The organism is Paenibacillus sabinae T27, assembly GCF_000612505.1.
Lineage (GTDB): Bacteria > Bacillota > Bacilli > Paenibacillales > Paenibacillaceae > Paenibacillus_AQ > Paenibacillus_AQ sabinae.
The window spans coordinates 4,665,001-4,720,317 of record NZ_CP004078.1 but is presented as its reverse complement, the minus strand read 5'-3'; the positions used below and the strand labels follow the sequence as shown (position 1 = coordinate 4,720,317).

The window sequence follows — 55,317 nt, the reverse complement described above, 5'->3', positions numbered from 1 at the left end:
CCAAAAAGAACTGGATGTTAAGGTGCTGATCTACGAAGGGGATTTCGAGGAAATCTCGGAGGTGGACAGCAAGCTGGTGAAGCTGGCCAAGGTGCTGCATGGCAAAGTCGTGACCAACGATTTCAATTTGAACAAAGTCTGCGAGCTGCAGGGCGTATCCGTGCTGAACATCAACGATTTGGCCAACGCGGTGAAGCCGGTTGTGCTGCCGGGCGAAGAGATTGTCGTCCAGGTCATCAAGGACGGCAAGGAGCACGGTCAGGGAGTCGCTTATCTGGATGACGGCACGATGATCGTCGTGGAGGGCGGCCGCGAATTTATCGGCACCACGATGGAGGTGCTGGTGACCAGCGTGCTGCAGACATCGGCGGGACGAATGATTTTTGCCAAGCCGAAGCTTCTGGAAAAAGCGCAGTAATGCCGAGGCGTTTGAACGGTAAACCGTTTGAACGCCTTGTTTTTGTTGGCCGGAGGTTGGGCCGCCAGTCTTGGAAATGCCCGTCAAACGCGTTATGATGGGGGTATAGTGAAATAACCCCACAAGCGGACAGGAGCATAAAAAGAATGGCAAACAGTGTCGGCGTCGTCGTTGTGGCGGCAGGCAGAGGAACGCGTATGGGAACGGCGGAGAGCAAGCAGTACTTGCTGCTGCAGGGCAAACCGATTATCGTGCATACGCTGGAAGTATTCCAGCGGCACGGTCTGATTTCCGAGATTGTGCTCGTTGTCGGAGCGGATGATCTGGACCGCTGCCGGGAATGGACTGAAGCATACGGGCTGAGCAAGGTAAAAGCGATTGTTGCCGGAGGAACCGAGCGGCAGCACTCCGTATACCGCGGGCTGGGGCAGCTGAGTACGGAATGGGTCATGGTCCATGACGGAGTCAGGCCCTTTGTGCGTCCAGCGGACATCGAGTGCTGCTACGAAGAAGCGGTGCGGACAGGAGCGTCGGTCCTTGCCGTTCCGGTGAAGGATACCATCAAGCAGGTGGACAACCGGGGCAGCGTGCTCTCGACGCCGGACAGGCGAAGTCTGTGGGCCATTCAGACCCCGCAGACTTTTCGTCTGTCCGAGCTGCTGGCGGCTTATGAAGCTGCGGATAAGGAAGGCTTTGTAGGCACCGACGATTCCAGTCTCGCGGAGCGGGCGGGAATCGAAGTAGCGGTAGTGGAAGGAAGCTACGGCAATATTAAAATTACGACGCCTGATGATCTGGAATATGCGGAATTCACAGTAAGGCACGAGGAGAGAGGGACAGGCATGATTGCTGTAGGACAAGGATTTGACGTGCATCAGCTGGTCGAAGGACGGCCATGCATCATCGGAGGCGTAACCATACCGTACGAAAAGGGGCTGCTGGGCCATTCGGACGCCGACGTGCTGCTGCATGCGATCAGCGACGCCATCCTCGGCGCGCTGGGGCTTGGGGACATCGGACGGCATTTCCCCGACACAGATCCCGCTTTCAAGGATGCTGACAGCCTGAAGCTGCTGGAGCACGTCTGGGCGCTGGCCAAGGAGCGCGGCTACCGGCTGGGCAATGTCGATTCCACCATTATCGCCCAGAAGCCGAAAATGGCGCCTTATATTCCGCAAATGGCGGAAATTATCGCGCGGGCGCTGGAAGCGGAGCCGTCACAGGTCAACGTGAAGGCGACCACCACGGAGCAGCTTGGCTTCACCGGAAGGGGCGAGGGCATCGCCGCCCAATCTATTGTCTGTCTGCTCCAAAATATGCTATGATCATGAGATGACCGAGATTGAGAGATCAATCCAAATGAAAGAGCGGAGGAACGAAAATGGGAGACCAAGTCCGGGTGCGCTACGCGCCTAGCCCTACGGGACATTTACATATCGGCAATGCCAGAACGGCTTTATTTAATTATTTGTACGCCCGGAACCAGGGCGGCAAATTCATTATCCGGATCGAGGATACGGATGTGAAACGCAATATTGCCGGCGGCGAGGAAAGCCAGCTGAAATATTTGAAATGGCTTGGGATGGATTGGGATGAAAGCATTGATGTCGGCGGCGAATACGGCCCATACCGCCAGACGGAGCGGCTCGATCTGTACCGCGTGTACTGGCAGGATCTGATCGACCGCGGTCTGGCTTACCGCTGCTACTGCACCGAGGAAGAGCTGGAAGCGGAGCGCGAGGAGCAGACTGCCCGGGGAGAGACTCCAAGATATTCCGGAAAGCACCGTGATCTGACCGAGGAGCAGCGCGCCGCCTTTGAGACGGAAGGACGCGTCGCCAGTATCCGCTTCCGGGTTCCGGAAGACCGCACGTACAGCTTCAATGATATTGTCAAAGGCCCGATCTCTTTCCAGACAACAGATATGGGCGATTTTGTCATTGTCAAGAAGGACGGCATTCCAACCTATAATTTTGCGGTGGCCGTCGACGACCACTTGATGAAGATTACCCATGTGCTGCGCGGCGAGGACCATATCTCCAACACGCCCCGTCAGCTTATGATTTATGAAGCGCTCGGATGGGAAGCACCGCTGTTCGGTCATATGACCCTGATTGTCGGCGATGACCATAAGAAGCTCAGCAAGCGCAATGAATCCATCATCCAGTTCATCTCGCAGTACGAGGATCTGGGTTACTTGCCGGAAGCGCTGTTCAACTTTATTGCGCTCCTGGGCTGGTCGCCAGAAGGTGAGGAGGAGATTTTCAGCAGGGAAGAGCTGATCTCCATCTTTAACGCCGACCGTCTGTCCAAGAGCCCGGCCGTATTCGATACGAACAAGCTGGCGCATCTGAACAACCATTACATCAAGCAGGCCGACCCCGTCCGGATTGCGAATTTGGCCATTCCTCATTTGCAGAAGGCCGGAAGACTGCCGGCGGAGCTCAGCGATGAGCAGCGGGTCTGGGCCGAAAGCCTTGTCGCGCTTTACCAGGAGCAAATGGTGGCGGCTTCGGACATTGTGAATCTGTCGGAAATCTTCTTCCGCACCCATCTGGAGCTGGAGGCGGAAGCGGCGCAGATTTTGTCGGAAAGCCAGGTTCCCGAAGTGCTCTCCGTCTTTTTGGCGAAAGTCGAAGCGGCTGAAGAGTTTACACCGGCCGCGATTGGGGCATTAATTAAAGCAGTGCAGAAGGAGACGGGACACAAGGGCAAGGGGCTCTTTATGCCGATCCGTGTCGCCGTAACCGGACAGACGCATGGCCGCGACCTCAATGCGACGATCGCTCTGATGGGACGCAGCCGGGTCATTGACCGCCTCAAAGCGCAGATTAAAGGAGCCTAAAAGCTTCGGTCATAGGCATATCCCCTTGTCAGTCCCGATTCTTTTCGCTAAGATAGAAGAAAATATCGAAAAAGCTGCGACCAGGAGAAGTACGCGTATAACAGCCATTTGCAGAGAGAATAACCGCGAAGAGGATCACCTTTTCAGGCTGGGAGTTATTCATGGCACACCGTGGAAGATGCGCCTGTGAGCTGTGCGGTTGAGCGGTTGCTAAATTTAAGCGCCGTTAGGCCGCGCCGGAAACATCGCCGTTACGGATGCCAAGAGGGACGAAGAGCCTGCCGCTGATTCAGCGCGGGAAGGTTATTGTCCAAGCAGAGTGGAACCGCGCCTAGACGCCTCTGCAGCTTCATGCTGCAGGGGCGTTTTTTGTTGAAATATAAGAACTTGTAAGCAGAGCGCTTATCCATTTGTCTTATATTTCTACGGGAAGCCAGTGCAGCGATTCTTCTAGAAAAATAGAGAGAATACAGAAAAGGCGGATTATCTTCCTCGCACTGCCTGACGACAGGAGGCGAGGGAGCATGGAGGGGGAACCGCGATGTTTGAGCAAATCAAATCGGACATTCAGGCGGTGCTGGACAACGATCCCGCAGCCCGCAACCGGTTCGAGGTTGTTTTTACTTATGCCGGTCTGCATTCGATCTGGGCCCACCGGATTGCCCATCGCTTGTACAGACGCGAGTGGTTTACAGTAGCGCGCATGGTCTCGCAATTCAGCAGGTTTATGACAGGTATCGAGATTCATCCCGGGGCGCGTATTGGCAAAAGGCTTTTTATCGACCATGGGATGGGCGTGGTAATCGGAGAAACCTGCGAGATTGGCGACGATGTCATCATCTATCAGGGGGTCACTCTGGGAGGTACCGGTAAAGAGAAAGGAAAGCGCCATCCGACAGTTGGCAATAATGTGGTTATCGGCTCCGGGGCCAAGGTGCTTGGCTCGTTCCGGATCGGGGATAATTGCAATGTCGGCTCGAACTCGGTCGTGCTGCGTGAAGTGCCGGACAACAGTACGGTCGTCGGCAATCCCGGCCGCATTGTGAAGCGCAACGGGGAGCGGGTCAGGGACAGACTGGATCATACGAAGCTGCCTGATCCGGTCGTCGATTCCTTGCGTTTTCTGCAAAAAGAGATCGAAGAGCTGCGTCAGCAAATCGGCGGAGAAGACGGAAAGGAAGCGGAACAGCGCCGACTCGAAAGCGAGCAGTATTTCGGAGATTATGAAATTTAAACCAGGCAACTGGCAGAGGCCGGGTTAAGGCCGGAAGAGAAAGGATTGAGCAGTAATGGCGCTCTATATTTACAATACGCTGTCGCGGAGCAAGGAAGAATTTGTGCCGCTTGTTCCGGGCAAGGTTAAGATGTACGTGTGCGGACCAACCGTTTACGGGTACATTCATATTGGAAACGCGAGGCCAGTCATCGTATTTGACATCGTTCGCAGTTATCTGGAGCAGATCGGCTACGAGGTCAATTATGTGGTTAACTTCACGGATGTGGACGACAAGCTGATCCGCAAGGCCGAGGAGATGGGCACGACCGTGCCCGAAGTAGCCGAGATGTTCATCGAAGCTTTCTTGAAGGACAACGAGGGACTCGGCGTCCGGCCGGCAACCCGCAATCCGCGCGTGACACAGAGCATGGATCTGATCATCGAGTTTATCAAGGAGCTCGTGGACAAAGGCTATGCTTACGAGAGCGGCGGGGATGTCTTCTACCGTACGGCCAAGTTCGAGAGCTACGGCAAGCTGTCCCGCCAGAACCTGGAGGAGCTGCAGTTCGGCATCCGCGTCGAGGTTGATTCGCGCAAGGAGAATCCCGAAGACTTCGTACTGTGGAAGGCGGCGAAGCCGGGGGAGATTTTCTGGCACAGCCCGTGGGGCGATGGACGCCCCGGCTGGCATATCGAGTGCTCGGCGATGGCCCGCGAATTTCTGGGCGATACGATCGACATTCACGGGGGCGGACAGGATTTGACGTTCCCGCATCATGAATGCGAATGCGCGCAGAGCGAGGCGCTGACCGGCAAGCCGCTGTCGAATTACTGGATGCATAACGGCTTCCTTAACATCGGCGACGAAAAAATGTCGAAATCCCTCGGCAACGGTCTGCTCGTCAAGGATTTCCTCGGCCGCTACAAAGCGGAGGCTATCCGCTATTTCATGCTCTCGACGCACTACCGGAACCCGCTGAATTTCAGCGAAGAGGCGCTGCAGTCCGCAGAGAAAAGCGTGGAGCGCATAGCGAGCGCCACAGGGAACGTCAAGCACCGTATCAGTGTCGCGGGAGACGGCAACCCCGATGAAGCAAGCGCAGAATTGAAAGCGAAGCTGGACGCCATTGTGAAGCAATATCACGAAAAAATGCAGGACGACTTTAACACGCCTGACGCGATTACAGCTGTATTCGAGTGGGTGAGCGCGGCGAATGTAGCGCTCTCGGACAACGCTCTGGCGCCGGCCGATCTGGCCGCTCTCCTGAAGGCGTTTGAAGAATTGAACTCCGTGCTGCGCCTTGTTCCCGAAGCGGAAGAGGAGGACGCGGACGATGAAATCGAGCGCCTGATTGAGGAGCGCGCGGAAGCGCGGAAAGCGAAGAATTGGAGCCGTGCCGACGAAATTCGCGATATTTTGAACGAGATGGGAATTGTGCTGGAGGATACGCCGCAGGGAATGCGGTGGAAGCGTAAATGAGCCAAAGCTGGTTTCCCTACGAGCCATCCAAGCCGGTCAAGCTGATTTCGCCCGTTGTGCTGGCCTATATCGGCGACGCGATTTACGAGGTGGCGGTGCGGCAGTATGTCATTTCGCGTCCCAATCTGCGCCCCAATCACCTTCACCGGGCCGCGACTGGACTTGTGTCGGCCAAAGCGCAGAGCAAGCTGCTCGGCTTGCTTGAACCGGAGCTGACCGACGAGGAGAAGAACATTATCCGTCAGGGGAGAAACGCCAAGTCCGGCACCATACCCAAGAATGCCGATGTGCTGGAGTACCGGCACGCCACGGCATTCGAATGCCTGATCGGGTATTTGTATTACACGGGTCAGCAGGCGAGGATGCAGGAATTGATCCACAGCGGCATTCAGCAAATGGAAAGATAGAACCGGGAGGAAACAACATGGTTGAAGAGCACGACAAGACAGAAGAGATACTGGCCGGCAAGCATTCGGTGCTGGAAGCGCTGCGAGCTGGCCGGACACTTAATAAAATATGGATCGCGGAGAATGCGCAAAAAGCGCTGACGGCTCCCATCGTGGCCGAAGCCCGTCAAGCGGGCGTTATCATCCAGCACGTGGACAAACGCAAGCTGGACCATCTCGCTCCAGGCGTGCAGCATCAGGGGGTAGTTGCCCAGGCAGCTCCTTATGCATACTCGGAAGTCGAAGATCTGCTGGCCGCCGCCGAAGCTAAGGGAGAGCCGCCGTTCCTGCTGCTGCTGGACGAGATCGAAGACCCGCATAACCTCGGTTCGATCCTTCGCAGCGCCGATTGCACCGGGGTGCACGGCGTTATTGTCCCCAAACGGCGTTCCGCTCAAATTACGGCGACGGTGTCGAAGACTTCCGCTGGTGCGGTGGAATATGTGCCCGTTGCGCGGGTGACTAATCTGGGGCAGACGATCGACCGGCTGAAGGAGCTTGGGATTTGGGTTGTCGGTACGGATGTCGATACAGATCAGGATTTGTTCGCCTCCGATATTTTTACCGGTCCTGTTGCGGTGGTCATCGGGAACGAGAGCAAGGGCATGGGCCGGCTGATCCGCGAAAAATGCGATATCCTGCTCAAGCTTCCGATGCTTGGCCGGATTAACTCGCTTAATGCTTCGGTTGCAGCGGGCGTCATTATGTACGAGGTGGTGCGGCGCCGTCGTTCGCTTTCACGGCAATGAAGGATTGGCGCGATGTGCTGCTGGTGGACGGATATAACATGATCGGCGGCTGGCCGGCGCTCTCCGCGCTCTCCCAGACCGATATGCAGGAAGCGCGCGACCGGCTTCTGAATATGCTTGCCGATTACCAGGCCTATTCCGGCCGGCGCGTCATCGCCGTATTCGACGCCTACCGGGTTCCCGGTCTCGGGCGCTCTTTTGTCCAGGGCAAAGTCCAGGTCTATTTCACCAAGGAAAAAGAAACGGCCGATGAATGCATCGAGCGGCTGGTGGGAGAGTACAGCCATCGCCGGAGACAGATTTATGTCGCCACCAGCGATTCTACCGAGCAGCATGTCATTTTTGCCCAGGGGGCGCTTCGCGTTTCTGCCAGGGAGCTTCTGCTGGAAGTCGAAGAGATGCAGCGGGAAGTCAAGAAGACCATTGAACCCCGCAACGGCGGCTCATCAAGACACACTCTGGAAGACAAGCTGCCACCTGAAGTGCGCACCCGTCTGGAGAACTGGCGGAGACAATAAGAGGTTAGTAGCCATGTAAGCGAAGTTATAGGAAATTGTAATTTTATGCTATTGATGATGGTATTTGGGCAAACGCTGGTTGACGGTGTAAGGTTACGTAATATATACTGTTCGTATATTTCACGAAGTAACGATGCGTCCTGCGTTGCAGCCGGGGGGATTCTTGGTGAGTGTCGACCTCAAGGAATTAATGCTGTCCGAGTATGATTTCATAAGCGATGAAGACATTGTCGAAGCTTTTCGGAGCGGTGACGGTGGCGCGCTGGAACATCTGATCAACAAATACCGCAATTTTGTGCGAGCCAAAGCCCGTTCCTATTTTCTGATCGGAGCCGATCGCGAGGATATTGTGCAGGAAGGCATGATAGGGCTCTACAAGGCGATTCGTGATTTCAAGGGCGATAAATTGTCTTCGTTCAAGGCGTTTGCCGAGCTGTGCATCACCCGGCAGATCATTACGGCCATCAAGACAGCCACGCGCCAGAAGCATATTCCGCTCAACTCTTACGTCTCTCTGGACAAGCCCATTTACGATGAGGATTCGGACCGCACTTTGATGGACGTCATCTGCGGATCGCAGGTGCTTGACCCCGAGGAACTGATTATCAATCAGGAGGAATTCATCGGGCTTGAGGACAAGATGGCTGAAATTCTCAGCGATCTGGAACGCAAGGTGTTAATGCTCTATCTCGACGGACGTTCCTATCAGGAGATTGCCGAGGATTTGAAGCGTCACGTGAAGTCAATCGATAACGCCCTTCAGCGGGTGAAGCGGAAACTTGAAAGATATCTGGAAGTGCGTGACAATTAGTGATATAATAAGACCCGGAAAGGCTCGGACACGAGTCTTTTTTTAATTGGACAGATTGTATAAGTGTTTAGGTAAGGCGGATTTGCTTCATACTGGATATTGGACCAGCGGATTGTTGAAGATGGCAAGGCAAAGACACGCCCTCACGCCGGAGCGGCTATAATCGGTAACATAGGAATTATCGTTGACACTGGGCTTGACATTATGATAAAGTGTTTTAGGTAGGCCCAAATTCGCGGCTTTTTTTGAATTATAAACAAAGTGACGGCTGTTTGACTGAATCTTTGATTATATTTTAAAAAAAGAGATGCCATTCACAAGTAGGACGGTTAGCTGTTTTTTCTTGAAATATAAGGGAGTGCAAGCTTCGTTTATGTTCGCCGAAGGAACGATACCTGCCTTTTGAGAGCGGCAGACCCCTTTCTCTTGGGATCAATTTTTGCGTCTTTCGGTTCTGCGAATCGGAAGAACGTCTTCGGGAGGTGCACAGCATGCGGGTAATTATCACTTTGGCTTGTACGAGCTGCAAGCAAAGAAACTACGCGACGACCAAAAACAAGCGTAATCATCCCGACCGCATGGAGTTGAAGAAGTTTTGCAAGTTTTGCAACGCGCAAACTCCTCATCGTGAAACTAGATAGTTTGTTGGAGGTGTAGTCGGCGTGAAGAACGGTTTTAAGTCTTTGTTTTCCTTTTTCACTGAGAGCTGGACTGAACTCAAAAAGGTTCGATGGCCCAGTCGTAAAGAACTGACAAACTATACTATGATCGTTCTCGGTACAATTATAGTAGTCGCGCTTTATTTCTGGGTTCTGGACATCGGTATTTCCGCTGTGATCGAAGCGATTATTTAGAGAGGTCCCAGGTGGCTTGATATGGAAAAAAGATGGTACGTCGTTCATACCTACTCCGGGTATGAGAACAAGGTCAAAGCCAATTTGGAAAAGCGCGTTGAGTCCATGGGCATGGAAGACAAAATATTCCGCGTTCTTGTTCCTATGGAAGAAGAAGTGGTAAACAAAGACGGCAAGAAGAAGGCTGTCATGCGTAAAGTTTACCCCGGATACGTTTTGGTGGAAATGATCCAGACGGATGATTCCTGGTATGTTGTCCGCAACACGCCGGGCGTTACCGGATTCGTAGGTTCGACAGGTTCGGGTTCCAAGCCGACCGCTCTGCTTCCGGAAGAGGTTGAACAAATTCTGAAGCATATGGGCATGGTTGAGCCGAAGCCGAAGATTGATTTCGAAATCAAGGAATCCGTACGCATCATGGTTGGTCCTTTTGCGAATTTTGTGGGCTCCGTGGAAGAAATTTTGGCTGACAAGAGCAAGATCAAGGTTCATGTTAACATGTTTGGAAGGGAAACCCCGCTGGAGTTGGATTTCACTCAAGTGGAGAAAATATAACACAAGGGTTTCTTGTGAACGAACGACTTGTCGTTCGTAGTCCAGTACTGCGTCAAGGAGGTGTCACTCATGGCTAAAAAAGTTATTAAAGTGGTGAAACTGCAGATTCCTGCAGGGAAAGCGAACCCTGCGCCTCCGGTAGGTCCGGCGCTCGGTCAAGCAGGTGTCAACATCATGGCATTCTGTAAGGAATTCAACGCCCGTACCGCCGACCAAGCCGGCCTGATTATCCCGGTTGAAATCTCGGTATTCGAGGATCGTTCCTTTACGTTCATCACCAAAACTCCTCCGGCTGCCGTTCTGCTCCGCATCGCTGCGAAAGTAGAAAAAGGCTCCGGCGAACCGAACAAGAAAAAAGTTGCAAAGCTGAACCGCGCTGCAGTGCGTGAAATCGCTGAGCAAAAAATGCCCGACCTGAATGCTGCATCCGTAGAAGCGGCTATGCGCATGGTTGAAGGTACTGCCCGCAGCATGGGCATCACGATCGAAGACTAATATTAGGTTTTCGTTCATACGGTCTTTCAAGACCGCAATATGTGGGAGGATATTCCGCTAATACCACAAAGGAGGAACATTTTCATGGCTAAACATGGTAAGAAATACCTGGAAGCTGCCAAGCTGTTCAACAGCGAAGCAACTTACGAGCCTTCGGAAGCCGTTGAGCTTGTGAAGAAGGCGGCAACTGCCAAATTCGACGAAACCGTTGAAGCGGCCGTTCGCCTGGGCGTTGACCCTCGTAAACAAGACCAAGCCGTTCGCGGTGTTGTTGTCCTGCCTCACGGCACAGGCAAAACCCAGCGCGTGCTTGTATTTGCGAAAGGTGACAAAGCGAAGGAAGCGGAAGCGGCTGGCGCTGATTTTGTTGGCGATCAAGATATGATCAACAAAATCCAACAAGGCTGGTTCGAGTTCGATGTCTGCGTAGCTACACCTGACATGATGAGCGAAGTCGGTAAACTGGGCCGTCTGCTCGGCGGTAAAGGCCTTATGCCTAACCCTAAAGCCGGCACGGTTACATTCGATGTTGCCAAGGCTGTTCAAGAAATCAAAGCCGGTAAAATCGAGTACCGTCTGGACAAAGCGGGTCAAATCCACGCGCCAATCGGCAAAGTGTCTTTTGACGCTGCTCAACTGAACGAGAACCTGAAAGCACTCATCGACGCGCTGAACCGTGCGAAACCGGCTGCAGCCAAAGGGGTATACCTCAAAGGCATCGCCATTTCTTCGACAATGGGACCAAGCGCTCGCGTGAACACAGCCGTTTACAGATAATTAGGGATTGACTCTCGGGGCAATCTTTGATAGTCTATAACAGTTGTGACCATTATGGGTTTTCGACTTACTTTGAATATGCTTACCGTAGACAGTAGGTGCCGCAAGGCTTAATTTCCTACCGAGGTGTTATGATAGAAACAAAGGAAGCGGCGCGGCCGTGTACTTACCGTTTTATCAAGCCTTCGTGAATCTGCGGAGGCTTTTCTAATGCCTGCGTAGGATCCGGCGGAGCTTTTCCGTTAAAAGTACGCCGTATAAATTATCAGGAGGTGTAATCATTGGCAAATGCTAAAGTAATTGAAGCTAAACAGGAAGCGGTTGATGTCGTTACTGGCAAACTGCAAAACAGCATCACGACTGTTGTTGCAGACTACCGCGGATTGAACGTTGCCCAAGTGACCGAGCTGCGTAAACAGCTTCGCGAAGCGGGCGTTGAGTTCCAAGTCCTGAAGAACACGCTGCTTCGCCGCGCAACTGCTGCGGCTGAGCTGTCCGAGCTGGACGAAGTTCTGACAGGCCCTACAGCTATCGCTTTCAGTGAGAATGATGCGGTGGCGCCTGCCAAAATTTTGAACGATTTTGCCAAAAAGAACGACGCTTTGAAATTGAAAGGCGGCGTTGTAGAAGGCAAAGTGGTAAGCGAGTCCCAAATCAAAGCGCTGGCTGAGCTTCCTTCTCGCGAAGGACTGCTGTCCATGCTGCTTAGCGTTCTTCAAGCGCCGATGCGCAACTTCGCGTTGGCAGTCAAGGCTGTTGCGGACAAAGAAGAGCAAAGCGCGTAACACAAACCGAAACATCAATATAAAAATTTCAATATAATGGAGGTTTAATCATGAGTAAAGAAGCAATCTTGGAAGAAATCAAAGGCATGAGCGTATTGGAACTGAACGAACTGGTTAAAGCAATCGAAGAAGAATTCGGCGTAACTGCAGCAGCTCCTGTAGCCGTTGCTGGCGGAGCAGCCGTAGCAGCTGAAGCTGAGCAAACTGAATTCGACGTAATTCTGGCTGGCGCTGGCGCTTCCAAAATCAACGTAATCAAAGTCGTTCGCGAAATCACCGGCCTGGGTCTGAAAGAAGCCAAGGAACTGGTAGACAACGCTCCAAAACCGATCAAAGAAAAAGTAAGCAAAGAAGACGCAGATGCTGTCAAAGCAAAACTCGAAGAAGCAGGCGCAACTGTAGAAGTGAAGTAATATTAGCTTTACAACTTTGGGAGCGAAGTGATTCCTTCCATCCATCGCAGCCCCTTGAACATGTTCAAGGGGTTTGCTGTATCCATTAGGACGGATAGGAGCGATCAAGCGATCCAAGGAAGAGGAGGAATGGGCATGTCCCAGCATTATTACTCGCGGAAGCCGGAGGTTCAGCATGACAGACGCACCCTCAGCGCGGTACTCCGGGGCCGGACGTTTCGTTTTACAAGCGATGCCGGTGTGTTCTCCAAAGGAGATGTGGATTACGGAAGCCGGGCGTTGATCGAAGCTATGGAAATTCCCGACGGATCCTCGGTGCTTGATGTGGGTTGCGGCTACGGGCCGATCGGTCTTGCGGCGGCGCACTTGGCTCCCAAAGGCATAGTGACGATGCTTGATATCAACAGCCGGGCGGTTGAGCTTGCGCGTGAGAATGCTAAACTGAACGGAATTTCAAATGTCAAAATCCTGGAGAGCGATATATTCTCAGCGGTAGCCGGCCAGACCTTTGATATTATTTTGACCAATCCTCCGATCCGAGCCGGAAAAGCGGTGGTTTACCGGATTTTTGAAGAAGCCTATGAACATTTGAATGAAAACGGAGCACTCTGGGTCGTCATTCAGAAAAAGCAAGGGGCGCCGTCGGCCGCAGCCAAGCTGGAAGAGTTGTTTGGAGAGGTAAAGGAGATCGGGAAGGATAAAGGGTACCGTATTTTAAAGGCTGAGAAGATGACCCAATAAATTTGAATAAAATTTCTGAGGACATTATTGACAGCGAGTGTTGGTAGTGTTATTATTATAAAATGTCAGTATTAAAATAGGCTCCTTGTCTTTAGTTTGCTGAAATGTCAAGCGTCATTATTGTCGACGGCAGGCGCATGCCGAGTGGCAAGTTTGCGCGTAAAACGCCTTGAAAAGCCGTATTCCTTAAGAAGGTGAGGTGGTGGGGCGAAAGACGCATAAACACACGCTTGTTGACGTATATTATGTACGTTTTGGGCAAATCTACTGAAGATGGAGTACTACTACCCATGAAGAAATGCGCTCTTTTTTCGAAGATTTCGATAAGGGCTTTTCTTTATTTGGGGGATGAATCCCTGCTGTATGGTTCCATTATACGGTTACAAACAGGGGTTCGCAATCAATTTTTAAGTAAGTAGACATGAGGGGTGAGTAAAGTTGGCAGGACATCTTGTTCAGTATGGTCGACGCACTCGGCGAAGCTATGCAAGAATTAACGAGGTACTCGAGGTCCCGAACCTGATTGAAATCCAACAAAAATCATACGATTGGTTTTTGGAGGAAGGGCTGCGTGAAATGTTCCAGGACATCTCGCCGATTCAGGATTTCACGGGCAACCTGGTGCTGGAGTTCATTGATTACAGCTTGGGCGAACCGAAGTATACGGTGGATGACGCCAAAGAGCGTGACGTGACGTATGCGGCGCCGCTTCGGGTGAAGGTGCGACTCATCAACAAGGAGACCGGAGAGGTCAAGGAACAGGAAGTGTTCATGGGAGATTTCCCGCTGATGACGGAGACCGGTACGTTTATTATTAACGGTGCGGAACGGGTAATTGTCAGCCAGTTGGTTCGCTCTCCTAGCGTCTACTTTAGCACTAAAGTGGATAAGAACGGCAAAAAAACCTATACCGCCACAGTCATCCCGAACCGCGGAGCCTGGCTGGAGCTGGAGACCGACGCGAAGGACATCATGTATGTCCGGATCGACCGTACCCGGAAAATTCCGGTTACCGTGCTGCTGCGTGCTCTCGGATTCGGCAGCGACGCCGAAATTCTGGATCTGCTTGGCAATGATGAATATATTCGCAATACCCTGGATAAGGACAACACGGACTCCACGGAAAAAGCGCTCATCGAAATTTACGAGCGTCTTCGTCCGGGTGAACCGCCGACACTCGATAACGCCAAGAGCTTGCTCGTCGCGCGTTTCTTCGATCCGAAGCGTTACGATCTGGCGAACGTGGGCCGCTACAAAATCAACAAGAAGCTCCACATCAAGAACCGTCTTTTCAACCAGCGTCTGGCTCAGCCTTTGGTGGATGAGTCGACCGGGGAGATTCTGGGCGAAACCGGTCAAATGGTCGACCGCCGTCTCCTTGATAAACTGCTGCCGTACTTCGAGCAGCAGGATATGGCTGCGAAGACTTACCGCGTAAGCGGAGGTGTGCTCGATAATGAGGATATTCCTCTTCAGACGGTCGAGGTGTTCTCGCCGATTGAAGAAGGTCGTGTGATCAAGCTGATCGCTAACGGCAATATCGATAAATCGGTCAAGCATATCACCCAGGCTGATATTATCTCCTCAATCAGCTACTTTATTAATCTGCTTCACGGCATCGGCAATACCGATGATATCGACCATTTGGGCAACCGTCGTCTGCGTTCCGTGGGCGAGCTTCTGCAGAACCAGTTCCGTATCGGTCTTTCACGGATGGAACGCGTAGTGCGGGAGAGAATGTCGATTCAGGACGCGAACGCGATCACGCCGCAGGCGCTGATTAATATCCGTCCGGTTATCGCGTCGATTAAGGAGTTCTTCGGAAGCTCCCAGCTGTCGCAGTTTATGGACCAGACGAATCCGCTTGCGGAGCTGACGCATAAACGCCGTTTGTCCGCGCTCGGTCCGGGCGGTCTGACACGTGAGCGCGCGGGCTTTGAGGTTCGCGACGTCCATCACAGTCACTACGGCCGGATGTGTCCGATCGAGACCCCGGAAGGTCCGAACATCGGTCTGATCAACTCCCTGTCGACTTTCGCCCGCATTAACGAGTATGGCTTCATCGAAGCGCCGTACCGTTGGGTCGATCCGAAGACGGGACAGGTCACTGAACAAATCGATTACCTCACGGCAGACGAGGAAGATAATTACGTAGTCGCTCAGGCGAATGCCGAGTTGACGGAGGAAGGCGCGTTTGCGGATGAGATGGTTATCGTCCGTTACAACAAGCTGTCCGACAACATCACGACAATGCCGAGCAGCCGAGTAGATTACATGGACGTTTCGCCAAAACAGGTTGTATCCGTCGCGACGGCGCTCATTCCGTTCCTTGAGAACGATGACTCCAACCGTGCGCTGATGGGTTCCAACATGCAGCGGCAGGCCGTTCCGCTGCTCATTCCGAAAGCGCCGCTCGTCGGCACGGGAATGGAGCATAAATCCGCTAAAGATTCGGGCGTATGTATCGTTTCCAAATACGACGGCATCATCGAGCGCTCGTCGGCCAACGAAATCTGGCTGCGGCGCGTTGAGACCGTCGACGGCAAAGAAGTTAAAGGCGACATTGTTAAATATAAATTACACAAATTTATGCGTTCGAACCAAGGAACCTGCATTAACCAGCGTCCTCTGGCCAAGAGAGGCGATATCGTCAAGAAAGGCGACATCCTGGCAGACGGTCCTTCCACGGAAATGGGCGAATTGGCTCTGGGTCGCAACGTTGTCGTTGCGTTCATGACGTGGGAAGGCTACAACTACGAGGATGCCATCCTACTTAGCGAGAAGCTGGTTAAAGAGGATGTATACACTTCGATCCATATCGAGGAATACGAATCCGAAGCGCGGGATACAAAGCTCGGACCGGAAGAAATTACGCGTGACATTCCGAACGTGGGCGAGGAAGCTCTTCGCAATCTGGATGAGCGCGGTATTATCCGGATCGGTGCCGAAATTAGCGCTGGCGACATTCTCGTCGGCAAGGTTACGCCAAAAGGCGTAACGGAGCTGACGGCGGAAGAACGTCTCCTGCATGCTATCTTCGGCGAGAAGGCACGTGAAGTGCGCGATACCTCTCTCCGTGTTCCTCACGGTAGTGATGGTATCATCGTCGATGTCAAAGTGTTTACTCGCGAGAACGGCGACGAGCTGCCTCCTGGCGTAAACCAGCTGGTTCGTGTCTATATCGCCCAGAAGCGTAAAATTTCCGAAGGCGACAAAATGGCCGGACGTCACGGCAACAAGGGTGTCGTAGCCCGTATTCTGCCTGAAGAAGATATGCCGTTCCTGCCGGACGGAACACCGGTGCAGGTTGTGCTCAACCCGCTGGGCGTTCCTTCGCGGATGAACATTGGTCAGGTGCTGGAAGTTCACCTTGGCTTCGCGGCCATGCGCCTGGGTATCCACGTCGCAACGCCGGTATTCGACGGAGCTCGTGAGTACGACGTCTTCGACACGATGGAAGAAGCCGGAATGCAGCGCAACGGTAAGACCATCCTGTATGACGGACGGACAGGTGAGCGTTTCGAACGCGAAGTTACCGTCGGCGTCATGCACATGATCAAGCTGGCGCACATGGTTGACGATAAAATCCATGCCCGTTCCACGGGACCATACTCGCTCGTTACGCAGCAGCCACTCGGCGGTAAAGCCCAGTTCGGCGGACAGCGTTTCGGGGAGATGGAAGTATGGGCGCTTGAAGCCTACGGCGCAGCCTATACGCTGCAAGAGATTCTTACGGTTAAATCCGATGACGTGGTTGGCCGTGTGAAGACCTACGAATCCATTGTCAAAGGCGAGAATGTGCCGGAGCCGGGCGTTCCTGAGTCCTTCAAAGTATTGATCAAAGAGCTTCAGTCTCTCGGTATGGATGTCAAAATCCTGAGCGGCGACGAGCAAGAGATCGAAATGAAGGAACTGGACGACGAGGATGAGACTTCAAGCGACAAGCTGAGCCTCAATCTGGAAGGTGCGGAAGTCGGAGTGGAATAAATAATCCTCACAAAGTGAATGGGTCCTTCAAAGGTGGTGTCAATTCCCCTGCGAAGCCCGCGAACGGTTGAGGATGACAATAATCGGCGGCGCCATCCTGTGAGTAGGATGGCCTTCCGCTGTATGACCGCAGCTTCTCCCGCTGCAAGGAGTCGGGAGAGGAACGGCGACACCAAATCAGGATCAGGTTAAGGAGGGTTGCTCCTTGTTGGACGTTAACAATTTTGAATTTATGAAAATCGGGCTGGCTTCCCCGGAGAAGATTCGTTCTTGGTCCCGCGGAGAAGTTAAGAAACCGGAAACCATCAACTATCGCACACTCAAGCCGGAGAAAGAGGGTCTTTTCTGCGAACGGATCTTCGGACCGCAAAAGGACTGGGAGTGTCACTGCGGCAAATACAAACGCGTCCGTTATAAAGGCGTAGTCTGTGACCGCTGCGGCGTTGAAGTTACACGCGCCAAAGTGCGCCGCGAGCGTATGGGCCATATTGAGCTCGCCGCTCCGGTATCCCATATCTGGTATTTCAAAGGCATTCCGAGCCGCATGGGTCTGGCTCTTGATATGTCCCCGAGATCGCTGGAAGAGATTATTTATTTCGCATCCTATGTTGTAACCGACCCTGGCGATACGCCTCTGGAGAAGAAACAGCTGCTGTCCGAGAAGGAATACCGCAGCTACCGCGAGAAGTACGGTTACGGCTTCCAGGCGAGCATGGGCGCAGAAGCGGTCAAGAAGCTGCTTCAGGATCTGGATATCGAAAAAGAGCTGGAGTTCCTTAAGGAAGAGCTGCGCACCGCCCAAGGCCAACGCCGCAACCGTGCGATCAAGCGCCTTGAAGTCATCGAAGCTTTCCGCAACTCCGGCAACAAGCCCGACTGGATGATCATGGACGTTCTCCCGGTTATTCCGCCGGAACTGCGTCCGATGGTACAGCTGGACGGTGGACGTTTTGCTACGTCTGACCTGAACGACCTGTACCGCCGCGTAATCAACCGCAACAACCGTCTGAAAAGACTGCTGGACCTTGGCGCTCCGGATATCATCGTGCAGAACGAGAAACGGATGCTTCAGGAAGCTGTCGACGCTTTGATCGACAACGGCCGCCGCGGCCGCCCGGTAACGGGTCCAGGCAACCGTCCGCTGAAATCGCTCAGCCATATGCTGAAAGGTAAGCAGGGCCGTTTCCGGCAGAACCTGCTCGGTAAACGGGTCGACTATTCCGGCCGTTCCGTTATCGTCGTAGGTCCTTACCTGAAAATGTACCAATGTGGTCTGCCTAAGAAAATGGCGCTGGAGCTGTTCAAGCCGTTCGTCATGAAAGAGCTGGTCAACAAGGGGCTTGCCCACAACATCAAGAGCGCGAAACGCAAAGTCGAGCGCGTCAGCCCAGAAGTTTGGGACGTTCTTGAAGAGGTAATCAAAGAGCATCCGGTTCTCCTGAACCGTGCCCCCACGCTTCACCGTCTCGGTATCCAGGCGTTTGAACCGATTCTGGTGGAAGGCCATGCCATTCGTCTTCACCCGCTCGTATGTACGGCTTACAACGCCGACTTTGACGGTGACCAGATGGCCGTTCACGTTCCGCTGTCCGCAGAAGCACAGGCGGAAGCCCGCATCCTGATGCTGGCGTCGGGCAACATTCTGAACCCGAAAGACGGTAAGCCGGTTGTTACCCCTTCCCAGGATATGGTTCTCGGTTCCTTCTATCTGACCATGGACAACAAGGAAGAAAAGGGCAGCGGCATGATTCTCCGTACCGTGAACGAAGCGGTCTCCGCTTACCAGCGCGGCACTGCAGGTCTTCATGCGCGTGTAGCCATCCCGGTCAAGGCGCTTAACAAGACCAGCTTCACCGAGAAGCAGCAGAATGCCATGCTGATCACAACGGTCGGCAAGATCATTTTCAACGAGATTTTCCCGGAAAGCTTCCCGTATATCAACGAAGCGACCCGTGACAATCTGCTGCAGGGAACGCCTGAGAGATATTTCATCTACGAAAAAGGCGCCAATATCCCTGAACTGCTCGATGCGGTTCCGATTGCGGGCGCTGTCGGCAAAGAATATCTGGGCTCTATCATCGCCCGTTGTTTCGAAATTTACCATACGACCAAAACATCGGTCATTCTTGATAAAATCAAGCAGCTTGGCTTCACTTACTCTACCCGTGCAGGTGTAACGATCGCCGTATCGGACGTAATCGTGCCAGAAGAGAAGAAAGCCATTCTGAAAGAATCCGAAGAGAAGGTCGACATTGTTGCCAAGCAGTACCGCCGCGGTCTGATTACCAATGAAGAACGGTATGACCGTGTAATTGAAATCTGGTCCAAGACCAAAGACGATCTGACGAACGTCCTCATGAAGTCGATGGACCGTTTCAACTCCATCATGCTCATGGTTGACTCTAAAGCCCGGGGTAACAAGTCGCAGATCACCCAGCTGGGCGGCATGCGCGGACTGATGGCGACGCCGTCGGGCCGTATCTTCGAACTTCCGATCAAAGCGAACTTCCGCGAAGGTCTGACCGTCTTGGAGTACTTTATCTCCACTCACGGCGCGCGGAAAGGTCTGGCCGATACGGCGCTTCGTACCGCCGACTCCGGTTACTTGACCCGTCGTCTCGTCGACGTGGCCCAAGACGTAATCGTCCGCGAAGAAGATTGCGGCACGGACAAAGGCTTTACCGTAAGCCGTATTCAGGACGGCAAAGAGGTTATCGAGGATCTGTACGACCGTATTGAAGGGCGGTATTGCTTTGAGACCGTCCGCCATCCGGAGACTGGTGAAATCATCGTGCACCGCAACGATCTGATCGATTCTGACAAAGCGGAAGAGATCGTTAATGCCGGAGTAAGCAAGCTGCAAATCCGTTCTGTGCTGAGCTGCCGCGCCCGTCACGGCGTCTGCAAGAAATGCTACGGACGCAACCTGGCGACCGGCAAGCACGTTGAGATCGGCGAAGCCGTCGGCATTATCGCCGCGCAGTCCATCGGTGAACCCGGAACGCAGCTTACCATGCGTACGTTCCATACCGGGGGCGTTGCGGGCGACGATATCACGCAAGGTCTTCCGCGTATTCAGGAGTTGTTCGAGGCCCGTAATCCGAAAGGCCAGGCGACAATCAGTGAAATCGACGGCGTGATCAAGGAAATCCGCGAAGCGAAGGACCGCCGCGAAATCGAGGTTCAAGGCGAAGCGGAATCCAAGGTGTACTCCATCACTTACGGTTCCCGCCTGCGCGTAAGCGAAGGCCAGGAGATCGAAGCCGGAGACGAGTTGACCGACGGCTCCATCGACCCGAAAGAGATGCTGCGCATCAAGGGTATCCGCGGGGTGCAGAACTACATTCTGCAGGAAGTACAGCGTGTATACCGGAACCAGGGCGTAGAAATCAACGACAAGCACGTTGAAGTCATGATCAAGCAGATGCTTCGCAAAATCCGCATCATCGACGCCGGCGACACGAATCTGCTGCCCGGATCGTTCGCGGATATCCATGAATACGAAGCGGCCAACAAGGAAGCGATCCTGTCCGGCAAAGAGCCGGCCGTGGCGAAGCCTGTGCTGCTGGGTATTACCAAAGCATCGCTTGAAACGGACTCCTTCCTCTCCGCGGCATCGTTCCAGGAGACAACGCGCGTGTTGACCGACGCCGCCATCAAGGGCAAAGTCGACCAACTGCTTGGTCTCAAAGAGAATGTTATTATCGGTAAGCTGATTCCTGCCGGAACGGGCATGAACCGCTACCGTAATGTAAAACTGATCAACCCGGAAGAAGAGCAGGATGAAGTGGAAGCTTTAGAAACGGTTCCTGCCGAATAAGCAGGGTCATACTGCCTGGCTAATCGCGCCGAGACTTCTCATGAGTCCGGCGCGGTTGTCTGCAGTGAGATTTTTGGATTAGTTCTTGACAATGCATATTGTTGGTGCTAATATGTTAAAGGTGCGTGAGTATCCTTGTTATCTTTGTTCATTGGAGGGTTTATAATGACTGATGATAGAGGATTACGGGACGCTCAGATCAAGATCGGCACCAAGCAAACCGTCAAAGCGGTTGAGATGGGCCAAGCCGCAGAAGTCTATGTGGCGGAAGACGGAGATCCCAAGCTTACTTCCAGAATCGTGAGTCTTTGCAATAAGCACGGCGTCAAGTTGACTTATGTCGATACGATGCAGCAGTTGGGCAAGGCGTGCGGGATTGAAGTAGGCGCAGCAATGGCAGCCGTCTTAAAATAATAGCGTAAGGAACTGTTTTTGTGTCGGGGAAAGCCTCGGCGGCAAAAACTTTTCATTTGTTCTTTTATGAACCGCCTGGGTCTGTGGGCTTAACAAAGTGGTTTCTAAGAGATCATTATTAGAGGAAGGGGGTGGCACAACAATGCCAACTATCAATCAATTGGTTCGTAAAGGCCGTCAAGCCAAGATCGAGAAATCGAAATCGCCTGCACTGCAAAAAGGATTCAACGCCCTGAAGCGTGAGGCTACAGATTTGAGCGCTCCGCAAAAACGCGGTGTGTGCACTCGTGTAGGTACAATGACTCCGAAGAAACCGAACTCCGCACTTCGTAAATATGCCCGTGTTCGCTTGACGAACCGCGTAGAGGTGACGGCTTACATTCCGGGTATCGGACACAACCTGCAAGAGCACAGCGTGGTGCTGATCCGCGGAGGCCGGGTTAAGGACCTTCCGGGTGTTCGTTACCACATCGTTCGCGGCGCGCTGGATACAGCAGGCGTGAACAACCGGATGCAAGCTCGCTCCAAATACGGCGCGAAACGTCCGAAAGTTAAGAAATAATGAATGAACAAATAAGAACAATCTAACGAAAGGGGGATATCCATGCCACGCAAAGGTCCAGTTTCCAAAAGAGACGTACTGCCGGATCCGGTGTATAACAGCAAACTGGTTACTCGTCTGATTAACCGTGTAATGCTGGATGGTAAAAGAGGTGTCGCTCAAAGCATTCTGTACAATGCGTTCAAGTTGATTGAAGAACGTACGGGCAAAGACCCAATGGAAGTTTTCGAAGCGGCAATCAAGAACATCATGCCGGTTCTGGAAGTTAAAGCACGCCGTGTCGGCGGTGCCAACTACCAAGTGCCGATCGAAGTAAAACCGGAGAGACGTACTTCCCTGGGATTACGTTGGCTCGTTAACTACTCCCGCAACCGCGGCGAGAAGACGATGGAAGAGCGTTTGGCGGCCGAGATCATCGACGCTTCCAACAACACAGGCGCTTCCGTTAAGAAACGCGAAGACACGCACAAGATGGCTGAAGCGAACAAAGCGTTTGCTCACTACCGCTGGTAGGATCAAGGTCAATCAAATAACTTCATTTTTGAAGGGAGACCCCATTCATGGCAAGAGAGTTCTCCTTGAAAAATACACGTAATATCGGGATCATGGCTCATATTGACGCCGGTAAGACAACCACCACGGAACGGATTCTTTTCTATACAGGCCGTACGCACAAAATCGGTGAGGTTCACGAAGGTGCGGCAACGATGGACTGGATGGAGCAAGAGCAGGAGCGCGGGATTACGATTACTTCCGCTGCTACCACGGCTGCGTGGAAAGGTCACCGCGTCAACATCATCGATACCCCGGGACACGTTGACTTCACCGTTGAAGTTGAACGTTCCCTTCGTGTATTGGACGGGGCAGTAGGCGTTTTCAGTGCAAAAGAGGGCGTTGAGCCTCAGTCTGAAACCGTTTGGAGACAGGCTGACCGTTATGGCGTTCCACGGATCGCTTATGTTAACAAAATGGATATCATCGGAGCGGATTACCTTAACGTAGTTAAGGATATGCGCGAGCGTCTGCAAGCAAATGCGGTTGCCATTCAGCTGCCGATCGGTGCCGAGAACGACTTTATCGGCATCATCGACCTGATTGAACAAAAAGCCCATATGTACAAAGACGATCTTGGCCGTGATATTGAAGTGACGGATATCCCGTCCGAATTCCTGGATCAAGTCGAAGAGCTGCGCAACGAGCTCATTGAGAAAGTTGCCGAACTCGACGAAGATCTGACCATGAAATACCTGGAAGGCGAAGAGATTACCATTGACGAGATCAAGGCTGCACTCCGCAAAGGCGTAGTGGACGTTAAGATCTTCCCGGTAATCTGCGGCTCTTCTTACCGTAACAAAGGGGTTCAGCTGATGCTGGACGCTGTTATCGATTTCCTGCCGGCTCCGATCGATGTTCCATCGATCAAAGGTCATCTTGAAGATGGCACGGAAGCAGAGCGTCACTCTTCGGACGAAGAGCCGTTCTCCGCGCTGGCATTTAAAATCATGACCGACCCTTATGTTGGTAAGCTGACGTTCTTCCGCGTATACTCCGGTATTCTGGAGTCCGGTTCTTACGTTCTGAATGCCACTAAAGGCAAACGTGAGCGTATCGGCCGTATCCTGCAAATGCACGCGAACAGCCGTCAGGAAATTTCCATCGTGTATTCCGGCGACATCGCAGCTGCGGTAGGTTTGAAAGACACAGGTACAGGTGATACACTGTGTGATGAGAAGAATCCGGTTATTCTCGAATCGATGAACTTCCCGGATCCGGTTATCGAAATCGCAGTTGAACCAAAAACGAAGGCCGACCAAGACAAAATGGGCGTTGCCCTCGGCAAGCTGACCGAAGAAGACCCGACGCTGCGCGCGCACACCGACGAAGAAACGGGACAAACGATTCTGGCCGGTATGGGCGAGCTTCACTTGGATATCATTATCGACCGTATGCGTCGTGAATTCAAAGTGGAGACCAATGTTGGTAAACCACAGGTTGCTTACCGCGAAACGTTCAGAGCTCCTGCTCGCGTCGAAGGTAAATTCGTTCGTCAGTCCGGCGGTCGTGGTCAATACGGTCACGTATGGGTTGAATTTGAGCCTCTCGAGGCAGGTACTGGCAGCCAGTTCGAAAGTAAGGTTGTCGGCGGTTCCGTACCGAGAGAATACATCGCTCCTGCGCTTGCAGGTATTGAAGAGCAAATGAAGAACGGCGTTATCGCTGGCTTCCCGCTCGTTGATGTTAAAGCAACCATCGTTGACGGTTCTTACCATGATGTCGACTCCAACGAAATGGCGTTTAAGATCGCTGGCTCGATGGCGCTTAAAGCAGCTAAAGACAAGTGTAAGCCTGTCCTGCTTGAGCCAATCATGAAAGTGGAAGTTACAGTGCCTGAGGAATACATGGGCGATGTTATGGGTATGCTGAACTCCCGCCGCGGACGGATCGAAGGTATGGATTCCCGCGCTGGTGCTCAAATTATCCGTGCGAAAGTGCCTCTTTCCGAAATGTTCGGTTATTCCACTACCCTGCGTTCCGGTACACAAGGCCGCGGCGTATTCTCGATGGAACTCTCCCACTACGAAGAAGTTCCTAAATCCATTGCGGACGAGATCGTGTCCAAGAACAAAGGCGCAGAGTAATCTTGAGTTTAACTTGCCGTCCGGTTGTTTCCCGTCAGTCATCCCAGAAGTAGCTTAAGATCGGGCGGCTCCAATAATAAGAACCCATATTAAGGAGGATTTGTTCAAATGGCAAAGGCTAAGTTTGAACGTACTAAACCGCACGTTAACATCGGTACTATCGGTCACGTCGACCATGGTAAAACGACTCTGACTGCTGCAATCACAACTGTATTGTCCAAAAAATACGGCGGTGCCGCTGTAGCATTCGACCAAATCGATAAAGCTCCGGAAGAGCGCGAACGTGGTATCACGATCTCCACAGCTCACGTTGAATATGAAACTCCTAACCGTCACTACGCACACGTAGACTGCCCTGGACACGCCGACTATGTTAAAAACATGATCACCGGCGCAGCGCAAATGGACGGCGCTATCCTGGTTGTATCCGCAGCTGACGGCCCAATGCCGCAAACTCGCGAACACATCCTGCTGTCCCGCCAAGTAGGCGTTCCTTACATCGTCGTATTCCTGAACAAATGTGACATGGTTGAAGACGAAGAGCTTCTGGAACTGGTTGAAATGGAAGTTCGCGACCTGCTGAACGAATACGAATTCCCGGGCGATGACACTCCGATCACTCGCGGTTCCGCTCGTGAAGCTCTGCAAAACCCTGACGGCGAATGGGCTGCCAAGATCGTTGAAATGTTCGAAACGATCGACACTTACATTCCGCTGCCAGAACGCGACACTGACAAGCCTTTCCTTATGCCTGTCGAGGACGTATTCTCCATCACTGGCCGCGGTACCGTGGCAACTGGCCGTGTAGAACGCGGAACAGTTAAAGTGGGCGACGAAGTTGAAATCGTTGGTATCCAAGAAGAAACGAAGAAATCCGTCGTTACCGGCGTTGAAATGTTCCGTAAGCTGCTTGACTCCGCTCAAGCTGGCGACAACATCGGCGCTCTGCTCCGTGGTGTTGACCGTAACCAAATCGAGCGCGGACAAGTGCTGGCTAAACCGGCTTCCGTTAAGCCGCACACTGAGTTCACTGCTCAAATCTACGTCCTGACCAAAGAAGAAGGTGGCCGTCATAAGCCTTTCTTCACTGGATACCGTCCTCAGTTCTACTTCCGTACAACTGACGTAACGGGTATCATCAACCTGCCAGAAGGTACTGAAATGGTAATGCCTGGCGACAACATCACAGTTACTGTTCAACTGATCTCCCCGATCGCTATCGAAGAAGGAACTAAGTTCTCTATTCGTGAAGGCGGCCGTACAGTTGGAGCCGGTACTGTAGCTTCTATCCAAAAATAAGTTCGATTCTTCTCTTTTGAGAAAGATCTGAACTTGCCGAACAAGGATTCTTCTGCGGAAGAATCCTTGTTTTTTTATGTCTGAAATATTAGCTGAGAACTCCACTGTATAGATTCCCACCTGAAGGATTTTTCATTAGATCAAAGAAAATAAAATTTTAAATATTAGAGTCACTTCTATTCACAAAAGAAATCAAATTACCGAAGATAAGGATATAAACGAATTTCAACATAATCTTCTCGAATTCGACAATAACCAACACAAATCTGTTACAGAATGCCTCGAATCCGATATCATTCAACAAAATTCTATTAGATACAGTCAAATGGGAGTGAAAGTATGGGAAAGTGTCCGTTCTCTTTTTTACATGGTTTATCCCCAAAGCACAAGAAGTTAGTCTCCCGTGACAATAATTCATTTATCCACAGTAATGGACAATCAGCGGCCTTAAGTTCTTTTCATAAGATAGAAGGCCAAGAAGAATTAAATGAACAGATGCGAATGATTGATTTGACAGAGGCTGATCTGGAGCTGCTGTTCAAGCTTAAACCCGCTATCGAGCGCAATATTGACAAGATTACCGATGGCTTTTATAATTCGGTGCTCGGTGTGGATAAGTTAGAGCAGATCATTCTGGATCACAGCAGCATAGAGCGGTTGAAGCAGACTTTACGCGACCATATCGTTGAAATTTTTGACGGCAGTGTTGATAGTCACTACATATCGAAACGGTTGACCATTGCCAAAATTCATAAAAAGGTTGGGCTTGAGCCCAAGTGGTATTTATCAGCTTTTCAAAATCTGCAAAACGAGTTTATCGGTGTGATCTATGATGAAGTTATAAATGACAGGGAGCGACTCAAGATGGTGCAAACGGTTACCAAGCTTTTGAACCTGGAGCAGCAGCTTGTGCTGGAAGCCTACGAGAAAGAGAACATTCGGGAAAAAGAAGAGCAGTACGAAATGGTGAAGAACGAACTGAAGCAGAAGATTGCCGAATTCAGCGGTGAGCTTATCGACCTCAGCATCGATACCAACGCGGCTGTCGAGCAGCTTGTGGCCAGCAGCAATGAAGTTAATGATACCTTCCGGCGTACCGCTTCTTCGGCTCTTGACTCGCAGGAAATGGCAAAAGGCGGCCGTGAGCTGCTAAGCAAGCTGAATGGGCAGATCGCCCATATTTTTGAAAGAACAACTGAAATGGAGCGCTCGGTTAGTGAACTGAGTCAATTCTCCAGACAAATTCAGAAGATCGTCGGCGCGGTGCAGGAAATTGCGGATCAAACAAAAATATTATCTCTCAACGCAACGATAGAAGCGGCCAGGGCCGGCGAGCATGGAAGAGGCTTCAGCGTGGTGGCTCAGGAAGTCAATCGGCTGGCGGAGGATACGAAGAACACGGTTGTGCGCATAGGAGAGCTTACGGCTCAATCCGGCGGTTTAACTGCCCAAGTGGTAAATGAAATTCGCAAAGTGCAGGAACTGACGGAAAGCGGCAAGCTGCAGTCGGATGAGACAAGCCAGCTGTTCTCCGACATTTTGGATACGATGCATAGCAGCACCCAAGAGATTGTAACCGCTCAGGAGGAAATCCGGACGCTGATTCATACAATAGAAGGAATCGGATCGACAACGGCTCAAACAGCCGCATCGGCGGAATATTTTAAGTCAGCAACCGCAAATTTATAGCATAGAGAAGTACACCGGAACAGCGCGTGAATAAAATCATGCGTTGTTTTATTTTATGCTTGCATTGGGCAAAAAGATTCTATATAATAATAAATGTTGTTCTGCGACGTTGCGATGATGTGAGAGGTTACTGACACACCCGGCTCCTTTGCCATGAAGCCTGTGGTCAGAAAATTTTCACGGAGTATGTCCGATAATAAATTGGGCGATAGAAGGAGGGACTAAAATGGCAAAGCAAAAAATTCGTATTCGCTTGAAAGCATACGACCACAGAATTCTTGATCAATCCGCTGAGAAGATTGTTGAAACAGCAAAACGTTCCGGTGCAGGTGTATCCGGGCCGATTCCGCTGCCAACTGAGAAGCAAGTTATTACTATTCTCCGTGCGGTGCACAAGTACAAGGATTCCCGTGAGCAGTTCGAAATGCGTACTCACAAGCGTCTGATCGACATTGTGAATCCAACGCCTCAAACTGTGGATGCCTTGATGCGCTTGGACCTGCCGTCCGGTGTAGATATCGAAATTAAATTGTAATTCTTCTATTAGAAACAGGAAAAGAAAAGAGGTGTCAACATGAAAGGTATCTTAGGAAAAAAACTCGGTATGACTCAAGTGTTTACTCCTGAAGGTAACGTAATCGCGGTTACGGTTATCGAAGCGGGTCCTTGCGTCGTACTGCAAAAGAAAGACCTCAATACCGACGGGTATGAAGCAGTGCAGTTGGGCTTTTCCGATAAGAAAAACACCAACAAGCCTGAACAAGGTCACGCCCAGAAGGCAAATGCAACACCTAAGCGCTACGTTCGCGAAATTCGCGGTGTTGACCTCGGGGCACTCGAGGTTGGACAAGAGCTGAAGGCTGACGTCTTCGCAGAAGGCGAATTTGTTGACGTAACCGGAATTTCCAAAGGTAAAGGCTTCCAAGGCGTTATCAAACGCTGGGGACAAAGTCGCGGACCAATGGCTCACGGTTCCCGCTACCACAGAAGACCGGGTTCGATGGGTTCCATCCAGGCCAACCGTGTTCCTAAAGGCAAGCGCCTGCCAGGACATATGGGCCATGACACGGTAACAATCCAAAAGCTCGAAATCATCAAGGTGGACACAGAGCGTAATGTGCTGCTGGTTAAAGGCTCCATTCCGGGACCTAAGAACAGCTTCGTGAAGGTTAAAGAAACCGTTAAGAAATAACTTTTGAAGAAAGGAGGAACATGAAATGCCAAAAGTAACACTTTTCAATATCAGCGGTAATGAAGTTGGTGAAGTTGAACTGAGCGACGCGATTTTCGGTATCGAGCCGAACACTCACGTGCTGAATGAAGCAGTTCTTCTGCAAAGAGCTTCCCTGCGCCGCGGTACTCACAAAGTTAAAGGACGTTCTGAAGTTCGTGGCGGCGGACGCAAGCCTTGGAAACAAAAAGGTACAGGTCGCGCTCGTCAAGGCTCGATTCGTTCTCCTCAATGGAAAGGCGGCGGCGTTGTCTTCGGACCGACTCCTCGCAGCTATTCCTGGAAACTGCCTAGAAAGGTTCGTCGTCTGGCGATCAAATCCGCACTGTCCTCGAAGGTTATCGAGAGCAACATCATCGTGCTGGATAGCCTGACGCTGAATGCTCCGAAGACGAAAGAATTCGTAGCCATTCTGAACAACCTGAAGGTAGCTGAAAAAGCCCTGATCGTAGCTCCTAGCTATGACGACAATGTAGCTCTCTCCGCCCGCAACATCCCTGGAGTGAAGTTCCTGGCGGCTGATGGCATTAACGTTCTTGACGTGCTGACGCACGACAAACTGATCATCACCAAAGATGCAGTTTCTAAGGTAGAGGAGGTGTTCGCGTAATGAAAGATCCTCGCGATATCATCAAACGTCCGGTGATTACGGAACGCACATCCGACTACATGAGCGATTTGAAATATGCTTTTGAAGTGGACATTCGTGCCAACAAGACCGAAATCAAGCAGGCTGTAGAGGCCATCTTTAAAGTGAAAGTCGTTGCTGTGAACACACTGCGCGTGCCTGGAAAGCTGAAACGGTACGGACGCTACTCCGGATACACTCCGGAATGGAAGAAAGCTATCGTTAAGCTCAGCCCGGACAGCAAGCCGCTCGAGTTCTTTGAAGCGGTAGAATAATATCCTGTAAAGCAAGGAGGGAAACAAAGTGCCAATCAAAAAGTACAAACCGACTTCCCCGGCAAGACGCGCAATGTCCGTGTCTACGTTTGAAGAAATCACAACAAACCAGCCGGAGAAATCGCTGCTGGCGCCGCTGAGCAAAAAAGCGGGCCGCAACAACCAAGGTAAAATTACGGTTCGTCACCATGGCGGCGGACACAAGCGTAAATACCGTATCATCGACTTCAAGCGGACGAAAGACGGCATACCAGGCAGCGTTGCTACGATCGAGTATGACCCGAACCGCACATCCAATATTGCCCTGATTCACTACGCTGATGGAGAGAAACGCTACATCATCGCTCCTAAAGGTCTGAAAGTTGGGGATAAGATTGAATCCGGTCCTGCAGCAGACATCAAAATCGGTAACACTCTTCCGCTGGCCAACATTCCTGTAGGTACAGTTATCCACAACATCGAGCTGAAGCCTGGCAAGGGCGGCCAATTGGTTCGCGCAGCCGGTACGGAAGCGCAGTTGCTCGGTAAAGAAGACAAGTACGTTTCCGTGCGTCTCTCTTCCGGTGAAGTTCGCAGAATTCTGAGCGTATGCCGCGCTACAATCGGTTCCGTTGGTAACGAAGACCACGAACTGATCAAGATCGGTAAAGCCGGACGCAGCCGCTGGCTGGGTCAACGTCCAGAAGTTCGTGGTGTTGTAATGAACCCGAACGATCACCCTCACGGTGGTGGTGAAGGACGTGCTCCGATCGGACGTAAATCGCCGTTGTCTCCTTGGGGCAAACCGACCCTTGGCTACAAAACGCGTAAGAAGAACAAAGCTTCTGATAAATATATCATTCGTCGCCGCACGAAATAAGACGCTTCAAGGTGAGCTTGAACCCGCGAAGCGTCGAATCGCGGCTTGAACATTTGATGAAGGGAGGATTCATACATGAGTCGCAGTTTGAAGAAGGGGCCTTTTATCGATGGCTACCTGCTGAAAAAAGTTGAAGACTTGAACGTTTCGGGTAAAAAAGTAGTCATCAAGACTTGGTCCCGTCGCTCAACCATTTTCCCTCAATTTATCGGACATACGTTTGGCGTGTATGACGGCCGTAAACACGTGCCTGTATACGTAACGGAAGATATGGTAGGTCACAAGTTGGGCGAGTTCGCGCCGACGCGTACTTACAAAGGCCACGCGGGTGACGATAAGAAAACGAGAAGATAATTACAGATTCTCTGCTTAGAGAGGAGGGAAAATAATGCAAGCAAAAGCGCATGCAAGATCGGTACGGATTTCCGCTCGTAAAGCGAAACTGGTTGTTGACTTGATTCGCGGCAAGCAAGTGGGAGAAGCAATCGCAATCCTTCGCCACACTCCGAAATCCGCTTCCCCGGTGGTTGAAAAGCTGCTGAACTCGGCGATCGCCAATGCCGAGCATAACTATTCGCTGGACGTAAACAAGCTGTTCATTAGCGAGGTTTTCGTTAACCAAGGTCCAACGATGAAACGGTTCCGTCCGCGCGCGATGGGTCGCGCAAGCCGGATCAACAAACGCACCAGCCACATTACTTTGGTGGTATCTGAGAAATAAGGAGGGATAACGTGTGGGTCAAAAGGTAAATCCAGTCGGACTGCGGATCGGTATTATTCGTGACTGGGAATCCAAATGGTATGCAGGAAAAGATTTCGGAACTCTTCTTCTGGAAGACGTCAAAATTCGGGAATACCTCAAAGGCAAACTGAAAGAATCCGCTGTTTCCCGCATTGAGATTGAAAGAGCGGCCAGCCGCGTGAACGTTACGATTCATACCGCTAAACCGGGTATGGTTATTGGTAAGGGCGGCGCTGAAGTTGAAGTACTTCGCAGCGCGGTTACTCAAATCGCAGGCGGCAAGAAAGTACACATTAATATCAATGAAATCAAACACCCTGAGCTGGACGCTATTCTCGTTGCCGAGAGCATCGCACAACAGCTGGAACGTCGCGTATCGTTCCGCCGTGCGCTGAAACAAGCAATCCAAAGAACAATGCGTTCCGGAGCAAAAGGGATTAAAACCTCTGTCAGCGGTCGTCTTGGCGGCGCCGAGATCGCTCGTACGGAAGGCTATAGCGAAGGAACAGTTCCACTTCATACGCTTCGTGCCGATATCGACTACGGAACGGCTGAAGCTCATACGACTTATGGCCGCATCGGCGTAAAAGTATGGATCTATCGTGGAGAGGTTCTTCCTACGGCTAAGAAACAAGCTGCTCAGGAAGGAGGCAACTAATCATGTTGGTACCAAAACGCGTTAAACACCGCAAACAACAACGCGGTCACATGAAAGGTATGGCTAAAGGCGGCACCGAGCTGAACTTCGGAGAATTCGGTCTGCAAGCTCTGGAGCCATCCTGGATCACTAACCGTCAAATCGAAGCGGCTCGTATCGCGATGACTCGTTACATCAAACGGGGCGGTAAAGTTTGGATCAAGATTTTCCCTGACAAGCCGATTACTCAAAAGCCTCTCGAGGTTCGGATGGGTAGCGGTAAAGGTAACGTTGAGAAATGGGTAGCCGTAGTTAAACCGGGCAAGATTATGTTCGAACTCGGAGGCGTGTCGGAAGAAATCGCTCGTGAAGCGATGCGTCTTGCCGCTCACAAGCTGCCAATCAAGACTAAGTTTGTGAAACGTGAAGAATTGGGTGGTGAAGCAAATGAAAGCTAATGAACTTCGCAACTTGACCACTGCCGAGATTGAACAAAAGATTGCTGGCTTCAAAGAAGAGCTCTTTAATCTGCGTTTTCAACTGGCAACAGGCCAACTGGACAACCCGACTCGGATTCGTGATGTGCGTAGAGAAATAGCTCGTGCTAAAACCGTTATCCATGAAAGAGTACTTGGGATCGCTAAGTGAACGGATAGGATGATCCGTATCAGGAAGGAGGCTAATTATGAGCGAAGAACGCAACGCGCGTAAAGTGCAAATCGGTAAAGTTGTCAGCGACAAAATGGACAAAACGATCGTGGTTGCCGTTGAAACTTACAAAAAGCATGATCTGTACCACAAGCGCATCAAGTACACCAAGAAGTTCAAAGCACATGATGAGAACAATACCGCCCAAATCGGCGATACTGTGAAAATCATGGAAACTCGTCCGCTCTCCAAGGACAAACGCTGGAGACTGGTTGAAGTGGTGGAAAAAGCGGTTATCATCTAAAGCGTTACCTGACCATTTTTCCGAAAGGAGGAAATAATAATGATTCAACCATTTACACGCTTGCATGTAGCTGACAACTCCGGTGCGAAGGAACTGATGTGTATCCGCGTACTGGGTGGTACTGGACGTCGGACAGCTGCTATCGGCGATCTGATCGTTTGCTCGGTAAAACAAGCAACACCAGGCGGCGTTGTCAAAAAAGGTGATGTAGTAAAAGCGGTGGTTGTGCGCACGAAGCGCTCTGTACGCCGTAAGGACGGATCTTACATCGCATTTGACGAAAACGCAGCAGTAGTTGTAAAAGACGACAGAAGCCCGCGCGGAACACGTATTTTCGGACCAGTAGCGCGCGAACTTCGCGACAAGGATTACATGAAGATCGTTTCCTTGGCACCGGAAGTTATCTAATAGACTCCCCTAAAAGTGACGAGAAGCTCCGAAGCTGATTCCGGTACTTTTCGGGGGCCCCGATAGAGATCGTTTATAATCATGCTTGCAAAGGCTAGTCATAGGAGGTGTAACAAATGCCTAGAGTGAAAAAAGTTCTGGAATCCCATAACAACAAACTGCATGTCAAGAAAGACGACGTAGTTATGGTGATCAGCGGAAAAGACAAAGGCAAGAAAGGCCGCGTCATTGCTGCGTATCCGCGCAAAAACCGCGTACTGGTAGAAGGCGTGAACATGGTGAAGAAGCACCAGAAGCCTAACCAGTTGAATCCGCAAGGCGGCATCATCGAGCAGGAAGCTGCGATCCATGTTTCCAACGTTATGCACATCGATCCGAAGAGCGGCAAAGTAACCCGTATCGGTTACAAAGTGCTGGACAACGGCAAGAAGGTTCGTGTAGCGAAAAGATCCGGAGAGATCATCGACTAATAGAGTGCTTAAGAAAGGAGGTTAACTCTTCATGGCAGCAAGAATGAAAGAACGTTTTCTGAACGAGATTACGCCGGCTCTGATTCAGAAGTTTAACTATCAAACAGTTATGCAAGTGCCGAAAATCGAGAAGGTTGTTATCAACATGGGCGTAGGCGACGCTGTACAAAACTCGAAGGTGCTTGATTCCGCTGTGAACGATATGCAGCTGATCGCCGGCCAAAAACCGGTTATCACCAAAGCCAAGAAGTCTATCGCTGGTTTCAAACTGCGTGAGAACATGCCGATCGGCGTTAAAGTAACTCTTCGCGGTGACCGCATGTACTACTTCCTGGACAAATTGTTCAACGTAACGCTTCCGCGCGTTCGTGACTTCCATGGTGTATCGACTAAAGCCTTCGACGGCCGCGGTAACTATACACTGGGTTTGAAAGAACAACTGATTTTCCCTGAGATCGAATACGACAAGGTGGACAAAGTCCGCGGTATGGATATCGTAATCGTAACAACTGCAAAGACGGATGAGGAATCCCGCGAGCTGCTGGCTCAACTGGGAATGCCTTTCGCGAAGTAAGGTTCGGTCGTCCAATTCTCCGAAACTGTTTGGGAGGTGTCAGGCTAAAGTGGCAAAAACTTCGATGAAAGTTAAACAACAACGCGCGCCGAAATTCAAAGTTCGTGCATATACACGTTGCGAACGTTGCGGTCGTCCACATTCGGTACTGCAAAAGTTCAAAATTTGCAGAATTTGTTTCCGTGAATTAGCTTATAAAGGCCAGATTCCTGGCGTGAAAAAAGCAAGCTGGTAAGAAGTTTATATACGGGAAGGAGGTTAACACCAAATGACTATGTCTGATCCTATCGCAGATATGCTTACTCGTATCCGTAACGCCAACATCGTGCGTCACGAGACAGTAGAGCTTCCTGCATCGACATTGAAAAAACAAATCGCCGACATCCTGAAGCGTGAAGGCTTCATCCGCGATGCGGAGTTTGTTGAAGATAACAAGCAAGGGCTTATCCGTATTTTCCTGAAATACGGCCCGAACCAAGAACGTGTTATTTCCGGCCTGAAAAGAATCAGTAAGCCGGGCCTGCGCGTGTACACGAAGAGCAATGAAGTTCCTCGCGTACTCGGCGGACTGGGCATCGCGATTATCTCCACTTCCAAGGGAGTTATGACCGACAAAGAAGCTCGTCAAGCTAAATCCGGCGGCGAAGTACTCGCTTACGTTTGGTAATCACGTCACAAGATAAGGAGGTGCAACACACATGTCTCGTATTGGTCGCAAACCAATTACAGTGCCTAGCGGTGTAGACGTGACGGTGAACAACACTGTCATTACCGTTAAAGGTCCTAAAGGTACTTTGACTCGTGAACTTCATAAAGACATGAAGGTTACGGTTGAAAATAACGAAATTCTTGTTGTTCGTCCTTCGGACAACAAATTGCATCGTTCTCTTCACGGCACGACCCGCTCCGTTGTCAACAACATGGTAAGCGGCGTGACCGAAGGTTTCTCTAAATCTCTGGAGCTGGTTGGGGTCGGATATCGTGCAAACAAATCCGGAGATAAAATCGTTCTGAACGTCGGCTACTCCCATCCGGTTGAAATCACTCCGGAACCGGGCATTGAGTTCGAAGTTCCTGCCAACACGAAAATTATCGTAAAAGGCATCGACAAAGAACGCGTAGGCGCTTATGCCGCGAAAATTCGTTCTGTACGTGAACCTGAGCCATACAAAGGCAAAGGTATTAAATATGAGGGCGAACGCATTATCCGTAAAGAAGGTAAAGCCGGTAAGAAGAAATAAGCCGGCTCGCCTTGAACATAAGATGCTTACCGCGTCTTAACGTGAAGCTGCCTTAAGGCAAACTGAAGGGAGTGAAAAGGAAGTCATGATTACCAAAGAGGACAAAAACAAAGCTCGTGTGAAAAGACACCTGCGTGTACGTAAGAAAATCCAAGGTACTGCTGAACGTCCGCGCCTGAATGTGTTCCGTTCTTCGAAGCACATTTATGCTCAACTGATCGACGATGTGAGCGGCGTAACGATCGCATCCGCATCGACGCTTGATAAAGAGCTGAAAGGTTCCATCGGCAACGGCGGCAGCGTTGAAGCTGCAAGCAAAGTCGGCCAACTGGTCGCTGAGCGCGCCAAAGCAAAAGGACATACCGCTGTTGTATTCGACCGCGGAGGCTACTTGTACCATGGACGGATTCAAGCGCTCGCTGATGCAGCTCGTGAAGCTGGTCTTGAATTCTAGAAACATTCTTAAAAGGAGGTTAACGACTTGCGTGTAGATCCAAACACTTTAGAGCTGACAGAAAGAGTTGTCCACATTAACCGCGTTGCTAAAGTTGTAAAAGGCGGACGCCGTTTCAGCTTCAGCGCACTGGTTGTTGTCGGCGACGGCAAAGGCTGGGTTGGTGCGGGTATCGGTAAGGCCGGCGAAGTACCGGATGCGATCCGCAAAGGCATCGAAGATGCTAAGAAAAACCTGATCCAAGTTCCACTCGTAGGAACAACGATTCCTCACCTGGTCAACGGACATTTCGGCGCTGGACGCGTTCTGCTGAAACCGGCATCGCAAGGTACCGGTGTTATCGCGGGCGGACCTGTTCGCGCGGTACTGGAACTGGCCGGTGTAGGCGATATTTTGACAAAATCTTTAGGTTCTTCGAACTCCATGAATATGGTCAATGCAACTTTGGAGGGATTGTCCCGTCTGAAGCGCATTGAAGAGGTCGCGAAACTTCGCGGCAAATCTGTCGAAGAGCTTCGCGGTTAAGGAGGGGAACGTCAATGGCAAAACTGCAAATTACCCTCGTTCGCAGCTTAATCGGACGTCCGGAAACACAACGTGTGACCGTTAAGACGCTCGGCCTGCGTAAACTCAACTCGTCTGTGGTTCAAAACGATAGTCCTGCGGTTCGCGGAATGATCAAAAAAGTGAGCCATCTCGTATCCGTAACTGAAATTGAAGGCTAAGAAAGCCTTACCCCATTAATAGACATAAGGAGGTGCAAACGATGAAGTTACATGAACTCGCTCCGGCTCCAGGATCCCGCAAAGAACGCAACCGTGTAGGTCGCGGTACTTCCAGCGGTAACGGCAAAACATCCGGCCGTGGTCATAAAGGTCAAAACTCTCGTTCCGGCGGTGGTGTACGTCCGGGCTTCGAGGGTGGCCAAAACCCACTCTATCGTCGTCTGCCTAAGCGTGGTTTCGTCAATCCTACCCGTAAAGAGTATGCGATTGTGAACCTTGAGGATCTGAACAGCTTTGCAGAAGGAACGGAAGTTACTCCTGCGCTGCTGGTTGAATCCGGCGTAGTGAAGAACACGAAGAGCGGTATCAAAATCCTCGGCAACGGTGAACTCACTGTAAAACTTACAGTTCAAGCAAACAAGTTCTCTCAATCTGCGGTAGAGAAAATCGAGGCTGCCGGCGGTAAAACCGAGGTGATCTAATGTTCAAGACGCTTAAGAATATATGGCATGTTGAAGATCTGCGCAAAAAAATTCTGTTTACCCTGTTCGTTTTTATTATCTACCGCATCGGTTCGTTCGTACCAGTTCCCGGTGTAGATAAAACGGTGTTTCAATCGACAGGTAACGAGGCCGGAACCGCCTTGATGAACTTGTTCAACACGTTTTCGGGTGGAGCGCTTAAAAACTTCTCCATCTTTGCGATCAGTATTTACCCTTACATTACCGCATCCATCATCGTGCAGCTTTTGTCGATGGATGTAGTGCCGAAATTTGCCGAATGGGCAAAGCAAGGCGAACACGGTAAAAAACAGCTGGCGCAAATTACCCGTTACGGTACGGTAGTGTTGGCTTTGATTCAGGGTTTTGCAACATCTATCGGTTTTAACCGAATGTATGGTACGCAAATGATGCCGAATGCAACGATCGCCGACTATCTGCTCGTTGCCATCATTTTGACGGCAGGCACTTCATTTCTGATGTGGCTTGGTGAGCAAATCACCGAGAGGGGTATCGGAAACGGGATTTCGATCCTGATTTTTGCGGGAATCGTCGCAGGCATTCCGGGATATTTCACGGCAACGGCGCAATCGAGCTTTATCCAGCCGGGGCAGACTTTCCTGAATATTCTTAAAGTCGTGGTCGTAGCAGTCGTTGTTGTACTGATTATCGCGGGGGTTATCTTTGTACAGCAAGGTATTCGCAAAATCCCTGTGCAGTATGCGAAACGCGTGGTCGGCAACAAAATGTACGGTGGACAAAATACGCATATTCCGCTTAAAATCAATGCGGCAGGCGTAATCCCTGTTATCTTTGCCGTATCGCTGCTTCAATTCCCAATTGTCATCGCCAACTTTTGGTCGACTCATACCTGGGCGAAGTGGGTCAGCACTCACTTTTGGTATGATAAACCGCTCGGTATGGTCCTTTACGTGATCATGATCATCGGATTCACGTTCTTTTACACGTTTGTTCAGATGAACCCGCAGCAGATGGCCGACAATATGAAGAAGAACGGCGGTTACATTCCCGGTATTCGTCCGGGGAAGGCGACAGAGAAGTATTTGACTCGGGTAATGTCCCGTCTGACGATGTCGGGGGCGCTGTTCCTGGCCGTCATCTCTGTGCTTCCGGTATTCTTCGGCAACGTGACCGGCTTGCCTCGTTCGGTGAAGATCGGCGGCACCTCGCTGCTTATCGTTATCGGCGTCGCACTGGATACGATGAAGCAGATCGAGAGCCAATTGATTAAACGCCATTACAAAGGCTTCATTAACAAATAGGCGATAGGTTCCGGTGAAGCGGCTCATCTCTAGACTTCCCGGCGCCTATTGTGCTGTTTCTTGCCTGGTGGCGATTCTGTTAACTGGGGAGAGACGTAACGTGAATATCCTTTTCATGGGCCCGCCTGGGGCAGGCAAGGGAACACAAGCTGCTGTTATCGTAAAGGAACTGGGTATCCCTCATATCTCGACAGGAGACGCTTTTCGTCTCGCGATCAAGCAGGGAACTCCTGTTGGTTTGAAGGCCAAATCCTTTATCGATCAAGGCTTGCTTGTACCGGATGATGTAACGATTGGAATTGTGGAAGAGCGGCTGCAGCAGTCCGATTGCGAAAAAGGTTTTCTATTGGACGGCTTTCCAAGAACTCTTTCGCAAGCGGAAGCGCTGGATGAGCTTCTCACCCGCATGAACACTTCTCTGGATCATGTTATCAATTTGAACGTGGACCGTGGACTGCTGATGGCTCGTCTGACCGGACGGCGCATCTGCACGGTATGTGGAGCCTCGTATCATTTGATCTTCAACCCGCCGAAGCAAGAAGGCGTCTGCGACATTGACGGCGGAGCGCTGTATCAGCGTCCGGATGACAATGAAGAAAGTGTAGGCAAACGCTTGGATGAGTATGACAACAAGACGGCGCCGTTGCTTCACTTTTATGAGAATAAAGGTCTTTTGCGTCAGGTGAACGGGGAAAACGAAATCGACGTCGTTTCCGCCGAAATAGTGTCTTTACTGCGAGGTTAGTGTAATGATCATATGTAAGTCCGAACAGGAACTTGCCTTTATGAGAGAAGCGGGACGAATTGTTGCCGAGACTCACCGTCTCATGGCACAGGCCATTGAGCCTGGAATTACGACCGGAGAGCTCGATAGAATCGCCGATCAATACATTCGCAGTCAAGGTGCCGTACCGTCTTTTAAAGGCTACAACGGTTTTCCTGCCAGCATTTGCGCTTCAGTCAACGATCAGTTGGTGCATGGATTTCCCGGCAAACGCAAGCTGGTGGAGGGCGATATCGTGTCGCTTGACATCGGGGCGCAGTACAAGGGATACCACGGCGACTCGGCTTGGACCTATGGGGTGGGACAAATATCCGAAGAAGCCCAGCGGCTCTTGGATGTAACGGAAGGCTCCCTGTACGCAGGCCTTGAGCTGATTAAGCCGGATGTGCGCTTGTTTACAATCTCCCACGCTATCCAAAAATATATCGAAGATGCCGGATTCTCGGTGGTACGCGAGTATGTAGGGCATGGTGTTGGGGCAGAACTGCATGAAGAACCGCAAATTCCGAACTATGGCATAGCAGACCGCGGGCCGCGGCTGAAGGCAGGCATGGTGCTTGCCATCGAACCGATGGTTAACGCGGGCAAACGTTATGTCCGAACGCTGGAAGATAACTGGACGGTCGTGACGGTGGACGGCTCTCTGTGTGCTCATTTTGAGCATACGGTGGCGGTTACGCCGGACGGCATGGAAATTTTCACGAAACTGAATGCGTAGGTGATCTTTGTTGAATACCGAGAGCAGCCCGCAGGTCGGTCAATTGGTGAAAATACTCAAAGGCAAGGAAGCCGGAGAGATTGCCGTGGTCATCGCTATTTTGGACAGCAGGTTTGTGTATATTGCGGATGGGGACAAACGAAAGTTTGACGGGCCGAAGAAGAAGAATATTCTTCATCTCGAGCTCACTTCGATCATTAGCAGCGAGGTTGTGAACAGTCTGAAAGAAACCGGCCGGGTTACAAACGGAAAGCTGCGATATGCAGTGTTGGATTACGTGCGTTCCGCCGGAATAAGCGCGATGAAGAAAGGAGAATAACTGTGGCTAAAGAAGACGTCATTGAGGTGGAAGGCACCGTCATTGAACCGTTGCCGAACGCAACGTTTAAGGTTGAACTCGAGAACGGCCATCAAATTCTTGCCCACGTATCAGGTAAGCTGCGGATGCACTTTATCCGTATTTTGACCGGGGACAAAGTGGTTGTGCAGTTATCGCCTTATGATTTAACTAAAGGCCGTATAACTTACCGTAAATAGATGGGAACTACGATTAAAGTTTGCTTTATGCGGAACGGTAGCGTATGCTTTTTAAGCCAGTTTTACTACAGGTAAAACTGAGCAGGAGCTTCAAAGCCAGTTTTACTGCGTAAAACTTTGAGGAGGTAATAAGCATGAAGGTAAGACCTTCTGTAAAGCCCATTTGCGAAAAATGCAAAGTCATCCGCCGCAAAGGGACTGTAATGGTAATTTGCGAAAATCCGAAACACAAACAAAAACAAGGTTAAGAAGGGGGTGTAGCGTAAAATGGCTCGTATAGCTGGTGTGGATTTGCCACGTGACAAACGCGTTGAGATCGCCTTGACTTATATTTTCGGAATCGGTAGAACGACTTCCTTGAAAATTTTGAAAGAAACAGGTATCAATGTTAACACACGTGTCCGTGATTTGACGGAAGATGAAGTGAGCAAACTGCGTGAAACGATCGACAAATCGGTCAAAGTGGAAGGCGACCTGCGTCGTGAAATTTCCTTAAATATTAAACGTCTTACCGAGATTGGCTGCTACCGCGGTGTTCGTCATCGTCGCGGCTTGCCGGTTCGCGGTCAACGTACCAAAACGAATGCCCGTACCCGGAAAGGCCCGCGTCGTACGGTAGCAAACAAGAAGAAATAATAAGGGGTGATAAGAGACAATGGCTAAACCGAAAAAAGTCGTACGTACCAAACGTCGCGACCGTAAAAATATCGAATCCGGCGTGGCACATATCCGTTCCACGTTCAACAATACGATCGTTACCATCACGGATCCTCACGGCAACGCTATTTCCTGGGCAAGCTCCGGCGGCCAAGGATTTAGAGGCTCCCGTAAGTCGACTCCGTTCGCAGCTCAAATGGCGGCAGAAGTTGCAGCCAAGGCAGCAATGGAGCATGGCATGAAGAGTGTTGAAGTTATGGTAAAAGGACCGGGCGCGGGCCGCGAGGCAGCCATCCGTTCCCTTCAAGCCGCTGGTCTTGAAGTTAACCTCATTAAAGACGTAACTCCGGTTCCGCATAATGGATGCCGTCCGCCGAAACGTCGCCGCGTATAGTGAATCAGCGATGTAAATGTGGTATAAAACCGGCACCATCTGCTAATAATGGTTGTTTAGGCATACTACATGATACACCTGATGGGGTGACAGTTTCATATAGGAGCGACGTTGAAGGAGGGTACACTCGTGATAGAAATCGAAAAGCCGAAGATTGAGACCGTAGAAGCCAATGATGAAGGAACCTATGGGAAATTCGTAGTAGAACCGCTGGAACGTGGATATGGCACGACTCTGGGGAACTCGCTTCGCCGGATCCTGCTGTCCTCCCTTCCGGGAGCCGCAGTGACCTCGGTCCAAATTGACGGCGTTCTGCATGAGTTCTCCACCGTTCCCGGCGTAATGGAAGACGTGACCGAAATCATTTTGAACCTCAAAGCTCTTTCCCTGAAGATTCATTCAGACGAAGAGAAAGTGTTCGAGATTGATGCTGAAGGGGAAGGCGTCGTAACCGCAGGCGACATTCGTGCGGACAGCGATGTTGAGATCCTCAACCCGGACCTTCATATTGCAACACTGGGACCAGGCGCGAGACTTCACATGCGTATATTTGCTGGCCGTGGTCGTGGCTATGTCCAAGCGGACCGTAACAAGCGCGAAGATCAGCCGATCGGCGTGATTCCGGTTGATTCCATCTACACTCCAATTTCCCGCGTGAACTACACCATCGACAACACTCGTGTCGGTCAAGTGACCAACTACGATAAGTTGACACTGGAAATCTGGACGGATGGCAGCATCAGACCGGAAGAGGCAGTCAGCCTTGGAGCCAAAATTTTGAATGAGCATCTTGTTTTGTTCGTAGGCCTTACGGATGAAGCGAAGGATGCCGAAATTATGGTTGAAAAAGAAGAAGACAAAAAAGAAAAAGTGCTTGAGATGACAATCGAAGAGCTGGATCTTTCGGTCCGTTCCTACAACTGTCTCAAACGTGCCGGCATCAACACGGTGCAGGAGCTTACCACGAAAACGGAAGAAGATATGATGAAAGTCCGCAACTTGGGCCGCAAATCTTTGGAAGAAGTACAGGAAAAGCTCGAAGAGCTCGGTTTGGGTCTGCGTACCGAAGAATAAGCGATAAGATTGACGAAGTAGAGGAGGGAAAAACATGGCATACCAAAAGTTGGGCCGTGATTCCAGTGCGCGTAAAGCATTGTTCCGCGACTTGGTAACGGACCTGTTCTTATATGAGCGCATCCAAACAACGGAAGCGAAAGCGAAGGAAGTTCGTTCCATCGCCGAAAAACTGATTACGAAGGCTAAGAAGGGCGATCTTCATGCCCGCCGTCAAGTCGCTGCATTCGTGCGTCGCGAAACTGCTGACGGAGAGCAGGACGCAATTCAAAAGCTGTTCGCTGAAATCGCACCGCGCTACACAGAACGTGCAGGCGGATACACTCGTATCCTGAAGCTCGGACCTCGCCGCGGCGACTCGGCACCTATGGTTTATCTTGAACTGGTAGACCGTGCCTAGTAAAGGCAGCAAGCATTGATTTCCCGATTGCCCCCTGTGCTCGTTCTCCTTTCGGGGATGGATGGAATGGGGGATGATCCGTGTTATTGTATCAGTGGAATATGGCCCGCTTCTTCTTTCGGCTTGCTTTAACATGACCCTGCTTTGGGAAGCTCTTTATTGAGCGTTGTTACAAGCTGAGAGAGACGGCGTCATGTCCCGGCTCCTACCGACGGCGTGATCTACCGGATATCTGCATAGGTGTCCGCCAGTCGTGCAGTAAACCGCGGAAATCCGCTTGTTCAATGGAAGGAGCTCCCGAAGGGGCTTCTTTTTTTTGAGAAGGAAGGAGTACCGAATGCGCAATCTATTCATGAAAGTCACCTATGACGGTACGAACTATGATGGCTTTCAGACCCAGCCCGGAGGCAATACGGTTCAGGATATGCTCGAACGGGCTATTACCCACTTGACCGGCGAAGTAGTGAAGATTACTGCTTCCGGCCGTACGGACGCCGGCGTTCATGCCTATGGGCAGCCCTTTAATTTCGAAACGACCTCACTTATACCACTGGAACGCTGGTGTCTGGCATTGAATGCTCGTCTGCCGGAAGATATCGTCGTTACAGAAGCGCATGAAGTGCCGCTCACCTTCCACTCCCGACGGGGAGCCAAGCGGAAGACTTATCGCTATACTATCAATGGCAACCGGTTCCCGGACCCTTTTCAACGGCGCTATCAGTTTCATCATCCGGTAGCGCTCGATGTAAAGGCGATGGAGCAGGGACTTAAGCCTCTGATCGGAACTTACGACTTTACTTCCTTCGCCTCGCGCAAATCGACCAAGGCCTCTCATGTCCGTACGATTTACGAGGCGCATATGGAGATTGACCGGAGCATGTGCCGGCCGGACTCGACCGATCAGGGGGTCATTCATACTTACATTACAGGCAGCGGCTTTTTGCAGCATATGGTCCGGATCATTATGGGTACGCTGATTCAAGTGGGAGAGGGCAAGCGCAGACCGGAGCAGATCGCGGATATTCTGGCAGCATGTGACCGGGCGGCTGCGGGACCGACGGCGGTGGCCAAGGGCCTGGCTCTTTGGAATGTCAGTTATGAGGATGCCGGGAATTGACGGCTAATTTATTAGCGAAAAAAAGTTACTAAACCGCCGAATAATCCCTTGCACTCGTTATGTTTATCCTGTAAAATAAAAGTTGTGTTTTCTTGATGGCTATCCCACAGCCCCGATCAAGATAACCCCAAAATTGCTTTACCCAACAACTAAAATGTACTTTCGATGAGAAATCAGATATACGAGATTTTCGTACGAGAACGAGGAGGAAATATTCATGCGTACCACCTACATGGCGAAGCCGAACGAAGTAGAACGCAAATGGCATATTATCGATGCCGAAGGCAAAACACTCGGCCGTCTGGCAAGTGAGGTTGCTGCTCTGATCCGCGGCAAACACAAACCGCAATTTACACCTCATGTTGATACTGGCGACTTTGTTATCGTTATCAACGCTGAGAAGATCTACCTGACTGGCAAGAAGCTGCAAAACAAGAAATACTACCGTCACTCGCTGCATCCGGGCGGTCTTAAAGTAACCAATGCTGAAACCTTGCTGAACACTAAACCTGAGCGTGTAATCGAATCCGCCGTATACGGTATGATTCCGAAGACCCGTCAAGGCAACGCGATGAAGCTGAGATTGAAAGTATATGCCGGCGCAGAGCATCCACATGCAGCACAAAAACCTGAAGTTTACGAACTTCGCGGATAAGAATAAGGGAGGACAGTTTCATGGCACAAGTACAATACTATGGGACAGGTCGTCGTAAACATTCGGTAGCACGTGTTCGCCTCGTACCGGGTGAAGGACGCATTGTCATTAACAAACGCGATATCAACGAATATTTCGGTCTGGAAACACTCAAACTGATCGTAAAGCAACCTCTGACCCTGACTGAAACTCTGGGCAACTACGATGTTCTGGTTATTGCTCACGGCGGCGGAATCTCCGGTCAAGCCGGCGCAATCCGTCACGGCATTTCCCGCGCTCTGCTGAAAGCAGATCCGGAATACCGTTCTTCCCTGAAGAAAGCCGGATTCCTGACTCGTGATCCACGGATGAAGGAACGTAAGAAATACGGCCTCAAAGCCGCTCGTCGCGCTCCTCAGTTCTCGAAACGTTAATATCCCTTGTGTATCAAGGAATTCAAGCCCTTGGCCTTTATGGCCGGGGGCTTTTATATTAATGAAGTTTGTCATATTTGGAATCTTTTAATACTGAAATATCATTGACATCGCTTGGGAAAGTTATATACTTATTTCATATTAACTTAGTTGGAATTTGAACTGAAGTTTTATTTTGGGATGGAGGAATACGCAATGAATTTGCTTGAAAAAGAAGAGTTAATCAAAGTGAAGGCAGAAGAGCTAGAGAATGCTACGCCTGAGGAGATTATCCGCTGGGCCGTGGAAACTTTTCCAAATATAACGTTTGCCTGCAGCTTTGGTGCCGAGGACGTTGTGCTGGTTGACATGCTGCAAAAAGTAAGTCCGTCTAGCGATATTTTCTACCTGGATACGGACTTCCACTTTCAAGAAACCTATGAAACGAGAGACAAAATCGCGGCCAAGTACAATTTGGAATTCGTTCGGGTATCCCCGCAAATCACACCTGAGGAACAAGCCCAGCAATATGGCGAGGAACTGTGGAAATCCGAACCGAACCAATGCTGCAACATCCGGAAGGTAGAACCGCTGACGCGTATTCTGTCCCAGTACGATGCATGGATCACCGGAATCCGCCGCGATCAGGCGCCAACCCGTGCCAATGCCAAGAAGGTTGAATATGATTACAAATTCGGCCTGGTGAAGTTCAATCCGATCGCGGACTGGACTTCGGAAGATGTGTGGAACTATATCCGCGAGAACGACATCATCTACAATCCGCTGCATGACCGCCATTTCCCAAGCATCGGCTGCGAACAATGCACACGCGCCGTTATGCCTGGCGAAGATCCTCGTGCCGGACGCTGGTCCGGTTCGGACAAGACGGAATGCGGACTTCATAAGTAAGATATACTAATCTTTACAACAGAGAAGGGAAGAAAATAGATGACTGCAATCCTTCCGCATGGCGGAAAGTTGATCAACCGGATAGCTGAGGGCAAAGAGAGAGAACAACTGCTTCAGGAAGCGGCGGGATTCAAACGAATCGCCATCAATACATGGACGATTTCCGATCTGGACCTGATCGGTGTAGGCGCTTTTTCGCCCCTGACCGGATTTCTGAACGAAGATGACTATCATTCCGTCGTCAAGAATATGCGTCTTGCCAGCGGAACGGTATGGAGCATTCCGATTACGCTGTCTCTCAGCGATGAGGAAGCTGCTTCTTTGAAGATCGGCGAGAGAGTGGCTCTGGTCGGTGAAGAGGACGGCGAAATCTACGGACATCTTGATGTCGAGAGCATCTACAGCGTTGACCAGGAGGTTGAAGCCCAGAACGTATTTAAAACAACCGATCCTGAGCATCCCGGCGTAAGCAAGTTGTTTGCCCGGAATGCAACTTATGTCGGCGGTCCGATCACCGTTTTGAACCGTCCGCAGCCGGAGAAATTTAGCGAGTTTTATTTCGACCCGGCTAAGACCCGCGAAATTTTTGCGGAAAAAGGCTGGAAAAAGGTTGTTGGCTTTCAGACCCGCAATCCGGTTCACCGCGCCCATGAATATATTCAAAAATCTGCGATGGAGATTGTGGACGGCTTGTTCCTGAACCCGCTCGTCGGCGAGACGAAGTCGGACGATGTGCCTGCGAACGTGCGCATGAAGAGCTACCTGGCCCTGCTCGAAAATTACTACCCGCAGAACCGGACGTTCCTCGGTGTGTTCCCGGCAGCGATGCGTTATGCCGGCCCGCGTGAAGCGATTTTCCATGCGATGGTCCGCAAAAACTACGGCTGCACGCACTTTATTGTCGGCCGTGACCATGCCGGTGTTGGTGATTACTACGGAACATATGAAGCTCAGGAGATCTTCTCCAATTTCACAGCCGAAGAGCTGGATATTACGCCGCTGTTCTTCGAGCACAGCTTCTTCTGCAAGAAATGCGGCAACATGGCTTCCAATAAGACATGCCCTCATACCAAAGAGGATCATGTAGCCTTGTCGGGCACCAAAGTGCGCGCGATGCTGCGTGAAGGCGTGTGCCCGCCGCCGGAATTCTCCCGGCCGGAGGTTGCCCAAATCCTGATTGAAGGCATGAAGGAAGTTACAACTTCATAATGAATTAAGGGTACTATTTGACCCTCTTGTCCCATATAGATGAGTAGAATCTATCGGGACGAGGGGGTCTTTTATTATGTCCGGCCGCAACAAGCGTAAAGTCTCGGTCTGGATCTCCTGGAGCAGCATGAAAAAAAGAATAGGAGGCGCCGTACTTCTGGCTCTGCTGCTGGGGATTATTGCATATGATATGCCGACGGCAAGAACATGGAATTACTGGAGCCTGCCGCTCTCGGGCAAAGTTATTGCGATCGACGCGGGGCATGGCGGTCCCGATGGGGGAGCGGTCAGCCGCGGCGGTCTGATTGAAAAAGACATAAATCTGGCCGTCTCGCTGTATCTACGCGATTATTTGCAGCAGGCGGGCGCCATCGTCGTTATGACGCGGGAAGGCGATTACGACCTTGCCGGCATAGAGACGAAAGGCTACAGCAAGCGTAAGACGGAAGATCTCAAGCAACGGGTTCGGACGATCGAAGATAAGAAAGCCGATCTTTTTATAAGCATTCACATGAACAGCATTCCGTCGAACCGTTGGAGCGGCGCTCAGGTATTTTACTATCCGAACCATCCGGACAATGAAGCGCTGGCCAGACTGGTTCAGCATGAGATTCGGTCAACGCTGTCGAATACGAACCGCACCGCCAAAACGGTAAATACGGTGTACATGCTGCAGGCGCTCAGAATGCCATCAATTCTGGTTGAAGTGGGCTTTCTGTCCCATCCGCAGGAATCGGTTCTGCTCGGCGACGACCTTTATCAGCGGAAGGTGGCAACAAGCATTTACAGAGGGATTCTGCGGTATGAGGCGGGCGAACGGACGGAGGACTACTCATCCCCTAAAAGGTAATGCTATAATGGACAAAATAAATCCATCCGGTCGAAAGGCTGCCGGTTATAGAACAGGGGTGTTTTTCCAATGCTGTCCAGGGAACAAATTCAAGAACTGCTGCTGCCAATTACCGACCCGGAAACCGGAAAAAGCCTGGTTGAACTGCAGTTGATCCGCGATATTTTGACGAAGGAAGATCACATCTCTTTATCGATCATATGCCTGGATACCGATGAGGCTAAGAGAATGGATCTCGAGCAGGAGGTAAGGGATCGCCTGCGGGAAGGCGGGGCCGAGAATGTTCACATCCGTTTGCGGGACGCAACTGACCACGAACGCACGCTGCTGAAAAGAAAGAGTGCACCCGAAGGGGAAGAAAAGCTGAAAGGCCACGGGGCGGGCCTGGAGGGATTATCGCTGCTGAGCGAGGATTCGGGCGTACACTTTATTGCGATAGCCAGCGGCAAGGGAGGAGTAGGCAAATCCACTGTTACGGTGAACCTGGCCGCCGCTCTTGCACGTAAAGGTAAAAAGGTCGGTTTGATCGATGCCGACATTTACGGCTTCAGCGTACCGGATATGATGGGAATTGAGGAAGGTCCGGTTGTGGAAGACGGAACCATCATTCCCGTAGAACGATTTGGCGTGAAAGTGATATCGATGGGCTTTTTTATCCGGGAAAATAATCCGGTCATCTGGCGAGGGCCGATGCTAGGCAAGATGCTGCGCCAGTTCTTCAGCGATGTCGGCTGGGGAGAACTTGATTATTTGCTGTTGGACTTGCCCCCGGGAACGGGTGATGTGGCCCTTGACGTCCACCAGATGCTGCCGCAGAGCAAAGAGGTAATTGTCACTACTCCCCACGCTACAGCGGCTTTTGTGGCGGCGAGAGCGGGCTCTATGGCGCTGCAGACCGACCACGAGATCCTTGGGGTCGTTGAAAATATGGCTTATTATCAATGCTCCGCGTGCGGTCAGAAAGAATATATCTTTGGCCGGGGCGGTGGGGCGAGGCTGGCAGAGACGCTGCATACGGACCTGCTGGGGCAGATCCCCCTTGGAGCGCCGGAGAATCATATTTCCGAGCCGGATTTTTCCCCTTCGGTTTATAAGGCGGGAACAGAGACGGCGCAGTTGTTCGACGATATCGCGGAACGTATCATCATCAAATGTGAATAGATTGAAGCAATAAAGCCAGGTCTCCTTTGCAGAGCCCTGGCTTTATTGCATCCGAGACCGGTTGGGTTTGGGCCCTCACGATTCGCCCTCTTTGCCGCTTTGTTGTCCCTCGCCTTCCCCATCACTGCCCTTACTGTCCTGTTTTTTTTCGGACTTGGGCTGCAGTTCTTCCTGAACAACCGTTTTGAGCAAAGAGAGCACTTCCATACGGAACAGGGGATTTTGCATCGTCTCCTGCATTACGGTCGCTGTCTGCTTGCGGTAATCCGGCGTTTTGGTCAGATCAAGGAACATTTTCATCATTTCGGGAGATTTCATAATTTCGGATACCGATTTCTGATAGGTCGGGTCTTTGATAAGCTGAAGATGAAGCTGCTTGTTCTGTGAGCTGATCGCTTTGGCAAAATCTCCGGCAAACTGCGGGTCCTTCATAATTTTCTCAATTTCCTTTTTGTACTCGGGAGCCGTGATCGTATCCTTTACCGCCATCTTGATTTGCTCATTCGTCTGCATGGGCATCATCTTCATGCTCATTGTGCCGCCTCCGCCGCCCCCTCCACCGGAGCTGGGAGAAGAAATAGCTTCTTCCACAGCCTTTTTGCCTTCTTCGCTTTTTAATATATCGACGACCATGGTCTTCATTTCCTTATAACTGAATTGCTGAGAGGAAGAACCGCTCTGCTCGCTTCCGCAGGCAGTCAAGACCAGTATTAGTCCAAGCGCGATTCCGCTGTTGCGTATTATCGCCCGTTTCATTTACGCCGTCCTCCTTTGATGGGGATATTGGTATGTAGTATGCCGTTGGGAAAAGACAATTATGTTTAGGCGGAATGGTTTTTTGGCGGCAACCTTGGTAAAATAAATCTGTCACGGGGGTGAGCGTCCTGAATATCAAAACATGGTTTCATCTGTTCTGGACAACGGTGCTGATCGGTTCCTTGGGAGCGGTTGCAGCAGGGCTGGCGCTTCAGGGAATCAGCGGAGCCGTTCCTTTCAAAGGCATCACGGACTTCCTGCTGTACGCGCTGATTTTATTCGGCTACGGCATGCTTGTAAGCGTCTACTCTCAGCTTGGCTTCTTCGCCTATCTAATCTTGAACTACATGGGCTTCGGCGTGTTTCCGCGAAAAATATGGCAGTACATCCAGCTCGTCCTCGCGCTGCTCGCCCTGTTTGATTTATTCCTTATACGTTCGTTCGTAGGGGGAGAGCGCAGTCTTACCGCCGATTTGCTTCTTGGTCTTTCCATTTTGATAGCGGCTCTTGCGGTAGCCCATTTCAAAGTGCGGGACACCAACGCTTCGGCCTGGATTCCGACTTTTTTCTTCATGACCGGCATTACCATTGTGGAATTGATCGGTGTGCTGCGGATTGGAGTGGATAATGCGACATTATTTATCGTGGTACCATTGGTCGCCTGCAATGCATTCCAGATTCTGAGACTTCATCGGATACTGCGTCCGGCCGCCGGATAACTTCAAGAGATAACAACACGAACCCTGTTTTCCGATAAATCCGGAAGCGGGGTTATTTTTCGTAAGCGGAGATTAATTTATGGAAGGCAGGGTTAATCAAAAAGAAAGGCACGACAAAATTCGGGAGGGGTATATATGAACATTGATCGTTATATGATAAAGGACACAGACGGCAAAATACTGCACAAGCTTGACCCCAACGATACAGGCGGCTTAAAAAGCAAAACAGATGCCGACAGCAAAATGATAGCCCTCAAGGATCGTCTTGCCGAGCTTCAGGATATTTTCTTCGCGCAAAAAAAGCATGCGCTGCTGATTGTCCTCCAAGGAATGGACTCGAGCGGGAAGGACGGAACGGTAAAGCATGTGTTTTCGGGAATCAATCCGCAGGGATTTACGGTAACCAGCTTTAAAAAGCCGACTCTGGATGAGTCGGCCCATGATTTTTTATGGAGAGTCCATAAACAGACCCCGGCAAAAGGTTATATATCCGCGTTCAACCGCTCGCATTACGAAGAAGTGCTTGTGCCCCGTGTTCATGAAGGCCAGGACAAGGCGGAGACCAAACGGCGTTTTCGCCACATCCGGCATTTTGAAGAGATGCTCTCTGAAGAGAACACCATTATCATTAAGCTGTTTCTCCACATCTCCAAGGAAAAGCAGCTTGAAAAAATACAGGAACGGCTTCAGGATCCAACCAAGCACTGGAAATTTGACGTGAGCGATCTGGAAGAACGGAAATATTGGGACGATTATCAGGAAGCGTACGAAGATATTTTTAAAGAGACGGCTACCGGCTATGCGCCGTGGTACTGGATTCCGGCCAATCACCGCTGGTTCCGAAACTATTTGGCATTAAACATCGTAGTTAAAACATTGGAACAGTTGGATCTCGCCTATCCGAAGCTGAATTCGCCGACTCCCGATATTTCGGAGCTGATCTCCCCGCGGCATTGAACCATCTAGGATTTTTAACCAAAAACATGTTTACAGGCCTGCGGCATCTTCCAATTGATCGTTAAGCCACGCTGAATCGCGCACTTCCTTGCCTTCGGCACTGCCTTGGCTGATCAGTTCCGAGACGGTTACGAACTCATAGCCTTGTCTGCGAAGCTCATCGATAATATGAGGGAGTGCCTCGTGGGTCTGTTTGCAGGAATCGCTGGCGTGAAGCAGCACAATGTCGCCGGGATGGGCTTTAGTCGTCACGCGTTTCACAATATTTTCAACGCCGATATTTTTCCAATCCAGAGAATCGGTGTCCCATTGGATGACTTTATAACCGAGGTCATTGGCCACCTGCAGCACCCTCTTGTCAAAATCGCCGTTGGGCATGCGAATCAATTTGGGCTCTTTGCCGGTCAGTTCGGTCAGAATTGTACCCGCCGTTGTAATTTGAGTGCGAATCTCCTCGCTGCTTAGCGTACTGTAATTGACATGCTTGTGGCCGTGGCTGCCGATTTCATATCCCGCGTTCTTGATATTCGCTACAATGTCCTGATGCGTTTTGCTCCAGGGAGAAGAGAGGAAGAACGTCGCTTTGTCGACCTTTTTGTCCTCAAGCACTTTGAGGATCGGACCGGGACGCTTTTCCCCCCAGCTAATGTCAAAGGTCAGTGCGATCAGTTTCTTCTCCGTCGGCACACTATAAATGGCGGATGGGGGGGATTCGGAAAAAACGGTGATATTGCCGCGCTCAACATAAACGACTCCGGCGGCAAGCAGAGCAGCGGCGACAATATAGAAGAAACGCTTTATTTTTTTGCCGCTGACTACATAAAAGGAATTCATAAGCTCAAGGCTCCTCTCCCATACGAAAGCTTGTTTGTTCTAAATGTATGCTCGTACCGTCCGGTTATGACTTCGTATAAAACGCAAACACTTAGGAGGTTAGACATGTTCTCCATTTTTACATTTGGCAGAGATATTCTTAAAATACGCAAGGCACTGGCGCTTTCTTGTCTGCTGTTCATCGTCGGCATTATCGCCGGGTGGCTTGGGACGGGAGAAATGGAGCGCTTTTTGATGCAGCAGCTAAAGGGACTCGGCAGCATCAGCGAAAATTTACGGAATTCATCTAACCCGCAGCTTAGCTTTTTTGCATTTATATTCATGAATAACAGTATTAAAGGTGTGCTTATTATCTTTCTGGGGGCTTTGTTTGGAATCGCTCCGGTGGTTTTTCTATTGATTAACGGCGGCGTTATCGGGTATTTGGTCCATTCATTCGTTCTTCAAGGCCGGGATGTGTTCGAGCTTATTGTTCTGGGATTGCTTCCGCACGGGATTATTGAGATTCCAGCCATCCTCATAGCCTGTGCTTTCGGTCTTCAGTTTGGGGCCAAGACGGCATCGAGCATCATTGGAAGGAACCGCGCGGGAGGAGACTGGTCATCCTTTATGCGCCAGACGCTGACGGCATCGGTTTGGATCGTCATTCTGCTTCTTATTGCAGCCGTTATCGAGAGCACCGTTACTTTTGCCCTGTTATCATAAAATTCCGGGTAAATGCGCATAACAGTAAACACAGCAGATCAAAACCGGCATTTGTGGGTAATAAACTTATAGTCATGAAATATCAACTTCTAAAGGAAAAAATATATAATTATGGTTATAATTCGGACGCTTCGGTTAATCTAGTGTAAGCGGCATTTAAGCCGATTCCCCGGGACAGAAGAATGAAGGAGGCCAAGCCTATGTTGGGTATGTTGTTCAACGAAAAAGAATGCAAAGAGCTGGACTATGTATTACGCAAAGAGCTGGATGAAATGCTGCTCGACTTAAGCGACCAACGATTGGATCAGAATATCAGGCATGCCATTGCCAATAGATACAAAACCGTCTTTCGCATGTACGCCCGGTTTGCGCCGCAAAAGGAACTTTCCAAATACGCTTGGGGCGGCCGTTCTTCTCAATTCAAGCACTAGGAATAAAATGCGCGGTTCATAAATATAAAGGTTGACTAAAAGGGAGACGCTGTGATACATTATATCTCGCGCTCCTTTTTGTTATATGAGGGAAGCACGGGCAAGATAAAATCGAAAAAACTTTTTCGAAAAAAAAGCTTGCCAAATAGATAAGTAGTATGATATATTATAAAGGTCGCTGCAAGAGACACGGCGACGAACTGAAAGAGACTTTGATCTTTGAAAACTGAACAACGAGTGAGTATTAAATGAGAAGAAATTCTCGTCAGTTTGTTTGATTGAGCTATCAGCTCTACCTTTTTGGAGAGTTTGATCCTGGCTCAGGACGAACGCTGGCGGCGTGCCTAATACATGCAAGTCGAGCGGAGTTAGGATGGAGCTTGCTCCTGATTAACTTAGCGGCGGACGGGTGAGTAACACGTAGGCAACCTGCCCCTTGGACTGGGATAACTACCGGAAACGGTAGCTAATACCGGATAAGACCTTCTGGTGCATACTGGAAGGCGGAAAGGCGGAGCAATCTGTCACCAGGGGATGGGCCTGCGGCGCATTAGCTAGTTGGTGGGGTAACGGCTCACCAAGGCGACGATGCGTAGCCGACCTGAGAGGGTGAACGGCCACACTGGGACTGAGACACGGCCCAGACTCCTACGGGAGGCAGCAGTAGGGAATCTTCCGCAATGGGCGAAAGCCTGACGGAGCAACGCCGCGTGAGTGATGAAGGTTTTCGGATCGTAAAGCTCTGTTGCCAGGGAAGAACGTCTCTTAAGAGTAACTGCTAAGAGAGTGACGGTACCTGAGAAGAAAGCCCCGGCTAACTACGTGCCAGCAGCCGCGGTAATACGTAGGGGGCAAGCGTTGTCCGGAATTATTGGGCGTAAAGCGCGCGCAGGCGGCTGTTTAAGTCTGGTGTTTAAACCATGGGCTCAACCTGTGGTCGCACTGGAAACTGGGCAGCTTGAGTGCAGAAGAGGAAAGTGGAATTCCACGTGTAGCGGTGAAATGCGTAGAGATGTGGAGGAACACCAGTGGCGAAGGCGACTTTCTGGGCTGTAACTGACGCTGAGGCGCGAAAGCGTGGGGAGCAAACAGGATTAGATACCCTGGTAGTCCACGCCGTAAACGATGAGTGCTAGGTGTTAGGGGTTTCGATACCCTTGGTGCCGAAGTTAACACAGTAAGCACTCCGCCTGGGGAGTACGGTCGCAAGACTGAAACTCAAAGGAATTGACGGGGACCCGCACAAGCAGTGGAGTATGTGGTTTAATTCGAAGCAACGCGAAGAACCTTACCAGGTCTTGACATCCCTCTGACCGGACTAGAGATAGTCCTTTCCTTCGGGACAGAGGAGACAGGTGGTGCATGGTTGTCGTCAGCTCGTGTCGTGAGATGTTGGGTTAAGTCCCGCAACGAGCGCAACCCTTGACTTTAGTTGCCAGCAGGTGAAGCTGGGCACTCTAGAGTGACTGCCGGTGACAAACCGGAGGAAGGTGGGGATGACGTCAAATCATCATGCCCCTTATGACCTGGGCTACACACGTACTACAATGGCCGGTACAACGGGAA

The 55,317-nt window shown here is 50.9% G+C and carries 69 protein-coding genes, 1 rRNA gene, 1 pseudogene and 1 other annotated feature (2 of these 72 cut by a window edge); of the genes and pseudogenes, 69 read left to right on the top strand and 2 right to left on the bottom strand.

Annotated elements, in window-relative coordinates:
* From PSAB_RS21900 to PSAB_RS21600, 64 genes and pseudogenes are all read left to right on the top strand, one after another.
* Positions 1-418, top strand: the end of a protein-coding gene (locus PSAB_RS21900) for a PIN/TRAM domain-containing protein (protein WP_025336698.1). Its footprint begins 671 nt before the window's first position; only the last 418 of its 1,089 coding nucleotides appear in the window; the start codon falls outside the window, past its left edge; its stop codon occupies positions 416-418.
* Between the two features lie 146 nt (positions 419-564).
* Positions 565-1,227, top strand: a pseudogene (ispD, locus tag PSAB_RS26270) (2-C-methyl-D-erythritol 4-phosphate cytidylyltransferase); the annotation flags it as partial.
* Between the two features lie 33 nt (positions 1,228-1,260).
* Positions 1,261-1,743, top strand: a complete 483-nt coding sequence (gene ispF, locus PSAB_RS26265) for a 2-C-methyl-D-erythritol 2,4-cyclodiphosphate synthase (protein ID WP_226991843.1) — start codon at positions 1,261-1,263, stop codon at positions 1,741-1,743.
* A 56-nt stretch (positions 1,744-1,799) separates the two neighbouring features.
* A complete protein-coding gene (gene gltX / locus PSAB_RS21890) occupies positions 1,800-3,263 on the top strand; it encodes a glutamate--tRNA ligase (RefSeq protein WP_025336696.1) in 1,464 nt (487 codons plus the stop codon).
* Positions 3,264-3,804: 541 nt separating this feature from the next.
* On the top strand, positions 3,805-4,497 hold the full coding sequence (cysE, locus tag PSAB_RS21885; RefSeq protein ID WP_025336695.1) for a serine O-acetyltransferase: 693 nt from the start codon (positions 3,805-3,807) through the stop codon (positions 4,495-4,497).
* A 55-nt stretch (positions 4,498-4,552) separates the two neighbouring features.
* Positions 4,553-5,959: a cysteine--tRNA ligase gene (gene cysS, locus PSAB_RS21880; protein ID WP_025336694.1), complete on the top strand. Its 1,407-nt coding sequence runs from the start codon at positions 4,553-4,555 to the stop codon at positions 5,957-5,959.
* Positions 5,956-6,366, top strand: a complete 411-nt coding sequence (locus tag PSAB_RS21875; RefSeq protein WP_038596203.1) for a Mini-ribonuclease 3 — start codon at positions 5,956-5,958, stop codon at positions 6,364-6,366. The genes cysS and PSAB_RS21875 overlap by 4 nt, the downstream gene beginning before the upstream one ends.
* 17 nt (positions 6,367-6,383) lie before the next feature.
* Positions 6,384-7,154 carry a 23S rRNA (guanosine(2251)-2'-O)-methyltransferase RlmB gene (gene rlmB / locus PSAB_RS21870; protein WP_025336693.1) on the top strand — a complete coding sequence of 257 codons (771 nt, stop codon included), beginning with the start codon at positions 6,384-6,386 and terminating at the stop codon, positions 7,152-7,154.
* Positions 7,151-7,672 (top strand): NYN domain-containing protein, encoded by a 522-nt coding sequence (locus PSAB_RS21865; protein WP_025336692.1) that lies wholly within the window; start codon positions 7,151-7,153, stop codon positions 7,670-7,672. The genes rlmB and PSAB_RS21865 overlap by 4 nt, the downstream gene beginning before the upstream one ends.
* A 166-nt stretch (positions 7,673-7,838) precedes the next feature.
* Complete coding sequence (sigH, locus tag PSAB_RS21860; protein WP_025336691.1) at positions 7,839-8,483, top strand: RNA polymerase sporulation sigma factor SigH; 645 nt, start codon at positions 7,839-7,841, stop codon at positions 8,481-8,483.
* A 491-nt stretch (positions 8,484-8,974) separates the two neighbouring features.
* Positions 8,975-9,124: a 50S ribosomal protein L33 gene (gene rpmG / locus PSAB_RS25215; RefSeq protein WP_081755001.1), complete on the top strand. Its 150-nt coding sequence runs from the start codon at positions 8,975-8,977 to the stop codon at positions 9,122-9,124.
* Between the two features lie 21 nt (positions 9,125-9,145).
* On the top strand, positions 9,146-9,337 hold the full coding sequence (secE, locus tag PSAB_RS21855) for a preprotein translocase subunit SecE (RefSeq protein WP_025336690.1): 192 nt from the start codon (positions 9,146-9,148) through the stop codon (positions 9,335-9,337).
* Between the two features lie 21 nt (positions 9,338-9,358).
* Positions 9,359-9,892 (top strand): transcription termination/antitermination protein NusG, encoded by a 534-nt coding sequence (nusG, locus tag PSAB_RS21850; RefSeq protein ID WP_025336689.1) that lies wholly within the window; start codon positions 9,359-9,361, stop codon positions 9,890-9,892.
* Positions 9,893-9,961: 69 nt separating this feature from the next.
* Complete coding sequence (rplK, locus tag PSAB_RS21845) at positions 9,962-10,387, top strand: 50S ribosomal protein L11 (protein WP_025336688.1); 426 nt, start codon at positions 9,962-9,964, stop codon at positions 10,385-10,387.
* An 84-nt stretch (positions 10,388-10,471) separates the two neighbouring features.
* The gene (gene rplA / locus PSAB_RS21840; RefSeq protein ID WP_025336687.1) at positions 10,472-11,164 is read left to right on the top strand and encodes a 50S ribosomal protein L1; all 693 of its coding nucleotides are present in this window, start codon (positions 10,472-10,474) and stop codon (positions 11,162-11,164) included.
* A gap of 67 nt (positions 11,165-11,231) precedes the next feature.
* Positions 11,232-11,382, top strand: a sequence feature (ribosomal protein L10 leader region).
* A gap of 63 nt (positions 11,383-11,445) precedes the next feature.
* Complete coding sequence (gene rplJ / locus PSAB_RS21835; protein WP_025336686.1) at positions 11,446-11,949, top strand: 50S ribosomal protein L10; 504 nt, start codon at positions 11,446-11,448, stop codon at positions 11,947-11,949.
* A 50-nt stretch (positions 11,950-11,999) separates the two neighbouring features.
* Entirely contained in the window at positions 12,000-12,362 is a 363-nt protein-coding gene (gene rplL / locus PSAB_RS21830) for a 50S ribosomal protein L7/L12 (RefSeq protein ID WP_025336685.1), read from the top strand.
* Between the two features lie 135 nt (positions 12,363-12,497).
* Complete coding sequence (locus PSAB_RS21825) at positions 12,498-13,103, top strand: class I SAM-dependent methyltransferase (RefSeq protein WP_025336684.1); 606 nt, start codon at positions 12,498-12,500, stop codon at positions 13,101-13,103.
* 438 nt (positions 13,104-13,541) lie between these two features.
* On the top strand, positions 13,542-17,090 hold the full coding sequence (gene rpoB / locus PSAB_RS21820; RefSeq protein WP_025336683.1) for a DNA-directed RNA polymerase subunit beta: 3,549 nt from the start codon (positions 13,542-13,544) through the stop codon (positions 17,088-17,090).
* A gap of 205 nt (positions 17,091-17,295) precedes the next feature.
* Entirely contained in the window at positions 17,296-20,910 is a 3,615-nt protein-coding gene (rpoC, locus tag PSAB_RS21815; protein ID WP_025336682.1) for a DNA-directed RNA polymerase subunit beta', read from the top strand.
* 165 nt (positions 20,911-21,075) lie between these two features.
* A complete protein-coding gene (locus PSAB_RS21810; protein ID WP_025336681.1) occupies positions 21,076-21,324 on the top strand; it encodes a ribosomal L7Ae/L30e/S12e/Gadd45 family protein in 249 nt (82 codons plus the stop codon).
* A 142-nt stretch (positions 21,325-21,466) separates the two neighbouring features.
* A complete protein-coding gene (gene rpsL, locus PSAB_RS21805; protein ID WP_025336680.1) occupies positions 21,467-21,886 on the top strand; it encodes a 30S ribosomal protein S12 in 420 nt (139 codons plus the stop codon).
* A gap of 42 nt (positions 21,887-21,928) precedes the next feature.
* The gene (gene rpsG, locus PSAB_RS21800) at positions 21,929-22,399 is read left to right on the top strand and encodes a 30S ribosomal protein S7 (RefSeq protein WP_025336679.1); all 471 of its coding nucleotides are present in this window, start codon (positions 21,929-21,931) and stop codon (positions 22,397-22,399) included.
* 47 nt (positions 22,400-22,446) lie between these two features.
* Positions 22,447-24,525, top strand: coding sequence for an elongation factor G (gene fusA / locus PSAB_RS21795; protein ID WP_025336678.1), 2,079 nt, complete (start codon positions 22,447-22,449; stop codon positions 24,523-24,525).
* Between the two features lie 108 nt (positions 24,526-24,633).
* The gene (gene tuf / locus PSAB_RS21790) at positions 24,634-25,824 is read left to right on the top strand and encodes an elongation factor Tu (RefSeq protein ID WP_025336677.1); all 1,191 of its coding nucleotides are present in this window, start codon (positions 24,634-24,636) and stop codon (positions 25,822-25,824) included.
* Positions 25,825-26,163: 339 nt separating this feature from the next.
* Positions 26,164-27,513, top strand: coding sequence for a globin-coupled sensor protein (locus tag PSAB_RS21785; protein ID WP_025336676.1), 1,350 nt, complete (start codon positions 26,164-26,166; stop codon positions 27,511-27,513).
* A 226-nt stretch (positions 27,514-27,739) separates the two neighbouring features.
* Positions 27,740-28,048 carry a 30S ribosomal protein S10 gene (gene rpsJ / locus PSAB_RS21780; protein ID WP_006676490.1) on the top strand — a complete coding sequence of 103 codons (309 nt, stop codon included), beginning with the start codon at positions 27,740-27,742 and terminating at the stop codon, positions 28,046-28,048.
* A 39-nt stretch (positions 28,049-28,087) separates the two neighbouring features.
* Positions 28,088-28,705 carry a 50S ribosomal protein L3 gene (rplC, locus tag PSAB_RS21775; protein WP_025336675.1) on the top strand — a complete coding sequence of 206 codons (618 nt, stop codon included), beginning with the start codon at positions 28,088-28,090 and terminating at the stop codon, positions 28,703-28,705.
* Positions 28,706-28,730: 25 nt separating this feature from the next.
* The gene (rplD, locus tag PSAB_RS21770) at positions 28,731-29,354 is read left to right on the top strand and encodes a 50S ribosomal protein L4 (RefSeq protein WP_025336674.1); all 624 of its coding nucleotides are present in this window, start codon (positions 28,731-28,733) and stop codon (positions 29,352-29,354) included.
* Entirely contained in the window at positions 29,354-29,647 is a 294-nt protein-coding gene (rplW, locus tag PSAB_RS21765) for a 50S ribosomal protein L23 (protein WP_025336673.1), read from the top strand. The genes rplD and rplW overlap by 1 nt, the downstream gene beginning before the upstream one ends.
* Positions 29,648-29,675: 28 nt before the next feature.
* Positions 29,676-30,506: a 50S ribosomal protein L2 gene (rplB, locus tag PSAB_RS21760; RefSeq protein ID WP_025336672.1), complete on the top strand. Its 831-nt coding sequence runs from the start codon at positions 29,676-29,678 to the stop codon at positions 30,504-30,506.
* Positions 30,507-30,581: 75 nt separating this feature from the next.
* Entirely contained in the window at positions 30,582-30,860 is a 279-nt protein-coding gene (rpsS, locus tag PSAB_RS21755; RefSeq protein ID WP_025336671.1) for a 30S ribosomal protein S19, read from the top strand.
* 34 nt (positions 30,861-30,894) lie between these two features.
* Positions 30,895-31,227, top strand: a complete 333-nt coding sequence (rplV, locus tag PSAB_RS21750) for a 50S ribosomal protein L22 (RefSeq protein WP_025336670.1) — start codon at positions 30,895-30,897, stop codon at positions 31,225-31,227.
* Positions 31,228-31,240: 13 nt separating this feature from the next.
* Positions 31,241-31,906, top strand: a complete 666-nt coding sequence (rpsC, locus tag PSAB_RS21745) for a 30S ribosomal protein S3 (RefSeq protein ID WP_025336669.1) — start codon at positions 31,241-31,243, stop codon at positions 31,904-31,906.
* Between the two features lie 2 nt (positions 31,907-31,908).
* Positions 31,909-32,343 (top strand): 50S ribosomal protein L16, encoded by a 435-nt coding sequence (rplP, locus tag PSAB_RS21740; protein ID WP_025336668.1) that lies wholly within the window; start codon positions 31,909-31,911, stop codon positions 32,341-32,343.
* On the top strand, positions 32,333-32,533 hold the full coding sequence (rpmC, locus tag PSAB_RS21735) for a 50S ribosomal protein L29 (RefSeq protein WP_025336667.1): 201 nt from the start codon (positions 32,333-32,335) through the stop codon (positions 32,531-32,533). Before rplP ends, rpmC begins: the two co-directional genes overlap by 11 nt.
* A 37-nt stretch (positions 32,534-32,570) precedes the next feature.
* Positions 32,571-32,837 carry a 30S ribosomal protein S17 gene (rpsQ, locus tag PSAB_RS21730; RefSeq protein ID WP_025336666.1) on the top strand — a complete coding sequence of 89 codons (267 nt, stop codon included), beginning with the start codon at positions 32,571-32,573 and terminating at the stop codon, positions 32,835-32,837.
* A gap of 39 nt (positions 32,838-32,876) precedes the next feature.
* Positions 32,877-33,245: a 50S ribosomal protein L14 gene (gene rplN, locus PSAB_RS21725; protein ID WP_019908234.1), complete on the top strand. Its 369-nt coding sequence runs from the start codon at positions 32,877-32,879 to the stop codon at positions 33,243-33,245.
* A gap of 116 nt (positions 33,246-33,361) precedes the next feature.
* Positions 33,362-33,715, top strand: coding sequence for a 50S ribosomal protein L24 (gene rplX / locus PSAB_RS21720; protein ID WP_081754722.1), 354 nt, complete (start codon positions 33,362-33,364; stop codon positions 33,713-33,715).
* Between the two features lie 31 nt (positions 33,716-33,746).
* The gene (gene rplE, locus PSAB_RS21715; RefSeq protein ID WP_025336664.1) at positions 33,747-34,289 is read left to right on the top strand and encodes a 50S ribosomal protein L5; all 543 of its coding nucleotides are present in this window, start codon (positions 33,747-33,749) and stop codon (positions 34,287-34,289) included.
* Positions 34,290-34,338: 49 nt separating this feature from the next.
* Positions 34,339-34,524 carry a type Z 30S ribosomal protein S14 gene (locus PSAB_RS25210; RefSeq protein WP_010348808.1) on the top strand — a complete coding sequence of 62 codons (186 nt, stop codon included), beginning with the start codon at positions 34,339-34,341 and terminating at the stop codon, positions 34,522-34,524.
* 33 nt (positions 34,525-34,557) lie between these two features.
* Complete coding sequence (gene rpsH, locus PSAB_RS21710; protein ID WP_025336663.1) at positions 34,558-34,956, top strand: 30S ribosomal protein S8; 399 nt, start codon at positions 34,558-34,560, stop codon at positions 34,954-34,956.
* Positions 34,957-34,987: 31 nt separating this feature from the next.
* Entirely contained in the window at positions 34,988-35,530 is a 543-nt protein-coding gene (rplF, locus tag PSAB_RS21705; protein ID WP_025336662.1) for a 50S ribosomal protein L6, read from the top strand.
* A gap of 85 nt (positions 35,531-35,615) precedes the next feature.
* The gene (gene rplR / locus PSAB_RS21700) at positions 35,616-35,984 is read left to right on the top strand and encodes a 50S ribosomal protein L18 (RefSeq protein ID WP_025336661.1); all 369 of its coding nucleotides are present in this window, start codon (positions 35,616-35,618) and stop codon (positions 35,982-35,984) included.
* 27 nt (positions 35,985-36,011) lie between these two features.
* Complete coding sequence (gene rpsE / locus PSAB_RS21695; RefSeq protein ID WP_025336660.1) at positions 36,012-36,509, top strand: 30S ribosomal protein S5; 498 nt, start codon at positions 36,012-36,014, stop codon at positions 36,507-36,509.
* Between the two features lie 14 nt (positions 36,510-36,523).
* Complete coding sequence (gene rpmD, locus PSAB_RS21690) at positions 36,524-36,709, top strand: 50S ribosomal protein L30 (RefSeq protein WP_025336659.1); 186 nt, start codon at positions 36,524-36,526, stop codon at positions 36,707-36,709.
* A 41-nt stretch (positions 36,710-36,750) separates the two neighbouring features.
* Positions 36,751-37,191: a 50S ribosomal protein L15 gene (gene rplO, locus PSAB_RS21685; protein WP_025336658.1), complete on the top strand. Its 441-nt coding sequence runs from the start codon at positions 36,751-36,753 to the stop codon at positions 37,189-37,191.
* Positions 37,191-38,492, top strand: a complete 1,302-nt coding sequence (secY, locus tag PSAB_RS21680; RefSeq protein ID WP_025336657.1) for a preprotein translocase subunit SecY — start codon at positions 37,191-37,193, stop codon at positions 38,490-38,492. The genes rplO and secY overlap by 1 nt, the downstream gene beginning before the upstream one ends.
* A gap of 100 nt (positions 38,493-38,592) precedes the next feature.
* Positions 38,593-39,237 carry an adenylate kinase gene (locus tag PSAB_RS21675; protein ID WP_025336656.1) on the top strand — a complete coding sequence of 215 codons (645 nt, stop codon included), beginning with the start codon at positions 38,593-38,595 and terminating at the stop codon, positions 39,235-39,237.
* Between the two features lie 4 nt (positions 39,238-39,241).
* Positions 39,242-39,994, top strand: a complete 753-nt coding sequence (gene map, locus PSAB_RS21670; RefSeq protein ID WP_025336655.1) for a type I methionyl aminopeptidase — start codon at positions 39,242-39,244, stop codon at positions 39,992-39,994.
* Between the two features lie 10 nt (positions 39,995-40,004).
* Entirely contained in the window at positions 40,005-40,313 is a 309-nt protein-coding gene (locus PSAB_RS21665; protein WP_025336654.1) for a KOW domain-containing RNA-binding protein, read from the top strand.
* A gap of 2 nt (positions 40,314-40,315) precedes the next feature.
* Entirely contained in the window at positions 40,316-40,531 is a 216-nt protein-coding gene (gene infA, locus PSAB_RS21660; protein ID WP_006212898.1) for a translation initiation factor IF-1, read from the top strand.
* A gap of 134 nt (positions 40,532-40,665) precedes the next feature.
* Positions 40,666-40,779, top strand: coding sequence for a 50S ribosomal protein L36 (rpmJ, locus tag PSAB_RS21655; protein ID WP_003322638.1), 114 nt, complete (start codon positions 40,666-40,668; stop codon positions 40,777-40,779).
* Positions 40,780-40,798: 19 nt separating this feature from the next.
* Positions 40,799-41,167 carry a 30S ribosomal protein S13 gene (gene rpsM, locus PSAB_RS21650; RefSeq protein WP_025336653.1) on the top strand — a complete coding sequence of 123 codons (369 nt, stop codon included), beginning with the start codon at positions 40,799-40,801 and terminating at the stop codon, positions 41,165-41,167.
* Positions 41,168-41,186: 19 nt separating this feature from the next.
* On the top strand, positions 41,187-41,582 hold the full coding sequence (gene rpsK / locus PSAB_RS21645) for a 30S ribosomal protein S11 (protein ID WP_025336652.1): 396 nt from the start codon (positions 41,187-41,189) through the stop codon (positions 41,580-41,582).
* A 129-nt stretch (positions 41,583-41,711) separates the two neighbouring features.
* The gene (locus tag PSAB_RS21640) at positions 41,712-42,656 is read left to right on the top strand and encodes a DNA-directed RNA polymerase subunit alpha (protein ID WP_025336651.1); all 945 of its coding nucleotides are present in this window, start codon (positions 41,712-41,714) and stop codon (positions 42,654-42,656) included.
* Between the two features lie 34 nt (positions 42,657-42,690).
* Positions 42,691-43,056: a 50S ribosomal protein L17 gene (gene rplQ / locus PSAB_RS21635; protein WP_025336650.1), complete on the top strand. Its 366-nt coding sequence runs from the start codon at positions 42,691-42,693 to the stop codon at positions 43,054-43,056.
* Positions 43,057-43,393: 337 nt separating this feature from the next.
* Positions 43,394-44,173 carry a tRNA pseudouridine(38-40) synthase TruA gene (truA, locus tag PSAB_RS21630; protein ID WP_025336649.1) on the top strand — a complete coding sequence of 260 codons (780 nt, stop codon included), beginning with the start codon at positions 43,394-43,396 and terminating at the stop codon, positions 44,171-44,173.
* 217 nt (positions 44,174-44,390) lie between these two features.
* The gene (gene rplM, locus PSAB_RS21625) at positions 44,391-44,828 is read left to right on the top strand and encodes a 50S ribosomal protein L13 (protein WP_025336648.1); all 438 of its coding nucleotides are present in this window, start codon (positions 44,391-44,393) and stop codon (positions 44,826-44,828) included.
* Positions 44,829-44,848: 20 nt separating this feature from the next.
* Positions 44,849-45,241 carry a 30S ribosomal protein S9 gene (rpsI, locus tag PSAB_RS21620; RefSeq protein WP_025336647.1) on the top strand — a complete coding sequence of 131 codons (393 nt, stop codon included), beginning with the start codon at positions 44,849-44,851 and terminating at the stop codon, positions 45,239-45,241.
* Positions 45,242-45,436: 195 nt separating this feature from the next.
* Entirely contained in the window at positions 45,437-46,129 is a 693-nt protein-coding gene (locus PSAB_RS21615) for a phosphoadenylyl-sulfate reductase (RefSeq protein ID WP_025336646.1), read from the top strand.
* Between the two features lie 39 nt (positions 46,130-46,168).
* On the top strand, positions 46,169-47,338 hold the full coding sequence (sat, locus tag PSAB_RS21610; protein WP_025336645.1) for a sulfate adenylyltransferase: 1,170 nt from the start codon (positions 46,169-46,171) through the stop codon (positions 47,336-47,338).
* Between the two features lie 76 nt (positions 47,339-47,414).
* Positions 47,415-48,188 (top strand): N-acetylmuramoyl-L-alanine amidase CwlD, encoded by a 774-nt coding sequence (gene cwlD / locus PSAB_RS21605; protein WP_025336644.1) that lies wholly within the window; start codon positions 47,415-47,417, stop codon positions 48,186-48,188.
* A 69-nt stretch (positions 48,189-48,257) separates the two neighbouring features.
* Positions 48,258-49,349, top strand: a complete 1,092-nt coding sequence (locus tag PSAB_RS21600; RefSeq protein WP_025336643.1) for an Mrp/NBP35 family ATP-binding protein — start codon at positions 48,258-48,260, stop codon at positions 49,347-49,349.
* Between the two features lie 75 nt (positions 49,350-49,424).
* Here PSAB_RS21600 and gerD read toward each other — a convergent pair whose 3' ends face one another.
* The gene (gene gerD, locus PSAB_RS21595) at positions 49,425-50,105 is read right to left on the bottom strand and encodes a spore germination lipoprotein GerD (protein WP_025336642.1); all 681 of its coding nucleotides are present in this window, start codon (positions 50,103-50,105) and stop codon (positions 49,425-49,427) included.
* 119 nt (positions 50,106-50,224) lie between these two features.
* Here gerD and PSAB_RS21590 point away from each other — a divergent pair, with 119 nt between their 5' ends.
* Complete coding sequence (locus tag PSAB_RS21590; protein ID WP_338045056.1) at positions 50,225-50,824, top strand: KinB-signaling pathway activation protein; 600 nt, start codon at positions 50,225-50,227, stop codon at positions 50,822-50,824.
* A gap of 135 nt (positions 50,825-50,959) precedes the next feature.
* The gene (locus PSAB_RS21585) at positions 50,960-51,781 is read left to right on the top strand and encodes a PPK2 family polyphosphate kinase (RefSeq protein WP_025336640.1); all 822 of its coding nucleotides are present in this window, start codon (positions 50,960-50,962) and stop codon (positions 51,779-51,781) included.
* A gap of 30 nt (positions 51,782-51,811) precedes the next feature.
* Here the strand turns inward: PSAB_RS21585 and pdaB are convergent, their stop codons facing one another.
* Positions 51,812-52,615 (bottom strand): polysaccharide deacetylase family sporulation protein PdaB, encoded by an 804-nt coding sequence (pdaB, locus tag PSAB_RS21580; protein WP_025336639.1) that lies wholly within the window; start codon positions 52,613-52,615, stop codon positions 51,812-51,814.
* A gap of 105 nt (positions 52,616-52,720) precedes the next feature.
* On the opposite strand from pdaB, the gene PSAB_RS21575 reads away from it, so the two are divergent.
* From PSAB_RS21575 to PSAB_RS21565, 3 genes are all read left to right on the top strand, one after another.
* A complete protein-coding gene (locus PSAB_RS21575) occupies positions 52,721-53,320 on the top strand; it encodes a stage II sporulation protein M (protein ID WP_025336638.1) in 600 nt (199 codons plus the stop codon).
* Between the two features lie 200 nt (positions 53,321-53,520).
* Complete coding sequence (locus PSAB_RS21570; protein WP_025336637.1) at positions 53,521-53,751, top strand: hypothetical protein; 231 nt, start codon at positions 53,521-53,523, stop codon at positions 53,749-53,751.
* 297 nt (positions 53,752-54,048) lie between these two features.
* Positions 54,049-55,317 (top strand): 16S ribosomal RNA (locus tag PSAB_RS21565) (it continues 287 nt past the right edge of the window).

What these genes read in the sequence shown, in the direction of transcription:
- ispF (WP_226991843.1), top strand. Translation starts at nt 1,261, where the DNA reads ATGATTGCTGTAGGACAAGGATTTGACGTGCATCAGCTGGTCGAAGGA.
- gltX (WP_025336696.1), top strand. Translation starts at nt 1,800, where the DNA reads ATGGGAGACCAAGTCCGGGTGCGCTACGCGCCTAGCCCTACGGGACAT.
- cysE (WP_025336695.1), top strand. Translation starts at nt 3,805, where the DNA reads ATGTTTGAGCAAATCAAATCGGACATTCAGGCGGTGCTGGACAACGAT.
- cysS (WP_025336694.1), top strand. Translation starts at nt 4,553, where the DNA reads ATGGCGCTCTATATTTACAATACGCTGTCGCGGAGCAAGGAAGAATTT.
- PSAB_RS21875 (WP_038596203.1), top strand. Translation starts at nt 5,956, where the DNA reads ATGAGCCAAAGCTGGTTTCCCTACGAGCCATCCAAGCCGGTCAAGCTG.
- rlmB (WP_025336693.1), top strand. Translation starts at nt 6,384, where the DNA reads ATGGTTGAAGAGCACGACAAGACAGAAGAGATACTGGCCGGCAAGCAT.
- PSAB_RS21865 (WP_025336692.1), top strand. Translation starts at nt 7,151, where the DNA reads ATGAAGGATTGGCGCGATGTGCTGCTGGTGGACGGATATAACATGATC.
- rpmG (WP_081755001.1), top strand. Translation starts at nt 8,975, where the DNA reads ATGCGGGTAATTATCACTTTGGCTTGTACGAGCTGCAAGCAAAGAAAC.
- nusG (WP_025336689.1), top strand. Translation starts at nt 9,359, where the DNA reads ATGGAAAAAAGATGGTACGTCGTTCATACCTACTCCGGGTATGAGAAC.
- rplK (WP_025336688.1), top strand. Translation starts at nt 9,962, where the DNA reads ATGGCTAAAAAAGTTATTAAAGTGGTGAAACTGCAGATTCCTGCAGGG.
- rplA (WP_025336687.1), top strand. Translation starts at nt 10,472, where the DNA reads ATGGCTAAACATGGTAAGAAATACCTGGAAGCTGCCAAGCTGTTCAAC.
- rplL (WP_025336685.1), top strand. Translation starts at nt 12,000, where the DNA reads ATGAGTAAAGAAGCAATCTTGGAAGAAATCAAAGGCATGAGCGTATTG.
- PSAB_RS21825 (WP_025336684.1), top strand. Translation starts at nt 12,498, where the DNA reads ATGTCCCAGCATTATTACTCGCGGAAGCCGGAGGTTCAGCATGACAGA.
- PSAB_RS21810 (WP_025336681.1), top strand. Translation starts at nt 21,076, where the DNA reads ATGACTGATGATAGAGGATTACGGGACGCTCAGATCAAGATCGGCACC.
- rpsL (WP_025336680.1), top strand. Translation starts at nt 21,467, where the DNA reads ATGCCAACTATCAATCAATTGGTTCGTAAAGGCCGTCAAGCCAAGATC.
- rpsG (WP_025336679.1), top strand. Translation starts at nt 21,929, where the DNA reads ATGCCACGCAAAGGTCCAGTTTCCAAAAGAGACGTACTGCCGGATCCG.
- fusA (WP_025336678.1), top strand. Translation starts at nt 22,447, where the DNA reads ATGGCAAGAGAGTTCTCCTTGAAAAATACACGTAATATCGGGATCATG.
- tuf (WP_025336677.1), top strand. Translation starts at nt 24,634, where the DNA reads ATGGCAAAGGCTAAGTTTGAACGTACTAAACCGCACGTTAACATCGGT.
- PSAB_RS21785 (WP_025336676.1), top strand. Translation starts at nt 26,164, where the DNA reads ATGGGAAAGTGTCCGTTCTCTTTTTTACATGGTTTATCCCCAAAGCAC.
- rpsJ (WP_006676490.1), top strand. Translation starts at nt 27,740, where the DNA reads ATGGCAAAGCAAAAAATTCGTATTCGCTTGAAAGCATACGACCACAGA.
- rplC (WP_025336675.1), top strand. Translation starts at nt 28,088, where the DNA reads ATGAAAGGTATCTTAGGAAAAAAACTCGGTATGACTCAAGTGTTTACT.
- rplD (WP_025336674.1), top strand. Translation starts at nt 28,731, where the DNA reads ATGCCAAAAGTAACACTTTTCAATATCAGCGGTAATGAAGTTGGTGAA.
- rplW (WP_025336673.1), top strand. Translation starts at nt 29,354, where the DNA reads ATGAAAGATCCTCGCGATATCATCAAACGTCCGGTGATTACGGAACGC.
- rpsS (WP_025336671.1), top strand. Translation starts at nt 30,582, where the DNA reads ATGAGTCGCAGTTTGAAGAAGGGGCCTTTTATCGATGGCTACCTGCTG.
- rplV (WP_025336670.1), top strand. Translation starts at nt 30,895, where the DNA reads ATGCAAGCAAAAGCGCATGCAAGATCGGTACGGATTTCCGCTCGTAAA.
- rplP (WP_025336668.1), top strand. Translation starts at nt 31,909, where the DNA reads ATGTTGGTACCAAAACGCGTTAAACACCGCAAACAACAACGCGGTCAC.
- rpmC (WP_025336667.1), top strand. Translation starts at nt 32,333, where the DNA reads ATGAAAGCTAATGAACTTCGCAACTTGACCACTGCCGAGATTGAACAA.
- rpsQ (WP_025336666.1), top strand. Translation starts at nt 32,571, where the DNA reads ATGAGCGAAGAACGCAACGCGCGTAAAGTGCAAATCGGTAAAGTTGTC.
- rplN (WP_019908234.1), top strand. Translation starts at nt 32,877, where the DNA reads ATGATTCAACCATTTACACGCTTGCATGTAGCTGACAACTCCGGTGCG.
- rplX (WP_081754722.1), top strand. Translation starts at nt 33,362, where the DNA reads ATGCCTAGAGTGAAAAAAGTTCTGGAATCCCATAACAACAAACTGCAT.
- rplE (WP_025336664.1), top strand. Translation starts at nt 33,747, where the DNA reads ATGGCAGCAAGAATGAAAGAACGTTTTCTGAACGAGATTACGCCGGCT.
- rpsH (WP_025336663.1), top strand. Translation starts at nt 34,558, where the DNA reads ATGACTATGTCTGATCCTATCGCAGATATGCTTACTCGTATCCGTAAC.
- rplF (WP_025336662.1), top strand. Translation starts at nt 34,988, where the DNA reads ATGTCTCGTATTGGTCGCAAACCAATTACAGTGCCTAGCGGTGTAGAC.
- rplR (WP_025336661.1), top strand. Translation starts at nt 35,616, where the DNA reads ATGATTACCAAAGAGGACAAAAACAAAGCTCGTGTGAAAAGACACCTG.
- rpmD (WP_025336659.1), top strand. Translation starts at nt 36,524, where the DNA reads ATGGCAAAACTGCAAATTACCCTCGTTCGCAGCTTAATCGGACGTCCG.
- rplO (WP_025336658.1), top strand. Translation starts at nt 36,751, where the DNA reads ATGAAGTTACATGAACTCGCTCCGGCTCCAGGATCCCGCAAAGAACGC.
- secY (WP_025336657.1), top strand. Translation starts at nt 37,191, where the DNA reads ATGTTCAAGACGCTTAAGAATATATGGCATGTTGAAGATCTGCGCAAA.
- map (WP_025336655.1), top strand. Translation starts at nt 39,242, where the DNA reads ATGATCATATGTAAGTCCGAACAGGAACTTGCCTTTATGAGAGAAGCG.
- rpmJ (WP_003322638.1), top strand. Translation starts at nt 40,666, where the DNA reads ATGAAGGTAAGACCTTCTGTAAAGCCCATTTGCGAAAAATGCAAAGTC.
- rpsM (WP_025336653.1), top strand. Translation starts at nt 40,799, where the DNA reads ATGGCTCGTATAGCTGGTGTGGATTTGCCACGTGACAAACGCGTTGAG.
- rpsK (WP_025336652.1), top strand. Translation starts at nt 41,187, where the DNA reads ATGGCTAAACCGAAAAAAGTCGTACGTACCAAACGTCGCGACCGTAAA.
- rplQ (WP_025336650.1), top strand. Translation starts at nt 42,691, where the DNA reads ATGGCATACCAAAAGTTGGGCCGTGATTCCAGTGCGCGTAAAGCATTG.
- truA (WP_025336649.1), top strand. Translation starts at nt 43,394, where the DNA reads ATGCGCAATCTATTCATGAAAGTCACCTATGACGGTACGAACTATGAT.
- rplM (WP_025336648.1), top strand. Translation starts at nt 44,391, where the DNA reads ATGCGTACCACCTACATGGCGAAGCCGAACGAAGTAGAACGCAAATGG.
- rpsI (WP_025336647.1), top strand. Translation starts at nt 44,849, where the DNA reads ATGGCACAAGTACAATACTATGGGACAGGTCGTCGTAAACATTCGGTA.
- PSAB_RS21615 (WP_025336646.1), top strand. Translation starts at nt 45,437, where the DNA reads ATGAATTTGCTTGAAAAAGAAGAGTTAATCAAAGTGAAGGCAGAAGAG.
- sat (WP_025336645.1), top strand. Translation starts at nt 46,169, where the DNA reads ATGACTGCAATCCTTCCGCATGGCGGAAAGTTGATCAACCGGATAGCT.
- cwlD (WP_025336644.1), top strand. Translation starts at nt 47,415, where the DNA reads ATGTCCGGCCGCAACAAGCGTAAAGTCTCGGTCTGGATCTCCTGGAGC.
- PSAB_RS21600 (WP_025336643.1), top strand. Translation starts at nt 48,258, where the DNA reads ATGCTGTCCAGGGAACAAATTCAAGAACTGCTGCTGCCAATTACCGAC.
- gerD (WP_025336642.1), bottom strand. Translation starts at nt 50,105, where the DNA reads ATGAAACGGGCGATAATACGCAACAGCGGAATCGCGCTTGGACTAATA.
- PSAB_RS21585 (WP_025336640.1), top strand. Translation starts at nt 50,960, where the DNA reads ATGAACATTGATCGTTATATGATAAAGGACACAGACGGCAAAATACTG.
- pdaB (WP_025336639.1), bottom strand. Translation starts at nt 52,615, where the DNA reads ATGAATTCCTTTTATGTAGTCAGCGGCAAAAAAATAAAGCGTTTCTTC.
- PSAB_RS21575 (WP_025336638.1), top strand. Translation starts at nt 52,721, where the DNA reads ATGTTCTCCATTTTTACATTTGGCAGAGATATTCTTAAAATACGCAAG.
- PSAB_RS21570 (WP_025336637.1), top strand. Translation starts at nt 53,521, where the DNA reads ATGTTGGGTATGTTGTTCAACGAAAAAGAATGCAAAGAGCTGGACTAT.